51 protein-coding genes are annotated in these 56,802 nt (G+C 39.7%); 30 read left to right on the forward strand and 21 right to left on the reverse strand.

What is annotated here, in order from left to right; translation table 11 throughout:
- Positions 1–281: 281 nt before the first annotated feature.
- Positions 282–1,775, reverse strand: coding sequence for a guanosine-5'-triphosphate,3'-diphosphate diphosphatase (gene gppA, locus H5090_RS15585; protein WP_182696154.1), 1,494 nt, complete (start codon positions 1,773–1,775; stop codon positions 282–284).
- Between the two features lie 43 nt (positions 1,776–1,818).
- Complete coding sequence (rhlB, locus tag H5090_RS15590; RefSeq protein ID WP_002960940.1) at positions 1,819–3,096, reverse strand: ATP-dependent RNA helicase RhlB; 1,278 nt, start codon at positions 3,094–3,096, stop codon at positions 1,819–1,821.
- Positions 3,097–3,187: 91 nt separating this feature from the next.
- On the opposite strand from rhlB, the gene trxA reads away from it, so the two are divergent.
- Positions 3,188–3,514: a thioredoxin TrxA gene (gene trxA / locus H5090_RS15595; RefSeq protein ID WP_182696155.1), complete on the forward strand. Its 327-nt coding sequence runs from the start codon at positions 3,188–3,190 to the stop codon at positions 3,512–3,514.
- 186 nt (positions 3,515–3,700) lie between these two features.
- Entirely contained in the window at positions 3,701–4,960 is a 1,260-nt protein-coding gene (gene rho, locus H5090_RS15600; protein WP_002960945.1) for a transcription termination factor Rho, read from the forward strand.
- 63 nt (positions 4,961–5,023) lie between these two features.
- Here the strand turns inward: rho and H5090_RS15605 are convergent, their stop codons facing one another.
- Positions 5,024–7,843, reverse strand: a complete 2,820-nt coding sequence (locus tag H5090_RS15605; RefSeq protein ID WP_182696156.1) for an ATP-binding protein — start codon at positions 7,841–7,843, stop codon at positions 5,024–5,026.
- A 76-nt stretch (positions 7,844–7,919) separates the two neighbouring features.
- Between H5090_RS15605 and H5090_RS15610 the strand changes: the two genes are divergently transcribed.
- The gene (locus tag H5090_RS15610) at positions 7,920–8,492 is read left to right on the forward strand and encodes a DNA-J related domain-containing protein (protein ID WP_002960947.1); all 573 of its coding nucleotides are present in this window, start codon (positions 7,920–7,922) and stop codon (positions 8,490–8,492) included.
- Between the two features lie 22 nt (positions 8,493–8,514).
- Here the strand turns inward: H5090_RS15610 and dbpA are convergent, their stop codons facing one another.
- Entirely contained in the window at positions 8,515–9,903 is a 1,389-nt protein-coding gene (dbpA, locus tag H5090_RS15615; RefSeq protein ID WP_002960948.1) for an ATP-dependent RNA helicase DbpA, read from the reverse strand.
- A 189-nt stretch (positions 9,904–10,092) separates the two neighbouring features.
- Between dbpA and H5090_RS15620 the strand changes: the two genes are divergently transcribed.
- The 3 genes from H5090_RS15620 to H5090_RS15630 all read left to right on the forward strand — a co-directional run bounded on the left by H5090_RS15620 (position 10,093) and on the right by H5090_RS15630 (position 14,780).
- Positions 10,093–12,171 (forward strand): TonB-dependent siderophore receptor, encoded by a 2,079-nt coding sequence (locus tag H5090_RS15620; RefSeq protein WP_182696157.1) that lies wholly within the window; start codon positions 10,093–10,095, stop codon positions 12,169–12,171.
- 180 nt (positions 12,172–12,351) lie between these two features.
- A complete protein-coding gene (locus H5090_RS15625) occupies positions 12,352–13,752 on the forward strand; it encodes a M20/M25/M40 family metallo-hydrolase (RefSeq protein WP_182696158.1) in 1,401 nt (466 codons plus the stop codon).
- Positions 13,753–13,838: 86 nt separating this feature from the next.
- Positions 13,839–14,780 (forward strand): tetratricopeptide repeat protein, encoded by a 942-nt coding sequence (locus H5090_RS15630; RefSeq protein ID WP_182696159.1) that lies wholly within the window; start codon positions 13,839–13,841, stop codon positions 14,778–14,780.
- Positions 14,781–14,824: 44 nt separating this feature from the next.
- On the opposite strand, the gene H5090_RS15635 is transcribed toward H5090_RS15630, so the two are convergent.
- Positions 14,825–15,730 (reverse strand): DUF808 domain-containing protein, encoded by a 906-nt coding sequence (locus tag H5090_RS15635; protein WP_182696160.1) that lies wholly within the window; start codon positions 15,728–15,730, stop codon positions 14,825–14,827.
- Between the two features lie 145 nt (positions 15,731–15,875).
- Here H5090_RS15635 and H5090_RS15640 point away from each other — a divergent pair, with 145 nt between their 5' ends.
- The 5 genes from H5090_RS15640 to H5090_RS15660 all read left to right on the forward strand — a co-directional run bounded on the left by H5090_RS15640 (position 15,876) and on the right by H5090_RS15660 (position 21,193).
- Positions 15,876–16,157 carry an MliC family protein gene (locus tag H5090_RS15640; RefSeq protein WP_182696161.1) on the forward strand — a complete coding sequence of 94 codons (282 nt, stop codon included), beginning with the start codon at positions 15,876–15,878 and terminating at the stop codon, positions 16,155–16,157.
- Between the two features lie 66 nt (positions 16,158–16,223).
- Positions 16,224–18,254, forward strand: a complete 2,031-nt coding sequence (locus tag H5090_RS15645; protein ID WP_182696162.1) for a methyl-accepting chemotaxis protein — start codon at positions 16,224–16,226, stop codon at positions 18,252–18,254.
- A 71-nt stretch (positions 18,255–18,325) separates the two neighbouring features.
- Positions 18,326–19,792, forward strand: coding sequence for a 4-hydroxy-3-polyprenylbenzoate decarboxylase (gene ubiD, locus H5090_RS15650; RefSeq protein ID WP_002960958.1), 1,467 nt, complete (start codon positions 18,326–18,328; stop codon positions 19,790–19,792).
- Between the two features lie 109 nt (positions 19,793–19,901).
- A complete protein-coding gene (fre, locus tag H5090_RS15655) occupies positions 19,902–20,615 on the forward strand; it encodes an NAD(P)H-flavin reductase (RefSeq protein ID WP_182696163.1) in 714 nt (237 codons plus the stop codon).
- A 167-nt stretch (positions 20,616–20,782) separates the two neighbouring features.
- Positions 20,783–21,193: a CBS domain-containing protein gene (locus tag H5090_RS15660; RefSeq protein WP_024605928.1), complete on the forward strand. Its 411-nt coding sequence runs from the start codon at positions 20,783–20,785 to the stop codon at positions 21,191–21,193.
- 54 nt (positions 21,194–21,247) lie between these two features.
- Here H5090_RS15660 and add read toward each other — a convergent pair whose 3' ends face one another.
- The 8 genes from add to cyaY form a co-directional block, all read right to left on the reverse strand.
- Positions 21,248–22,249 (reverse strand): adenosine deaminase, encoded by a 1,002-nt coding sequence (gene add / locus H5090_RS15665; protein ID WP_024605929.1) that lies wholly within the window; start codon positions 22,247–22,249, stop codon positions 21,248–21,250.
- A gap of 127 nt (positions 22,250–22,376) precedes the next feature.
- Complete coding sequence (locus H5090_RS15670; protein WP_182696164.1) at positions 22,377–25,064, reverse strand: CHASE domain-containing protein; 2,688 nt, start codon at positions 25,062–25,064, stop codon at positions 22,377–22,379.
- Between the two features lie 51 nt (positions 25,065–25,115).
- Positions 25,116–26,225, reverse strand: a complete 1,110-nt coding sequence (locus H5090_RS15675) for a heme biosynthesis HemY N-terminal domain-containing protein (protein ID WP_182696165.1) — start codon at positions 26,223–26,225, stop codon at positions 25,116–25,118.
- Entirely contained in the window at positions 26,222–28,063 is a 1,842-nt protein-coding gene (locus tag H5090_RS15680; protein ID WP_182696166.1) for a uroporphyrinogen-III synthase, read from the reverse strand. The genes H5090_RS15675 and H5090_RS15680 overlap by 4 nt, the downstream gene beginning before the upstream one ends.
- The gene (gene hemC / locus H5090_RS15685) at positions 28,064–29,002 is read right to left on the reverse strand and encodes a hydroxymethylbilane synthase (protein ID WP_182696167.1); all 939 of its coding nucleotides are present in this window, start codon (positions 29,000–29,002) and stop codon (positions 28,064–28,066) included.
- Positions 29,003–29,037: 35 nt separating this feature from the next.
- Positions 29,038–30,015 carry a DUF2914 domain-containing protein gene (locus H5090_RS15690; RefSeq protein ID WP_182696168.1) on the reverse strand — a complete coding sequence of 326 codons (978 nt, stop codon included), beginning with the start codon at positions 30,013–30,015 and terminating at the stop codon, positions 29,038–29,040.
- Positions 30,016–30,037: 22 nt separating this feature from the next.
- Complete coding sequence (locus H5090_RS15695; protein WP_002960978.1) at positions 30,038–30,694, reverse strand: alpha/beta hydrolase; 657 nt, start codon at positions 30,692–30,694, stop codon at positions 30,038–30,040.
- Positions 30,691–31,014: an iron donor protein CyaY gene (cyaY, locus tag H5090_RS15700; RefSeq protein WP_002960979.1), complete on the reverse strand. Its 324-nt coding sequence runs from the start codon at positions 31,012–31,014 to the stop codon at positions 30,691–30,693. Before cyaY ends, H5090_RS15695 begins: the two co-directional genes overlap by 4 nt.
- A 168-nt stretch (positions 31,015–31,182) precedes the next feature.
- Here cyaY and H5090_RS15705 point away from each other — a divergent pair, with 168 nt between their 5' ends.
- The 8 genes from H5090_RS15705 (at position 31,183) to H5090_RS15740 (ending at position 37,303) form a co-directional block, all read left to right on the forward strand.
- Complete coding sequence (locus H5090_RS15705; RefSeq protein WP_002960981.1) at positions 31,183–31,377, forward strand: LPS translocon maturation chaperone LptM; 195 nt, start codon at positions 31,183–31,185, stop codon at positions 31,375–31,377.
- A complete protein-coding gene (gene lysA / locus H5090_RS15710) occupies positions 31,378–32,631 on the forward strand; it encodes a diaminopimelate decarboxylase (RefSeq protein WP_182696169.1) in 1,254 nt (417 codons plus the stop codon). It abuts the gene before it with no gap.
- 64 nt (positions 32,632–32,695) lie between these two features.
- Positions 32,696–33,526: a diaminopimelate epimerase gene (gene dapF, locus H5090_RS15715; RefSeq protein ID WP_002960987.1), complete on the forward strand. Its 831-nt coding sequence runs from the start codon at positions 32,696–32,698 to the stop codon at positions 33,524–33,526.
- Positions 33,523–34,134, forward strand: coding sequence for a DUF484 family protein (locus H5090_RS15720; protein WP_182696170.1), 612 nt, complete (start codon positions 33,523–33,525; stop codon positions 34,132–34,134). The genes dapF and H5090_RS15720 overlap by 4 nt, the downstream gene beginning before the upstream one ends.
- Positions 34,131–35,075, forward strand: a complete 945-nt coding sequence (locus H5090_RS15725; protein ID WP_182696171.1) for a tyrosine recombinase XerC — start codon at positions 34,131–34,133, stop codon at positions 35,073–35,075. The genes H5090_RS15720 and H5090_RS15725 overlap by 4 nt, the downstream gene beginning before the upstream one ends.
- Before the next feature lie 10 nt (positions 35,076–35,085).
- On the forward strand, positions 35,086–35,793 hold the full coding sequence (locus H5090_RS15730) for an HAD-IA family hydrolase (RefSeq protein WP_182696172.1): 708 nt from the start codon (positions 35,086–35,088) through the stop codon (positions 35,791–35,793).
- A gap of 28 nt (positions 35,794–35,821) precedes the next feature.
- A complete protein-coding gene (locus H5090_RS15735; protein ID WP_182696173.1) occupies positions 35,822–36,925 on the forward strand; it encodes a retroviral-like aspartic protease family protein in 1,104 nt (367 codons plus the stop codon).
- Between the two features lie 21 nt (positions 36,926–36,946).
- Positions 36,947–37,303, forward strand: coding sequence for a HopJ type III effector protein (locus H5090_RS15740; protein WP_182696174.1), 357 nt, complete (start codon positions 36,947–36,949; stop codon positions 37,301–37,303).
- 10 nt (positions 37,304–37,313) lie between these two features.
- Here the strand turns inward: H5090_RS15740 and H5090_RS15745 are convergent, their stop codons facing one another.
- Together H5090_RS15745 and H5090_RS15750 are read right to left on the reverse strand one after the other, a co-directional pair.
- On the reverse strand, positions 37,314–37,721 hold the full coding sequence (locus H5090_RS15745) for a GNAT family N-acetyltransferase (RefSeq protein WP_182696175.1): 408 nt from the start codon (positions 37,719–37,721) through the stop codon (positions 37,314–37,316).
- Positions 37,722–37,761: 40 nt separating this feature from the next.
- Entirely contained in the window at positions 37,762–38,067 is a 306-nt protein-coding gene (locus H5090_RS15750) for a DUF6482 family protein (RefSeq protein ID WP_002961002.1), read from the reverse strand.
- Positions 38,068–38,176: 109 nt separating this feature from the next.
- On the opposite strand from H5090_RS15750, the gene H5090_RS15755 reads away from it, so the two are divergent.
- The 3 genes from H5090_RS15755 (at position 38,177) to H5090_RS15765 (ending at position 40,563) form a co-directional block, all read left to right on the forward strand.
- On the forward strand, positions 38,177–38,869 hold the full coding sequence (locus H5090_RS15755) for a pseudouridine synthase (RefSeq protein WP_182696176.1): 693 nt from the start codon (positions 38,177–38,179) through the stop codon (positions 38,867–38,869).
- 101 nt (positions 38,870–38,970) lie between these two features.
- Complete coding sequence (locus H5090_RS15760) at positions 38,971–39,345, forward strand: BlaI/MecI/CopY family transcriptional regulator (RefSeq protein ID WP_007377323.1); 375 nt, start codon at positions 38,971–38,973, stop codon at positions 39,343–39,345.
- A 9-nt stretch (positions 39,346–39,354) separates the two neighbouring features.
- Positions 39,355–40,563: a TonB family protein gene (locus H5090_RS15765; RefSeq protein ID WP_182696177.1), complete on the forward strand. Its 1,209-nt coding sequence runs from the start codon at positions 39,355–39,357 to the stop codon at positions 40,561–40,563.
- Positions 40,564–40,636: 73 nt separating this feature from the next.
- Here the strand turns inward: H5090_RS15765 and H5090_RS15770 are convergent, their stop codons facing one another.
- Entirely contained in the window at positions 40,637–41,020 is a 384-nt protein-coding gene (locus H5090_RS15770; protein ID WP_182696178.1) for an MAPEG family protein, read from the reverse strand.
- A 235-nt stretch (positions 41,021–41,255) separates the two neighbouring features.
- On the opposite strand from H5090_RS15770, the gene H5090_RS15775 reads away from it, so the two are divergent.
- A complete protein-coding gene (locus H5090_RS15775; RefSeq protein WP_182696179.1) occupies positions 41,256–42,134 on the forward strand; it encodes a DMT family transporter in 879 nt (292 codons plus the stop codon).
- 66 nt (positions 42,135–42,200) lie between these two features.
- Here H5090_RS15775 and H5090_RS15780 read toward each other — a convergent pair whose 3' ends face one another.
- From H5090_RS15780 to H5090_RS15795, 4 genes are all read right to left on the reverse strand, one after another.
- Positions 42,201–42,518: a multidrug efflux SMR transporter gene (locus tag H5090_RS15780; RefSeq protein WP_002962354.1), complete on the reverse strand. Its 318-nt coding sequence runs from the start codon at positions 42,516–42,518 to the stop codon at positions 42,201–42,203.
- Positions 42,518–44,050, reverse strand: coding sequence for a bifunctional GNAT family N-acetyltransferase/carbon-nitrogen hydrolase family protein (locus H5090_RS15785; protein WP_024595458.1), 1,533 nt, complete (start codon positions 44,048–44,050; stop codon positions 42,518–42,520). Before H5090_RS15785 ends, H5090_RS15780 begins: the two co-directional genes overlap by 1 nt.
- Positions 44,051–44,138: 88 nt before the next feature.
- Positions 44,139–44,987, reverse strand: coding sequence for an MBL fold metallo-hydrolase (locus H5090_RS15790; RefSeq protein ID WP_182696180.1), 849 nt, complete (start codon positions 44,985–44,987; stop codon positions 44,139–44,141).
- A gap of 58 nt (positions 44,988–45,045) precedes the next feature.
- Entirely contained in the window at positions 45,046–47,331 is a 2,286-nt protein-coding gene (locus H5090_RS15795) for a penicillin acylase family protein (RefSeq protein ID WP_182696181.1), read from the reverse strand.
- A gap of 156 nt (positions 47,332–47,487) precedes the next feature.
- Here H5090_RS15795 and ycaO point away from each other — a divergent pair, with 156 nt between their 5' ends.
- The 7 genes from ycaO (at position 47,488) to folX (ending at position 56,179) form a co-directional block, all read left to right on the forward strand.
- Entirely contained in the window at positions 47,488–49,248 is a 1,761-nt protein-coding gene (gene ycaO, locus H5090_RS15800) for a 30S ribosomal protein S12 methylthiotransferase accessory factor YcaO (RefSeq protein ID WP_024595461.1), read from the forward strand.
- A gap of 115 nt (positions 49,249–49,363) precedes the next feature.
- A complete protein-coding gene (locus tag H5090_RS15805) occupies positions 49,364–52,726 on the forward strand; it encodes an ATP-binding protein (protein ID WP_182696182.1) in 3,363 nt (1,120 codons plus the stop codon).
- 43 nt (positions 52,727–52,769) lie between these two features.
- Positions 52,770–53,399, forward strand: coding sequence for a YceH family protein (locus tag H5090_RS15810; RefSeq protein ID WP_002962344.1), 630 nt, complete (start codon positions 52,770–52,772; stop codon positions 53,397–53,399).
- A 68-nt stretch (positions 53,400–53,467) separates the two neighbouring features.
- Positions 53,468–54,298 (forward strand): ammonia-dependent NAD(+) synthetase, encoded by an 831-nt coding sequence (gene nadE / locus H5090_RS15815; RefSeq protein WP_182696183.1) that lies wholly within the window; start codon positions 53,468–53,470, stop codon positions 54,296–54,298.
- A 223-nt stretch (positions 54,299–54,521) separates the two neighbouring features.
- On the forward strand, positions 54,522–55,241 hold the full coding sequence (gene folM / locus H5090_RS15820) for a dihydromonapterin reductase (RefSeq protein WP_182696184.1): 720 nt from the start codon (positions 54,522–54,524) through the stop codon (positions 55,239–55,241).
- A 22-nt stretch (positions 55,242–55,263) separates the two neighbouring features.
- Positions 55,264–55,818, forward strand: a complete 555-nt coding sequence (gene folE, locus H5090_RS15825) for a GTP cyclohydrolase I FolE (RefSeq protein WP_002962341.1) — start codon at positions 55,264–55,266, stop codon at positions 55,816–55,818.
- Positions 55,819–55,822: 4 nt separating this feature from the next.
- Positions 55,823–56,179, forward strand: a complete 357-nt coding sequence (gene folX / locus H5090_RS15830; RefSeq protein WP_002962340.1) for a dihydroneopterin triphosphate 2'-epimerase — start codon at positions 55,823–55,825, stop codon at positions 56,177–56,179.
- Positions 56,180–56,195: 16 nt separating this feature from the next.
- Here folX and H5090_RS15835 read toward each other — a convergent pair whose 3' ends face one another.
- Positions 56,196–56,630: a YqaA family protein gene (locus H5090_RS15835; protein WP_182696185.1), complete on the reverse strand. Its 435-nt coding sequence runs from the start codon at positions 56,628–56,630 to the stop codon at positions 56,196–56,198.
- Positions 56,631–56,802 lie beyond the last annotated feature (172 nt).

Genomic DNA, 56,802 nt, shown 5'->3' on the forward strand with positions numbered 1-56,802 from the left:
TCTCAAGGGATGCGAATAATACACCCTTTATTTTTCGAGTCAACACTTTGTTTTAAACTTTCTTTTTAGAAGATTTAAAACCGAAGTTTTATTTAACTCTCTGAGTAGTTCGTGCCTCGCTATGCTTCGGCGTTTCCCGTCTCAGTGGGGTCGCATTATAGGGAGATCCGAAAACAGATCAACCCTTTTTTGAAGAAAACTTGAAATAATGTGCTGTTCGCACATATTTACATCGAAATGGTTACTTTAAACACTAAAAAGGCCCTGATGGGCCTTTTTAATTAGTTTACTATGAGCTTCCAGCCAAGTTTTCCTTGCTGTTTAGACTCTTGTTGCAGCTCACTGGCCATTAATGGATGATCTTTTAACCAGTTACTTTCAAACTTAAGGTCTAACACTTCATTTTTAGCAGTTAACTCAAACTTAGGCAGTACATCATCTTGTCTGCGCATTGATAAAATGACTGCTATTCGTAGTAATCTCACTATATATTGCGCTAATAGACTATTTACGCCGAGTGAATTAAAACAACCTTTTGGAAAATCAGATCGATGTGCATCTGCTACCGCTACTATTAATTTATGCTCTGACTGTGAAAAACCAGGCATATCGGTATTTTCCAAAATATAAGCGGTATGTTTATGGTACTGCTTATACTCTATTAGTAATCCAATCTCATGAAGCTGCGCTACCGCTTTTAATAGTGGTAACCCATTTAAGCTTTCAATCGGCCAATCTTTATCAATACTCAGCGCTAACTGCATTGCCAAGCTTGAAACTCGACACGCTTGTTTTTGATCAACATGATAACGGCTCATAAACCCATCAACAGTGCGTTTGCGAATGTCGTTATTATGTAACTCCGGAACCATGCTATATAAAACACCTTCACGCAGTGCTCCACCCGCCAATCCCATTTTTTCTATTTCAAGAGATTCAAATAGTGCGATTAAGATTGCAAGTCCTGATACAAATACCAGTCGACGGTCTTCACTTAACCCAGGAAGGTCTAACGCTGCAATAGTGCTAAATGCAACTGCTTGATCTTTTATGGTGTTGAGCTTTTCAAGTGTAAGTAAGTCGTCAAGATTTTGCGCGACCATAATTTCTTGAATTGCTTGTACCGTACCAGAAGCTCCAGATGCAATTTCCCATCCCGCTGCTTTATACTCTGGAGAAATTTCATCAATGACTGTACGAGCCGCTTTTATTGCTGCGTTAAAATTACTCTTACTTAGTTGGCAATCTTTAAAATAGCGTTCAAGATAGGTAACACACCCCATATTGAGGCTTTTGTAATGTAGGGCATCAAATGCTTTACCAATTACAACTTCTGTACTTGCACCACCAATATCAATAACAAGCTGTTTGCCAGTACAAGATGAAGTATGGGCAACACCTTTATAAATTGTGCGCGCTTCTAATTCTCCGCTGATAACATTAATGTTATGACCTAGAATTTTTTCGGCATGATTTTTAAATACGTCGGCGTTAGTTGCTAAGCGTAAGGTAGCTGTTGCTACTATGGTGATGTTTTTGTCTGGGATATCTTGTAGACGCTCAGCAAAAAGGGCAAGGCATTCCCAGCCTCGCTGCATTGCTTCTGTGCTTAATACGTTTCCTTTATCAAGCCCTGCGGCTAATCGGACTTTGCGTTTAACACGTCCAATTGTTTGTAGACCGCCAGCAATTGATTTGGCAATAAGCATATGAAAGCTATTTGAGCCCAAATCAATAACTGCGTACACATTTTTTTGCGGTTTAAGTTGCCCCACCGTTCAAAAACCTCTAATTACTACTACTTATACAAACGGTCGCTTACGACCGTCCTTTTTGGTAACTATTATTTGGGCGACGTCCGCTGTTATTACTACGGTTACGTGGACCTGTTGAATAGTTGCGCTTTCTTTGAATAATAGGCTGAGTTAAATCATCTAGCAATGCTGTTTTATCATAATGTGATAAAGGAATGCTATGCTCTATATATTCTTCAATTTCATGCAGGTTGTATGCATATTGCTCACATGCAAAACTAATTGCGTGGCCTGATGCACCAGCGCGGCCAGTACGGCCAATACGGTGAACATAATCTTCACAATCGTCAGGTAAATCAAAGTTAAACACATGACTTACTTCTGGAATATGAAGACCACGCGCTGCAACATCGGTCGCAACTAAAAAGTCTAAATCACCTTTACTGAATTGCGCTAATATAGTTTGGCGTTTTTTCTGGTTAACATCACCAGTAAGCATACCTACACGATGACCGTCTGATTTAAGCCAAGCATAAACCGTCTCACAACTATGCTTGGTATTTGCAAACACGATTGCCTTCTCTGGCCATTCTTCTTCAATTAAGGTTAACAACAGCTTAATTTTATCTTCTTGCGAAGGATGAAATAGCTCTTCTTGAATACGTTTACCCGTTTTAACGTCAGGTTCAATTTGAACATGCTCTGGGTTTGTCATGTGCTCAAAAGCTAATTCTTGTACGCGGTACGACAATGTGGCAGAGAATAATAAGTTTAAACGCTTTGATGTATCTGGCATACGATCGAACATATAGCGAATATCTTTGATAAAACCTAAATCGAACATACGATCGGCTTCGTCCAGCACGACTACCTCAATTTCATTAAGGGTGTAACAGCCTTGCTTATACAGATCAATTAGGCGACCTGTAGTACCAATTAAAATATCAACGCCTTTTTCTAGTTGTGCACGTTGTTTTTCGTAATCTTCGCCACCATATACTAAACCTAAGTTAAGATTACAGTGCGGCGCTAAAATTTTAGCATCTTTGTGTATCTGAATCGCAAGCTCCCGAGTAGGGGCCATGATCAGGGCTCTTGGATGTTTACTAGGTGCTTTGCTAGATTGTAATAACCGATGGCACGTGGCGGTTAAAAACGCCAACGTTTTGCCTGTACCCGTTTGAGCTTGGCCCGCGATATCGCGTCCATCACAAATAAAAGGTAGGCATTTTGCTTGAATAGGTGTGCAATATTCAAACCCATTCTCGGTTAAACCGGCAACCACTTCCGGTGCGATAGCAAAGTCTGAAAACTTTTTATCGGTTAAATGTGTCTTAGTCATAGCGTTTAAGCATAACGTTTAAACTTGCAATAAGAAACAAGAGTGTTTAAATACGCACTAAATATTTCGCCTAACTAAATCGGAGAGCGCAATGAGCGAGAAAATAATCCAAATTACTGACGATAGCTTTGAAGCTGACGTATTACAATCAGTCAAACCAGTACTAGTAGATTTCTGGGCTGAATGGTGTGGACCTTGTAAAATGATCGCCCCTATTCTTCACGAAGTTGCTGATGAATACGACAGCCGTGTGACTGTTGCTAAATTAAATATTGACCAAAATGCTGGCACACCGCCAAAGTTTGGTATTCGTGGTATCCCTACTTTACTTCTTTTTAAAGATGGCCAAGTAGCTGCAACGAAAGTAGGTGCTCTTTCAAAAACTCAACTTATCGAGTTTTTAGAAAACAACATCTAACGGTAAGCTAGAACAATAAAAAGGGCTTTTTTGCCCTTTTTTAAATTTATTTTGTATAAAGACTGGACGCTTTGCCAGTGAACTGCTAGTTTATAAAGCCAACTAATCCTTAGTTATATTCAACAAACCTCACTCAACGATCAAAGCGATTTTGAGTATGACAACTGTAATAAAGAACCCACCAATATGCATTTACGCGAATTAAAAGACAAGTCGATTAAAGAGCTTGTAGACTTAGCTGAGTCCATGGGGCTCGAAAACGTAGCCCGCTTAAGAAAGCAAGATATCATTTTTGCCATTCTTAAATCCCATGCCAAAGGCGGAGAGAATATCTTCGGCGGCGGTGTATTAGAGATTTTACAAGATGGTTTCGGCTTCTTAAGATCATCAGAAGCCTCTTACTTAGCTGGGCCAGATGACATTTATGTTTCACCTAGCCAAATTCGCCGTTTCAGCATGCGTACTGGCGATTCAATTTCAGGCCTTATTCGTCCACCTAAAGACGGTGAACGTTACTTTGCTTTACTCAAAGTAAATGAAGTTAACTTTGATAAACCTGAAAACTCTCGAACTAAAATTCTTTTTGAAAACCTTACTCCACTACATGCAAACGAACGTTTTCGCATGGAACGTGGTAACGGCAGTAAAGAAGATATTACAGCCCGTGTACTTGATTTAGCATCTCCTATTGGCCGCGGCCAACGTGGCTTGTTAGTAGCTCCGCCAAAAGCGGGTAAAACAATGCTACTTCAAAACATTGCACAATCAATTACGCATAATCACCCTGATGTAACATTAATGGTTTTACTTATTGATGAACGTCCGGAAGAAGTAACTGAGATGCAACGCCTAGTTAAAGGTGAAGTTATTGCATCAACGTTCGATGAGCCAGCTTCTCGTCACGTACAAGTTGCCGAAATGGTTATCGAAAAAGCAAAACGCCTAGTTGAACATAAAAAAGATGTTGTTATCTTATTGGATTCAATCACTCGTTTAGCACGTGCTTATAACACCGTTATTCCTTCATCAGGTAAAGTACTTACTGGTGGTGTTGACGCTAACGCATTACATAAACCTAAGCGCTTCTTTGGTGCTGCACGTAACGTTGAGGAAGGTGGTAGCTTAACAATTATAGCTACAGCGCTTATCGATACCGGCTCTAAAATGGATGAAGTTATCTACGAAGAGTTTAAAGGTACTGGTAACATGGAACTTCACCTTAACCGTAAAATTGCGGAAAGACGTGTATTCCCTGCTATCGACTTTAATCGTTCAGGCACTCGTCGTGAAGAATTACTAACAAAACCAGATGAGCTTCAAAAGCTTTGGATTTTACGTAAAATTGTTCATGACATGTCAGAAATTGATGCAATGGAATTCTTAATCGATAAACTATCGATGAGCAAAACCAATGATGAATTTTTTGATTCGATGAGACGCCAATAAAGCGTTTTAGCTGAATAAAAAAAGCGCCTAAGGCGCTTTTTTTATGTCTGGATTAAACACAGTTTAACTTTCGTTATACTTTTTAAGTACACTCTGCAGCGTATCAACGAGCGCTTTAAAGTCATTCGCACTACTTTTTTGGGTCCTGCGTAAAAGGGCTCTATCTAAACTTTGAGCCGATTGCGCAATTTCATCTAAACCAAACATTTGCGCCGCTCCTAAAATGCGATGACTATCTTTTTGTAGCGCGGCTAAATCTTCACTTATGAAATGCTGAGTAATCGTTTCACTCTCCAAAGCAAAGCTTTGCTTAAAACTAATGACAAGATCGCTCATATCAACTTCATTTTGCTTTGTAATTGGCTGATCTTCTGCATTATGTAGGTGGCTGGAAAGCGCTTTATAAAATGACTCTTTATCTATCGGTTTACCTAAGTAACCACTAAACCCTAACTCTAAATAGCCATCCACTTCATGACTCATAGCATTTGCAGTTAAAGCAAAAATAGGCCGCTCAAAACCACACTGTTTTAATAGCTGAAAAGCAGAACGCCCATCCATCACAGGCATTTGAATATCGAGTAGCACTAAATCAGGATACTCTTTTAAGCACTGCTCTACCGCTTGCTCACCGTTTTCAACGGCAATAACCTCGAGCCCCATTGAACGTAAATAGCGGCTTATTAACCTTCGATTATCAGGGTGATCTTCTGCAAGTACAACACGCCCTGCCAATTGCTTATTTACCTTTGGAGCACTTTGAGTTTCAATCAGGCTTTGCGATTTATTTACTTCTGCGCACGGTAAAAAGAACGAAAACTGACTGCCCTTTTTGTATTCGCTTTGTACACTGATATAACCGCCCATCATCGCGGCTAATTGTTGCGATAAGCTAAGGCCTAACCCTGTCCCCCCAAAGCGACGGCTAATACTGTTATCAGCTTGGCTAAAGCATTCAAAAATAAGCTTTAACTGTTTAGAGCTCATACCAATACCGGTATCTTTTACAATAATCACTAGCCCTTGTTCACTCTTATTTAAAGCAATAATGATTTGGCCAGCGTGAGTAAACTTAATAGCATTAGCACATAAATTTATAAGAATTTGTTTTACGCGTATTAAATCCAGCTTAGTGTAAAACTCATTACCCACTTGATTGTCTAAAATGAGGCGTAAATTTTTTGCTTTTGCTTGAGTGATAAACATTGCATGTATGTCATTTACAAGCTCTACAATATCAAAGCACGAAATATTTAACTCTAACCTATTAGCTTCAATTTTACTTAAATCGAGCACGTCGTTTATTAAGCTTTTTAAATGGTCGCTATGGCGCTGAATTACTCTTAATTCATCTTTAAGTGACTCAGGCTCATATAATTCATTAATTAAAGCATCTGTTTGCCCTAAAATAGCCGTTAGTGGAGTGCGGATTTCGTGGCTAATATTGGCCAAAAACTGGCTTTTAACATCGTTAGCTTCTCTTAGCTCCTGTGCTATTGCCTGTAACTCGGCAGTGCGCTGCGTAACTTGCTCTGTTAACTGCTGCTTAGCGCGTTTTTCTGCGCCACGGCGGTAAAGCGCAATACCAGTTACAACAACCAAAAGTAATAGTAAAAAAGAGAATAAAGTAAGCTGAGAACGCTGCGACATTTTTAGCTCTTGCACACGTCGATCTTGTTTAAGTTTTTCTATTTCTTGGTTTAATTGTGTTGCTTTAAATTGATGCTGAAGTACCGCTAGTGCATTTATAATTGCTGTACTTCTGAGCTTTCGTAGCTCACTAATATATTCTTGTTGCAAGGCCATTGCGCTTGAATAATCGCCTTTACTGGCTTCAAGTAGTGCTTTAGTCCCTAAACCCTCCCTAATTATTCGCTCACTGCCATATTCGTGAGCAAGTGAAATAGCTCTATCTAAACTTATTTTCGCCTCTTCTAAGTTGCCTTTAACAAACTGAATTTTACCAAGCGCATGTAGCGCATTAAGCTCTAAATTATGGTTACCTATTTTAAGCGCATAGTACTCACCTAATTTAGCTTGCTCGTACGCTTCATCTACTTTTTTTAACACTAAATTAGTATTTGCCAAGTTAGTATATTGCGTAGATAACTTATTGTAATCATTGGCTGAAATATAATAACGCAGCGCTAGCTGGTAATAATGAAGTGCTAAGTCAAATTGATTACTCTCCATATGAGCAACACCCATATTGTTGTATACCTGCGCAATACCACTTTTATCATCTAACCGCTGATAAACTTTAAGTACATCTTGATAAAGACTAAATGCACTATCGTAGCGTGATAAGCGTATATAAACGCCTGCTATATTAAGTAATATGTCGGTTTGATCTTGCTCACTACCGTGCGCTTCGTAAATAGCTTTTGCCTTTAAGTAAAACTCTAGGGTATCGCCTAGCTTATTCATATTAAAATAAGCCAAACCAATATTATTTAGTAAATTTGCTTGTTCAAGTAGTTGTTCATTTTTTTCAGCTAATACTAGGGTGCGGGTATATTCACTTATGGCCTTTTGAAATAGGCCTTGATAAAAAAGTGCTACACCTTGCATTTTTATTGCACGAAAGTGCTCGTCAGGAAAGAAAGTATCTGAAGTGTTTTTTTCTAATAATTTAAAATAGTGTAAAGATTCTTTAAAATTATCAGCCGATAACGCACTATTACCTAATGCCGAATAAACAGCGACACGCTCTTTTTTAGAAACGTTTTTATTAGCAAGTAACGTATTTGCTAATTGTAATTTAGGCTCCCACTGCACTTCGTTTTTGAATTGCTCAAATAACGAATCACTATTTTGGGCATAGCTAGGAGCTATTAGTACACAGCATATAGTAAATAAGAGGCATTTAAACTTGCCCAGCATAATTTTAATCCTTCAAACCGTTACTTATATCAGTGTAATCTTTATTGAAGATACACTAACTACTAGGGCCTAAACAATGCTTAACCCACTGATTGATGAGATTTTTGAGCTGATATTAACAAGGCAGGTTTGGCAAGTTCATACTTTAGCAGCAGAACTGACAAACCGCAGCGCAATAACAACACTCGATAAAAGCCCTGAACGTGATTTATTTAAACGTAACTTTTTAATTATGAATGCATTGTACCAACTGCAGGCACAATTACGCCCTCAAAGTTTACTCATTTCAACTCTGCATATCGAGCTTTTAGAAAAAGAAGATAATAGTTTAGTAACAACGAACGAAAATTTGCGAGATTATTATTTAGATTGGCGTAATTACGATACCGGTGAAGAGAAAATTGATGAGCTTTTGAATAGTTTTTGGCGTCAGTTTAAAACGACATCACCACAACAAGTATTAAATGACAATGAATTTAAAGCGTTGGCTTTAGAATGGAAGTTACCTGAAAATTTCACTCTTAAAAACGTTCAAAAGCGCTGGAGACAACTTGCATTACAGATGCACCCAGATAAACCAAATGGTTGTGAAGTTAAGTTTAAAAAAATAAAATTACAATACGAGCAGCTAAAGGTAGCTGCTCGCTAATTTGTTAATTTAGCGGTTTAAATTAACGAGTAAGGCGACGAGCGCGTATTTTACGCCCTTTAATGTTGCCTTCGGTTAGTTTGCGAAGTGCTGGTTTTGATGAGTTACGTTCAACAGCAACAAATGCTACGTTATCAAGTACGTTAATTTTACCTACTTGACGACCTGCAACCCCATCCTTACCTGTTAGAGCACCAAGAATATCGCCTGCACGTACTTTTTGCTTTTTACCTGAATCAATCATCAAAGTAACCATTTCAGGGCGGTACGGCGGTTTATCTAATAAATTAAACGGCGGCATTTGTTCTGGAGTAATATCACGCTCGTAATGATCGCCAATTTGTGCAATTTTAAACGCTTCAGCTTCACCGTAAATAGAACAAGCAATGCCCTTTTTACCAGCACGCCCAGTTCGGCCAACACGGTGAACATGTGTTTGCGTGTCATGTGCTAAATGGTAGTTAATAACCATATCCATGTCATCAATATCTAAACCTCGTGCAGCAACATCGGTTGCAACAAGTATTGAAGCGCTTTTATTTGAAAAGTGAATTAGCGTACGTTCACGATCGCGTTGCTCTAAATCACCGTGCAATGCAACAGCGCTGAAGCCTTCGTCAGCTAAATCATCACACACTTGTTGAGTTTCTACTTTGGTATTACAAAATACAACACAGCTTTGTGGTGTAAATTTAAGAAGTAATAACTTAAGCGTTGGATAGCGCTGCTTATTGTTATCCATTTTGTAGAAGTACTGCTTAATTGTGCTTTTGGCTTGCTCTTCTTCTACTTTAACCATTTCTGGGTTTTTAAGTACACGCTTAGCAATTGCTTCAATGGCTCTTGGGAATGTAGCACTAAATAACAATGTTTGACGATTTTGTGGAATACGCTCAATAATTGCATCAAGTGTGTCTTGAAAACCCATATCAAGCATTTGATCGGCTTCATCAAGCACCAATGTTTCCACATCATCTAAACGTAGAGTACCTTTACGAATATGGTCATCAACACGCCCTGGCGTGCCAACAATAATATGCGCACCATGTTCAAGTGAACCTATTTGCGGGCCAATTGAAACACCACCACATAACGTCAATATTTTAATGTTATGAATGCCGCGCGCTAATTTACGCATTTCAACTGCAACCTGCTCGGCAAGTTCACGAGTCGGACACAAGACTAAAGATTGAATACGAAAGCGTTTTACATTTAATTTAGCTAACACACCCAAGCTAAACGCAGCAGTTTTACCTGAACCGGTTTTTGCCTGAGCAATGATGTCTTTACCAGCAAGTACAGGCGGCAAACTTTGCGCTTGTACAGGTGTCATGTGGGCATAGCCAAGGGTTGATAAGTTATCAACGAGTCCAGCCGGTAAAGCCAAAGATGAAAAAGCAGTTGAAGTCACAGTAAGTTCCATAGCAATAAAATAACATGGGAGAAAGCCCCACTAATATGCTGCTCATAATAGCAGAATTCGTAATTGGCAACCATTAACAAACACATTATAAAACATGTTAATGAAAGGTGTTGAAAATGATAGTAGTTTGCATTAAGATCGCGATTGTTTTTTACATACCTGCGCTGGAAGCAATTAATGAAACTGAATTCTATTTACATAGCTCTATTAGCAAGCATTACGACAAGCACATATGCAAACACTACCGACCTTGAACGCATAGAAGTAAAGGGTAGCTACTTTAACGATTACAAAGTAGATAACGCTAATGGCGCAATGAGAACATCAGCTTCATTACTTGAAACTGCACAATCTGTCACTGTAATAACCGACACTATTATTAGCGAACAGCTTGCCACTACACTTGGCGAAGTACTCACAAATGACGCAAGCTTAACTGCAGGCTCACAACAACGAAATCGTGAGGTATTTAACTTACGCGGCTTTGAGCTGAGCTCATCGACAGGTTATTTACGCGACGGTCATCAGCATTGGTCGCACTATCAGCAACCAATCGAAATTTTGCAGCAAGTTGAAGTAATTAAAGGCCCATCAAGTATTTTATATGGTCAGTCAGGCCCGGGTGGCTTGGTTAACATGGTAACTAAAAAACCTACAGCACAAACACTATTTAATGCCAGTGCCGATGTAGATCAGCATGGCTCAACCCGCTTTATGGTTGATGCTGCAGGTGCCTTGACTGAATCGGAAGATTTACGTGCTCGCGGGATTTTAGTAAAGCAAGACGTTGACTACTGGCGTGAGTACCAAAACGGTGAAAATCGTGAACGCGACCGCTTTTTAGGTGCTTTAATTGTAGATTACGATATTAGCGATAACGCATTAGTACGTGTGCATTACGACCGCACAGATGACGAAGCAGGTTTAGATACTGGCGCATGGATAGACGATAATGCTAATGTAATTGGTAGCGATAAAACAATCCGTGATATGTCTTGGGCGTTTACCGATATTACCGTAGAAAACCTAGGTGTAGACCTAGAAGTATTTTTAACCGATAACTGGCAAGTAAAACTTGGCTATAACGAACAAACGTTTGAACGTCAACGCTTTGAGTCAGCACCTCGCATGCCTAGTAGCTTTGCTGAAGGTGACAGCTATGAATCTCGTCCTTACGACCGTTTTGACGATTGGCAATTTAAAACTGCATTTATTGATTTTATTGGTGAATTTAAAACAGGTAGCTTACAGCATCAGTTTTTAATTGGCGCAAACTCGCTAGATTACTACTACGGGCAACGCCGTACTTCTGCTGACTACTTTGATTTTTCTGCAGGACAAGCAGAACCATCACGCCCATCTGTAAGTTATAAAACAGATGATACAGTAAGCGAAACTGAATACGACTATTACGGTATTTACGTTCAGGACTTAATTTCGTTCTCACCACAATGGCAATTATCGCTAGGTGGCCGTTACGATAAGCAAACTCGAGAAGGTGCAGATAACGAGTCATTTGTACCAAAGGTAGGTGTGCTTTATCATCCAAATACTTCGGCAACTATATATGCAAGTTACTCAGAAGGTTTTGAGCCTCAAGGTAGTGAAACTCTGATTGATGAAACCGATGTAAATAATGGCATGAAGCTAGATGCCATTACCTCAGAGCAAAGAGAGATTGGTATTAAATGGCAATTATTTGATGACCGTTTACTGCTTACAGGTGCAATTTTTGATATTAGTAAAGAAGGCACACTTGTTAGCGAACAGCTTGAGACGCCTATTGGCTCATTCACAAGTGAAACAAACCAAGTGGGTGAACAACGCCATAAAGGTGTTGAAGTAAGCGCACAAGGTGCTGCTACCGACCGCTTATTTGTTATGGCATCAACTATGTATCTAGATGCTAACTTTGAACGCGATGAAGTATTGGAAGGTAAACGCCCTACCGATGCACCAAAATGGTCGGCATCACTTTGGACTCGTTATGAATTAAACGACGCCATTGCCATTAACGCTGGCGCTTTTTACGAAGGCGAGCGCTTTGCAGATAGCGATAATACAATTACTAAAGATGCATATACACGTGTTGATGTTGGCGCCACTTATAAGTTTAACTTAAGCAATACCGATATTAATTTACGTCTTAACATCGAAAACTTATTTGATAAAAGCTATTTAGGTGGTGGCGGCACGAGTAATGTAACTATTGGCGAGGGCACAAATCTTCGTTTAGCAGCGCAATTTAGCTTTTAAATAAATGCCTTAAATAACAGTGTTAAAAGATAGCCCGCGTACATTTACGCGGGCTTTTTTATATCTAAACTTTTATACCTAACAGCATTAAACCTATTACAAAGCCTATTCATCTCATCTATTTTTTATCATGTTTGTTACATGTTCTAATAGCGCTAATTATTAAAAAGGCTTACCCAAATGAAAAAATTAATTACCGCACTGCTGCTTACTAGCAGTATGGCTGCAAACGCTAACAACGCCGAATTTACCCAAAAGCAATTACAACAAGTCAATGAAGTGCGCACCTCTGCGCTAAATAGTGATCTAAGCTATAAATTACTAGAGTCATTAACAACTGAGGTTGGCCCTCGCTTACCTGGTACTGAAAATGATAAAAAAGCAGTGGCATGGGCTAAAGCTAAATTTAATGAGCTTGGTTTTGATAAAGTATGGCTTGAAGAAGCGACTTTTCCTGAATGGCGCCGTTATAGCGAAAGCGGAAAAATACTAACACCAAGCGAGCAACCTCTACATTTAACTGCATTAGGTAACAGTATAAGCACGCCTAAAGATGGGATCACAGCGCCAGTAGTCTTATTCGAAACACTTGATGAGTTAATTGCAGCACCTGCAAATAGCCTAAAAGGTAAAATTGCGTATATTAATTACCGCATGAACCGCGATATAGATGGGAATGGTTACGGACCTGCTGTAAAAGCACGTGGCACAGGCGCTATAGAAGCGTCTAAAAAAGGCGCTGTTGCCTACATGATGCGCTCGGTAAGTACTGGTCATCATCGTTTTGCACACACTGGCGGTAGTTACTACAAAGAAGGTGTTACAAAAATACCTAATGTAACCATTGCTAACCCAGATGCCGATCAGATTGCACGACTCATTGCTTTAGATAAAGACGTATCGGTAAATATTAATGTGCAAACCGAAAGCCTTGGTGAAGGCACAGGTTATAACGTTATTGGCCAATTTAATGGTACCGAAAACCCTGAGCAATATGTATTAATTGGCGGGCATTTAGATTCTTGGGACTTAGGGACTGGCGCGCTAGATGACGGTGCAGGCGTTGCGCTAACAATGGCAGCCGCTAAACATATTAGCGATGTAAAGCGTCCTAAGCGCAGTATTCGTGTGGTACTTTTTGCAGCCGAAGAGCTAGGCCTTTGGGGTGCAAAAGCCTATTTTGCAAAGCATAAAAACGAGCTAAGCAATATTGTTGCAGCAGCTGAGTCTGATTTTGGCGCTGATGTTGTATATGCTTTTGAATCGAACGTAAGCGCAGAGTCACTTCCTGTAGTGCGTGCTATTGCAAAAGAACTTTCGCCGTTAAATATTGAGCATATTGGTAAAAACCAAGCGAATGGTGGCCCTGATCTAATTCCACTTAAAGCAGCAACCTCAGCACCTATTTTTGAACTTGCTCAAGATGGAACAGATTACTTTGATTACCACCATACAGCTGACGATACGCTTGATAAAGTAACACCTACTAAGCTTCGTCAAAATACCGCTGCATACGCTGTATTTGCTCTAATGGCTGCTGATGCAAAAACAACAATTAAGCCTAAAGCTCAAAATAAGTAATAACAGACATACTTACTTACAGTTTGTAGCTTTAACTAACACGCTTCTTGTTTTACCTTTAGGTAATTAAACAAGGAGCGTGCTTTATGTTACTTTTCAACACGAGTGAATCATTTCCATATTTTGCACAAACAACACGCTGCCCTCATTGTCAAAGCGACGCCTATCATTTAGTAAATAAAAGCCGCTATTTACGGTTTAGTATTTTACCTATGTTTGCCTTAAAATTAAGTTATAAACGCGAGTGCTATCAATGCGGAAAAAGCGAACCTGTAAAAATAACGCAACTACCGTTAATAGAAAAACTAAGCCTACCTAAATACTTTATTGGTGTATTTTTATTACTTTTGATTGTTTTATTTTTTTATCAACAGCACCTTAATAGCGAGACTCGAAAGGAAGGCTATTTAAATACGCCTAAAATATATGATACTTACTTAGTACACGCCGACAAATTTACACACGAGCCCTGGACCTTAACCAATTTAAGAATTGCTCAAATTTTAAATTTTGACGAACAATTTATTACCTTTCAGATAAGCAACTACAGCTATAAACGTAATAATAGTATTACTTTGGCAATGCGTACTAGCCAGCTAATTCAAGACAATTACTTTTCCACTAAAACAATCACCCTCCCTCGTGATGAAGTAGCACGCCTTTACAACGACGAAGCTATTTACGACGTGCTGCGCCCCTATGCCAACATCCTTTATGGTGGGTTTGTGATGCATCCTCCCAAACCTAAGCCACTATATAAAGGCTTAAAGCTCGATAAAAACAATCAACAAGGCATTATTTATTTTAAAGATGGTTTGTTTGTTGAAGCATTTAATAGCTTTAAACAAGCTGCTGAAGCGGGCTCTCAATGGGGGCAATTAAATTTAGCGCAAATGTATCGTGATGGTCAGGGAATAGATCAGGATCAACAGCAAGCTATTTATTGGTATAAAAAGGCCATTGAGCAAAAAAATACTAAAGCACAATTTGAATTGGAATCTCTTTGTAAAATAGCTAGCTGTGAATGAGTGAATTTCAATATAGCTGGCGCAACAAGTACGCCAGCTTGGAATTATTTTTTAAATAACTTTGTATAACCTACATGTATAAGCACGACAACTAAGCCAGCAATCACGCCTAGCAAACCATCAAACAATAGAGGAGCTAATACTTCTCCTGTACCGCCAGCAACAGATTGGGCATAGTTTGTTACATCGACTTGAGTATGGTGCAGTAACTCAACACCATGTACTAAAATCCCGCCGCCTACTAAAAACATCGCGATGGTGCCCGCAAATGCTAAAAACTGCATCAACCTAGGCGCTGCTGCGAGTAAGCCTTTCCCAAGTAATTCTTTAAATTTATTAGCTGTTACCTTTGATTGGTTGAGTAAATAAAGCCCTGCATCATCCAGTTTTACAATACCGGCCACTAAGCCATAAACACCAATAGTCATTATAATTGCGATAACACAAAGCACTAAAGCTTGATTAAACAATGTAGCACCAGCCACAGTACCTAAAGTAATCACAATAATTTCGGCAGAAAGAATAAAGTCGGTTCTTATTGCCCCTTTTATTTTTTGTTTTTCGTACTCAACTAAATCTAACTTTTCATCTTCGTCTACCGCTTCACTGTTATGAGGCAAAAACTTAGCAAATACTTTTTCAGCTCCCTCAAAACATAAAAACAAACCACCCATCATTAAAAGCGGTGTTATTAACCAAGGCAGCCATACGCTTATTAATAAAGCAGCGGGTACGAGTATCGCTTTATTTAAAAATGAGCCCTTTGCCACAGCCCAAACAACCGGTAATTCACGCTCTGCTGCTACACCTGTAACTTGCTGCGCATTGAGCGCTAAGTCATCGCCTAATACACCCGCTGTTTTTTTTGTTGCAACCTTACTCATTGTCGCAATGTCATCAAGTAAAGTGGTTATATCATCTAATAACGTTAAAAGGTTAGTACCTGCCATAAAGCTTCCGAGCTCAAAAAATATTGCTATAAACATAACTTAAAGCGCTACTTTCACCAACGGTTAATTTTGCTTTGTTATTCTTACATTAGATTAAAATTTTGCCCTATGTTTTAACTAACGCTTAAAGAAGATGGGAGGAAAAATGAAAGTATATTTAGCATTAATCGCTATTTTACTAAGCTTAACCGCTTGTAGTGATTTAAAAACCAGTACTGCTTACCAATGCGATGATGAGAGCGTAAAACTCAACATCATTAACAATTCTGAAGCCGAACTTATCTTTAACAATAAAGTGCATGTACTTAATCACGAAAAAAGTGCCTCAGGGAATAAATATATAAATGAAGAGGTACTGTTTTGGGGTAAGGGCAATGAAGCCATGTTAATCATTGCAGGTAAAAAAAGACAGTGCACCAAGGCCTAACATAAAAACAACCAATAAATTACAATAATGCTACAATAATTAAAGACCCATTATTGTGATGAAGTTATGCGTTCAATTGCGATCAAACATAAAATAATTTTAGCCTTTACAGCCATTGGCATATTGGTGCTAACAAGTAGTGTATTTTTTTATTGGTCATTAAACAAAATTAGCGTTAACAATACCCGAACCGAAAAATTAGCGGTTCCGGTACAACAGTTCAGCAAAGATTTAAGGCTATCATTACTGTCTATTACCAAATTTAACGCCTTAGCTTACAGCCAAGCAAACCTTGATTTACTTCAACAGAATAAAAAACAGGCGCAAGTTGAGCAACAACAATTTAGCGATATGCTCAATTCGTTAAGCACTCAACTAAATCAACAAATAACAATGCAAAATTTACTCACCAGTACCAACGCAGGTTTCGAGCAACTGACTGAAGTAAGTGTCGCAATGTTTAGCGCTAAAGAGCGTAAGTTTGTAGCGCAAAATTCCACCATAGAATTATCAGCAACGTTTAACGAGCAACTTTACAATTTAAGTTCTAACTTACTTGATATAGAACTTTTAGAAGTGCCTGTAAAACAGCAGGCGTTACTTAATGCTATGTTTGGAACAGCGACCCGTATAGACGATTTATTGTTTAACTTAAGCAATAATATAAAAAGCATTACTCAAACTACAAGTATCAATGATTTAAATAGCCATCAGCAAGATACTCTATTTCTACTAGATAACATCCAACCTAATTTCACCTATTTAGAGCAACAAGCGCTACCTTTTAATAATGCGTTTAATGCTAAAAATCTAACGACTAAGTTTAATCAATTAAGAGAGTTACTTAACAACGATACAGGAATTTATGCCCAACAAAATAAAGTACTCAAAAGTGCTATTGCTGCGGCTCAAAATTTTGAACACTTTCAACAGCAATTTATAACAACAGAAGGTCAGCTTATTGAACTTAATAAATTGGCTGATGAGCGCTTTAATGCCTTACAAACTAATGCAAAGGCCGCCATAAATACAGGGATTAGTTCTGTAGTAATTATTACGATTGTTTTAATTATATTGATTATCGCTATCTCTATTTTTACAACTCGCGCAATGCTAAAACCGCTTAAAAAAGTAAACCGCGATTTAGCCCGAATCGCCTCAGGTGATTTATCAAAGCGAAGCCACCCACGTAGTAAGGATGAATTTGGTACTTTGCTAAATAACATAAATAAACTCAGTGAAGACCTTACTAACCTAATTGGTGCGATTAGTAGTGACGCCCACGAGCTAGACCGCAGCGCTATTAAAACCAGTGAAAAAGGTCAGCAAATGACGGTTGTTGCACAACAGCAGTTAGAGCGAAGCGCGCAGGCAACATCGCTTGCACACAATATGCTAACCAACTCACAAGCGGTTTATGAGCAAGCAGATAAAACATCAAGTGAAATAACAAACGCATCGCAATTTGCAAATGATGTAAACGAGATTGCTAATCAAAATAGTCTAAGTATAGAAACTTTATTGCAGCGCCTTGATAAAGCAGTAGGCAGCACAGAAGAACTCGCACAGTACACCCAGCTTATTGAAGCCATTGTTGAAACAATTAGTAGCATTGCCGAGCAAACTAACTTACTAGCACTTAATGCTGCAATTGAAGCAGCGCGAGCGGGTGAAAACGGACGCGGGTTTGCTGTAGTTGCTGATGAGGTTCGATCATTAGCTGCTCGTACACAAACCTCGACTAGCGAAATAAACACCATGATCCAAACATTGCAACAACACACTAAAACAACTCAAGAACACATTACTGATGGCCAACACCAAGCCAAGCAATGTGTTAAAAACAGCACTGAACTAAATAAAGCCGTAGAGCGTATTAAAAGCACATTGTTGTCTGTTAATCAGATGAGTGAGCAAATTGCTCATGCATCACATGAGCAATTGACTAACAGTGGCGACATTCAACAAATAATGGCAAAGGTGACAGAGCAAGCAACCTTGAATGCCCAAAACGCGACAACCCTAGCAAGCGAAAGTGAAGACGTAAACCAACTTGCACACTCTTTAACGAGTGCCGTAGAGCGCTTTAAGTTTTAAGTGCAAGTAATGACTTGCCTTGCATGAAATGGGTATAATACTTTAACTCTTTTGCTTAATAGCGGCCCACAATGAAATATAAAGATCTACGTGATTTTATCGATTTGCTTGAAAAAAAAGGCGAACTTAAACGTATCACCCAAGAAATCGACCCGTATCTTGAAATGACCGAAATATCTGATCGCACCTTACGTGCAAAAGGCCCGGCGTTATTATTTGAAAACCCAAAAGGCTACGATATGCCGGTGCTTACCAACTTATTTGGTACACCAAAACGCGTAGCAATGGGCATGGGCCAAACAGATGTTAGCGAGCTTCGCGAAGTGGGTAAGCTACTCGCTTTTTTAAAAGAACCTGATCCACCAAAGGGTATTAAAGAAGCACTAGGCGCTATACCTATTTTTAAGCAAGTGCTTAATATGCCTGCAAAAGAAGTAAAAAAAGCGCCTTGCCAACAAGTAGTTTTAGAAGGTGATGATGTAGATTTAACTAAATTACCTATTCAACATTGCTGGCCAGGTGATGCAGCACCATTAATTACTTGGGGCCTTACCGTTACTAAAGGGCCTTATAAAAAGCGCCAAAATTTAGGTATTTATCGCCAGCAATTATTAGGCAAAAATAAAATAATTATGCGCTGGTTGTCACATCGTGGTGGCGCGCTTGATTTTCAAGAATGGTGTAAAGAAAACCCAGGGCAACCCTACCCTGTATCGGTAGCATTAGGTGCCGATCCTGCCACTATATTAGGTGCCGTAACGCCTGTACCTGACACTCTAAGCGAATATGCATTCGCTGGCTTATTACGTGGCAGCAGAACCGAAGTTGTAAAATCTATTTCAAATGACCTACAAGTCCCTGCCAGTGCAGAAATAGTACTTGAAGGTTACATAATGCCTGGTGAAATGGCGCCAGAAGGCCCTTATGGTGACCATACCGGTTACTATAATGAAGTCGATGACTTTCCAGTAATGACGGTTACTCACTTAACGCATCGTAAAGATCCTATTTATCACAGCACATTTACCGGCCGTCCGCCTGATGAGCCTGCTATTTTAGGTGTGGCACTTAATGAAGTGTTTGTGCCGATACTACAAAAGCAATTCCCTGAAATTGTCGACTTTTACCTTCCGCCTGAAGGGTGCTCATATCGTATGGCGATTGTAACAATGAAAAAACAATATCCAGGCCATGCGAAGCGCGTGATGATGGGAGTTTGGTCGTTCTTACGTCAGTTTATGTACACCAAATTTGTCATCGTCTGCGATGACGATGTTAACGCCCGCGATTGGGAAGATGTTATTTGGGCTATAACAACCCGAATGGATCCAGCGCGTGATACAACATTAATAGAGAACACACCTATTGATTATCTCGATTTTGCATCACCAGTCTCAGGTCTTGGTTCAAAAATGGGAATGGATGCTACCAATAAATGGCCTGGCGAAACCACCCGCGAATGGGGCGAGCCTATTGTTATGGATAAAGACACCAAAGACCGTGTAGATGATATTTGGGAAAGCCTTAATATTGTTTAAGTGTTTATATGTAAGTACATATCAGGCTATAAAATAACCCTGCAGATATGCTAGAATCGAGCTATTCGATTGCGTATCTGCTGTTACAAGCGCTGCTAAAAGGTAAAAAATGCAAACATTAAAAGCTGAAGTTGTAGCTATCAGCCCACTTACAGAATTTGTTCATAAAGTAATTTTAAAGCCACAACAACCTGTGACCTTTGAAGCTGGCCAATACATGCAACTCGTATTAGGCGAAAAAGACAAACGTGCTTTTTCTATAGCTAGTCGCCCTTCACAGTGCGATGCAATAGAACTGCATATTGGCGCCTCAGGTGCCGATTCGTATGCAATGCAATCGTTAGAGCATTTACGAAACGCCCATATCACAGGGCAGTTAGTAGACATTGAAGCTGGCCTGGGTATTTCACAGTTGCGCCTGCAATGTGAGCGCCCTATTATTTTACTTGCCGGTGGTACTGGTTTTTCATACGCAAAATCAATGGCTGATCATTTAGCTGAAATAAAATGCGACCGTCCTGTATTGTTTTACTGGGGCGTAAAAGAAGAATCTGCTTTATACGCACACACAGAAATGCAAACATGGGCAGATAGCCATGAGAACTTTAAGTTTATTCCTGTAGTAGAAAATCCATCTGCTAATTGGCAAGGACACACTGGCTATGTACACAAAGCAGTAATGCAAGATATTGTGTCACTAGAACCATACGATATTTATATGGCAGGTCGTTTTGACATGATAGGTATTGTCCGGGATGACTTTATTACTCATGGTGCAATTCGTGAAAACATGTACGCAGATGCATTCGCATTTATCAAATAATTGAAATTTACTTTCAGTTATAAATAAAGGCACCTAATCGGTGCCTTTATTTTTATAACAACAAATATTTAATAGTTAAAACCTATCAACTCCATCAATATAAACAATTTCCTAAATCCCTATCTATAAACCATACTTTGTATAGAACATCAGCGGGAGAGACCCAAATGCTAAATACAAAAGTAAAAGATTTTATGCAACGCAAGTTGCCAAATATCACACCAGATACAGAAATGACGACAGCCATAGCAGAACTACAAAAATTTAAACTACTTGGCGCACCAGTATTTGATAAAGATAAATGCTTAGTTGGATTTATATCAGAGCAAGAGCTGTTAAAACCACTTACGCAAAGCAGTTATTTTTGTGATGGGATGGTTAAAGTCTCGCAGCTTATGCAAACAGAGGTAGTGACCGTCAGCGGCGATACCAACATTATTGAGCTTGCACAGCAGATGCAGCCTGGTAAACCAAAAAACTACCCTGTTGTAGAGGGCATTAAAGTAATCGGTATGATCAGCCGAGCAGATGTACTTAAAGCACTTTACGATAATTACATAAGCTGCCAAACACACTAAATTGCAGATACAAAAATGCCGCTTATATAAAGCGGCATTTTTAATGCTCTTACATTAACGTGCGCTAACGAGTGATAAAAGTTCTTTTTTATCGCCATCGCTTAAAAATGCTATTTCTAACGCATTTTTTTGGGCTTTTTCCATATCAGCTTGAGATAAGCCTGCTTTAGGTGCAGCAACGGTATATTCATACTCAATTTCAATACCTTCAACCGCAGGATCATCAGTATTAATACACGCTAAAATACCATGATCTAAAAACTGTTTAAGTGGGTGCTTAGTTAAATCGTTTACTGTACTGGTTTGAATATTACTTGTTAAGCATGACTCAATACCAATACGGTTATCGCGTAAATAATCCATTAGTTTTGGATCTTCAATTGCTTTAACGCCATGCCCTATTCTGCTCGCACCCAACTCATTAATTGCTTGCCAAATACTTGGAGCGCCAAGTGCTTCTCCAGCATGGACAGTCGAAGCTAAATACGCATTTCGTACTTGTTTAAAGTGCTCTACAAACAACTCACCGGGGAAGCCAATTTCGTCACCGGCTAAATCAACAGCGACTAAATCATTTTTAAATGCGAGTAATGCATCAAGCTCTTTTTGACACGTTTTTACGCCATAAGTACGCGATAAAATACCAATCAAGTTAGCTTTTATATTTGCGCCCTTTGTTGCTGATTTAATACCATCAACAACTGCCTCTACAACGCCTTCTGGGTGTAAACCTTGGCTTTGTGCCATGTAGTAAGGGCTAAATCGAAGCTCCACATAATCAAGACCTTGTGCTTGTGCATCTTCAATGTTTTCAATTGCGATACGTCTACACGCATCGTAGTCGCCAAGCACAGTAACTCCCCAATCTAACTTTTGTAAAAAAGCCATGAGGTTTGGTTCAGGATCAATAACTTGAACATGAGGGATTAATGCTTCAACGTTATCTGCAGGTAGCTCTATATTAAACTGTCGACCAAGTTCTAATATGGTTTGCGCACGTACATTACCGTCTAAATGGCGGTGAATATCTAGCAAAGGTAATTTTCTATTGATCATAATAGCAACCCAGTTTAGTTAAATTTGCGCGCATGATACGCAGATACAGTTATTTTTCAAGTCTATATGATTTGCGGTAAGTTTTAGCGGTCATATGTCTGCTTTTTGTGCAAAAAAATGATACAGCTTATTTTCCTGATAAGTGATGCCAAAGAGTTTTAAAAAGCGTATTTGCATCAATAGGTTTGGTAATATAACCATTCATTCCACAGGCTAGTGCCTTTTTAACGTCCTCGTCATGGGCGTTCGCCGATAGCCCTATTATGGGTAAATCAATTAACTCTAAATCACGGCGAATTACTTTTGTTGCTTTGAGTCCATCCATTTTTGGCATTTGAATATCCATAAGAACAATGTCGTAGCTATTTTCGGCTAGCTTTTCTATGGCCTCAAAACCATCGTTAGCAATGTCGGCAATACAGCCTTTCGTTTTTAAAATAGCATTAGCAACATGCTGATTAAGTGGATTATCTTCTACTAAAAGTAATTTATAGCCTGTAAATGATAATGTACTTACGTCTATTTCGTTGTATTGCTGCTGAATTTGCTCTGCCTTTGGTAAAGGCGATATTAGCGGCAAACTAAATGTAAATGTAGAGCCTTTACCTTCATAACTAACTAAATCAATTGCACCACCCATTAACTCAACCAGTTTTTTGCAAATACTTAATCCTAAGCCTGTACCACCATATTGGCGTGAGGTTGAGCTATCAGCTTGTGCAAACGGTTTAAACAATTGTTTCTGTGCTTCGCTACTAATACCAATACCCGTATCGTTAATACTAAAATAAGTCATTTTTTTCGATTGCCAAATTTTCAGAGTGATTTCACCTTCCCCTGTAAATTTAACCGCATTATTGAGCAGATTCAGCAGCACTTGTTTTAAGCGAATTGGATCGGTATTAATGACCAAATTTGATGTTTTATCAAAATCGAGACTTAACTTTATTGATTTAATGTCAGCATCAAACTGAAGTAAATTAAGCATTTCATCCGCTAAACTCGCTACATTAATAGGCTCTTGCATTAAGTCTAGCTTGCCTGCTTCCATTTTTGAAAAGTCGAGCACATCGTTTAATACCCTCAGTAAAACACCAAGTGCCCCATCTGCTTGCTCTATGTAACTTCTAGCTTGTTGCCAATCGTTTTGCTGGAGCGCTAAATAATGCAGCCCTTTTATACCGTTAATAGGGGTGCGGACTTCGTGGCTCATGTTTGCTAAAAACTGCCCCTTTATATGACTCGCTTCATCTGCTTTTTGTTTTTCTTTGCGTAGTGTATGTGTTTGCTTGGCCACTTGTTCGCGAATTTGTATGTTTGTACCAGTAACTGAAATCAAAAATGTAATCAATAACCACACAAACAACATACCTACTATTTGTGCAAGCCAATATACTAACCAAGACGTTCTAACTATTGGCTCATATAACTCAACCTGCCACATACGTTTGCCAATCAACAATTGATATTCTTTAAATAGCGCTTGCGAATTAGCGGTATCTGCAATATAAATTGCCTGCTTTTTCCCTGATACCGTTGTATCAAAAAAACTAGCTGAAATTGAGCTGTTGTGATCAAATAATAGTGTTTGCGATAAGCGTTTCAGACTGACTATCGCTGCCACAAAGCCTTGAAAATCATCTTCGGTAGAGGACTCTCTAAAAACAGGATATAAAAAAAGCACACCGTGTTCGGCTGTATTTTGGACCAAGTTAATTGGCTCACTTAGTGCAAGTTCATTAAGCTCTTTCGCTTTGCTAAGCGCTGCACCTCTTACTTTACTAGAAGCTAAATCAAACCCTAAAACATCTTCATTACCTTTTAAGGGATATACGTACTTTACTGGAAAGTAATTACTACGCGTACCTGCTGGTTGCCAAGCTCCATCTAGTGACTTTTCTTTTATGTATAGAGGTTTGCCTGTGGCTGGATTTTCATGCATTTCAAAATCTGCGAGTTTATTTGCTGGTATATAAGGTATCCATTCAAATGCTAGAATTTCTTGGCTGTAGCCCAACTGCTTTGAAGTAAATTGTTTAAACTCTTTAAAATCCACGTCACTGCTACTAGCAAAATATGTAGCTAATAAGCCTAAATGAGCAGTAATACCATCAAGCTTTTGGCTTATAGCATTTTGCACAGAAAGTATTTTGGCTTCTTGCTTTTGAATATCTTTTTCTTTTTTAACACTAGCAGCGCCATAAAAACTAACGCTGATCAGTATGTAAATTAATAGCGAGGGTAAAATTACCAGCATACGGTGGCGTACTTGTGTGTAATTAAAAGCGGCGAGTACTAAAGGTGTAAATATAAGTACGCCAATACTGTCGCCAATCCACCATGCTATAAAGTTATCAAAAATAGCATTGGTCGGAATCACATTATTCAATGCTAATAAACTTGTTCCTACACCTGCAGCAATAACACAACATATTGGCCCCGCTACTATTAAGCTTTGAACACTGTGTTTTAAAGAAGATAAATCCAACGGCGCTTTTATAACATTCACTATAATTTGTCGGCCAATCCAAGCCTGTAAAACAGAGGCTAAAGTAATGCCTATAGCTTGTAAAAGAACAATAAAATGAAAAATATCTACGGTGCGTTCAAGATGAATTAAGTTAGTACAAAAAGCCCCAATAATAAGGCCAATAAATGACTTACGTCCCCAAATTAAAAAGCTCGCTAAAGCAATTCCTGAGGGCGGCCAGGAGGCGACCGCATAGCCATCTACAGAAAGAAGTGAGTTGCTAAAGTATCCTGTAAAGAAGTAAGCACAAGCCAAGCTAAGGGTTAATATTAAAAACTTTCTCAAAGCTTGTGCTCCTGAACTACAAAAAATGCTAAGTAGTTATAGTGTAGTCATTTATTGATATAAAACGAGCGCCTTTTCTGCCTGTGCACTATTTTTATAACTCAACACAGCTTGTTCAGAGAACTGTTTTTTATTTTCACTATTCAGTGCTTTATCAAATATTCTAGCTGCTAAGTCATAATCACCCTTAGCATTAGCAAGGCAAGCTAGCGCAAGTAATAGTGAATTATTTGAATCATCCTTCTTAAGCCGTTCTTGAATGCTTATTTGCAACTTAGCTGCATCGGCTGCTGTTGCTTTACTTAATATATTTGCAAGCTCTAAGTGTTGCTCACTATGCTTAACCATCTTAATTAAGTCACTTTCAATAACAGCCAATTGACCTGCTTGCGCCATTTGCATTAAATATGCGGTGTGGGCATGAGCTTGCAGCTTTTTAGGCAGCTGTTTATATTTTTCACCCAGCTTGTCTGCATCTAACGCATTAAAATAAGCACTAAATAACTGCGTCCACTGTGCATCAGTAAGTGCTTTTTTGCGCAGTAAACGCGGCAAAAAGTCTTCCAGCGCACTAAAGTGTTGTTGCTGTACTAATACTTCTGCATAAAGTTTTAACTCAAGTGCGGTGGCTTTTTTAGCTTCTGCGCTAATACGCATTTGTGATTCAATCGCGCTACTATCGCCACTTGCCAACCATAGCTTTGCTACTTTTAATTGATGCTCTGGGCTTATTTCAAATAAACGCTCAAGTGCTTTATCTGTTTGATTATTAGCAAGCGCTGCTTTTGCAAGTAATGCTAAGCGAATATCTTCAAACTTATCTGGTACGCTATTACCCGATAAAGCCTGTTCTACGTGCTCGTAATCATCATTAATAGCACTCCAAAGAGCCTGCTCAATAGCTGCTTGTTTGCGCTCTTGGCTACGTGCAAAAAAGCCATGCTTAGTATTATGATAAATCGATAATAAATAACGAATTAACTTATATGTTAAATATAAAACAACAGCGGTAATGACTGCCATTATACAAAACGATACTATCGTGCCTTCTATCGTCGTATTGTTAAATGAAATAAGTACATAACCTTTTTCATCTAGAACAAATGGAGTAACCGCTAGTACAACAACAATAGCTACAATTAAAATAATTAGCCCTATCATTGCGCCCACTCCTTAACCTTTTGTGTACTGTTTAAGGTTACTTTTGGATTAAAGTTAAGCTGCTCTTTTTCAAGTTTAGACAACGCTTTAAGTACCGTTTTAGTTGTATCATCGTCTTGCTTAAAGTACTCACCAACTAAACGTTTTGCTTCACTTAAGGCGCTAAAGAAAATACTCGCCTGCTTACTCATAAGTGCATCTTGTGCCTGAGTTATATTAAGCTTGATTCGTTGATTTATTAAATGGCGCTCTTGATCCGTAAGTAATGGCTCAATGGAAACACCTTCGTGCTGACGAATAGTAATAAAGCTATCCACAATTTTATTCCAGCTATTACTCAAGTTTTGCTGCCAATCACTCACGTCACCACTTAAAGCATTTTCATCTATTGCAGCTGCTTCTTCTGGTAAATTAACCGCATTAAAAACTAAGTCGTCAATACTGCTTAGTACACTGTTTAGCTGTAAATAAATAGCCTCTGTTGCAACAGGTTTAAGGCTATCAAGTGTTTGTATATCTTGCATAATCGCTTGGCGAACTTCAACTGTTCCTGGATGTTCACTAAGTAATCCATCTAAGCGCTTTAAAACAGCACTAGTGCCTTGGTAGTCTTTTTCAGCCCATAGTTTAAACTCAGCCATACGCTGTAAGCTGGTTACTTCTTGCGGGTTTAACGATGAGCCTTGTTGCTCCGCCTTTTGCAAAGCCGCTTTTAGTTCTTGCTGATTTTGAACTGCACTTTCATTTAGGGCTGCGGCAACTTTTTCTTCACTATTAAACAGCGCTTGTTGCAAATTAGATTGCGCCGATTTAAGTGCTTGCAGCTCCTGGGTGAGTAACTTATTTTGCTCGCTTAACTCATTAACGGCTAGGTTTTGCGCCTTACCAGCATTTAATTTTTGATAAAACTCGTATCCAACACCAGAGGCCACAATTAACGAAATAAGAAGCGCAAGTACTGCAACCTTACTTATTTTTTGTTTACTTTTGTCTGCCGTATTTTTTGTAGCTGTAGGCTCTTGCTTAGTTGATTTAGCAGAGGTCGTGTTAGCTATTGTTGGTGTGGCTTTTTCTGCCGTTACTGGCTTTGACTGTTCGCTCATGTTGCTACCTTGCTGATTTATGCAGGTAAACATAGCATTATCGCTAGCCCCCGCTGCAATGTGTATATTAGCCGAACTTACCTGTTGCAGCTTTAAATAAGCGGCTATACGCTCGCTAGCAACATAAAATCGGCACTGTTGTAACCATTGTAGTTGGTGTGCAGTAAGGCTTTTAAATATAGCATCAACTGCTGCATTACTTGTTATGACTATACCGTGTACATTCTGGCTTTTCCAGTGGTCTGTCCAGTTAGAGGTGATACTCTCTGTCGGTTCACGTTTGTACACAACACAATTATTTAAAAAAGCACCGCGCTCTTTGAGCGTTTTAGCTAACTCAGGGCGGCCACCTTGGCCCTTAACTAATACTATATTACAGCCACCCACCTCGGCGAGTGATTTAAGCGCAAGTAACCCTTCTGAATCATACTGCTTTGGTACTGCTGCGCGCACACCAAATTGCTCATATATAACATCGGCTGTTTGTTGTCCAACCGCATAAAACTGCGCTTTGGTATTTATATCTGGTTTTAATTGCGAAAGTGCACTGACTGCATCTTGCGAGATAAATATTATTTTATCTGCATTTAATAGCGGACTAAGCTCAGTGCTGGAGGGTGTTAAATGCGTTATTTTTAATACCGGAAATAAAGACGCCTGATAACCCGCTTGCTCAAGTTGCTGTGCAAGGGCTACGCCTTTTCCTTCGGGCCGAGTTATCAGAATATGTGTCATTTATGCGTCTCTATAAACTTCAGCTAATATTTTGTCTGCACCTTGAGCTAGTAATTTTTTAGCAAGCTCAATACCTAGTTTTTCTGCGTCATTTACATGGCCTGTTACTTCGTCACGTAAAATTTCGCTGCCATCAACAGCACCAACTAAACCACGTAAATGCACTTGTTCGCCATCAACCAATGCATAAGCACCAATAGGAACTTGGCAACCACCTTCTAAATAGCGATTCATCGAACGCTCTGCGTTTACGCGAATACGTGTTTGTGTATGCTCAAGTGGTGCAAGTAATGCTTTGGTTACTTCATCATCAATACGACATTCAATACCTACAGCGCCTTGACCATTTGCTGGTAATGACACTTCTGGCTCAATGTAGTCAGCAATACGCGACTCCATTTCTAAACGAATAAGCCCTGCAGCCGCTAAAATAATAGCATCATATTGGCCGTCATCTAATTTACCTAAACGCGTATTTACATTGCCGCGTAAATCACGAATATCTAAATCAGGGCGAAGTGCCTTAATTTGGCACTGGCGGCGTAGGCTCGAAGTACCAACAATAGCGCCTTGTGGTAGCTCACTTAAATTAACAAAATTGTTTGATACAAACGCATCGCGTGGATCCTCACGCTCACAAATAGTATGCAGTGCTAGCCCTTGAGGAAACTCTACTGGCACATCTTTCATAGAATGTACGGCAATGTCAGCTCGGCCATCTAACATGGCTTGCTCTAGTTCTTTAACAAATAAGCCTTTACCGCCAATTTTAGCCAATGGCGTATCTAAAATTATATCCCCTTGCGTCGACATTGGGACTAATTCTACGCGCACATCTGCATGAAAACGCTCAAGCTCTGCTTTTACAAATTCGGCCTGCCAAAGTGCTAGAGCGCTTTTGCGCGTTGCGATGCGTACTAATTTTGTTTTTTCTGTCATAGGGGTATCCAATTAATTACTGCGTTTAGCCAGTTTTAGTCAGCTAAAATTCTAAATTCTTTTTGGGCAATTAAATTACCTTGCTCATCAACTACATCAACACGCCAATGACCTGTTTGTGTGTTCATTATATTTTTTGTTGAGTACGTTCTGTAACGAGGCGAAGTAACATTAAGTGTAATTTCAGCCATCGTTTCACCTTCAAACGACCAAACATGCTTAACTTGCTGGCCTTGAAGGTTTTTAATCTCGCTAAAAAACGATAACCCTTCCTCAAACTGGCTTAACCTAATATCAGCAGCAAACACATTAGTAGGCTCACGCTTACTTACTTTACGAGTAAGTACCGCGCGACTAATTTTACCCGTGTCTATTTGCGCCCCCAATGCCACACTTGCCACATGTGCTGTAGAGGAAAAACCTTCAGTGCCACTCAATGCGCCATCATCACTTTCTAACTCTAAAAGTAAGTCACTTTGACTTGCAGGCTCAGTTACGTTTTGGGCTTCTGCGGTTTCTTCTTGCACATCATTATCAAGGTTTGAGTTTAACTCTGTATTAATACTTTCGCTTTGATCAGTAACAATATCGTTGTTAGCCAACAAAGCCGGGGGATTATTTACAAGGTCTACTTCGGCAGGTGTATTACTTGAAATGCTTAGTTGAGTCTCATTTTGCTCAGCTAACAAAGGTTCAATACTCGCTTGAGTTATCTCTACAGACTCAGCAGGGGTATTGTTTCCTGATGATTGAGGCTCAACATCCATTACCTCATCGCTTGTTTGGTTTTCAGCGTTACTGCTGAAATTTAAGAATTGTTCCTGCTCATTTGGGTGCTCACCTTGCTCTGCATTAACAGAGGTGGTTAAGCCATAAACAACTGCTGCAGAGGTCATTAATACCAACATAGCAATACTCACAATACGACGCCAATTCCACTCGTAGCTTACCGTTGGTACGCTCTGTTGTAATTCGCGTTTAACATTTGCTTTTATAACTATTTTTTGACTCATATTGACCTCAGCGGTTCCTAAATTAGCTTAAACGAGCAATTAACCATTGGCGAATAGCTTGCAATTCTTCTGCGCAAACTTGATGAGCCATTGGGTATTCTTGCCAGCTTACATCCATGTTATGTGCTGTTAATACTTCAAACGCATTTCTACCCGCACTGTGCGGTACAACGTTATCTTGGCTACCATGAGCCATAAATACGTTTAAATCAGTATGTTTTGCTTCATCAGCAAATTTGTGTGGCACACACATATAAGTAGAAAGCGCCATAACACCCCCAAGCTTTTGCTCAAAGCGCGGCGCTAAATGCAAAGACACAACACCACCTTGAGAAAAACCAGCTAAAATTATTTTATTAGCAGGAATGCCATTAGCAATTTCTTTATTAATTAACTCTTCTACCTTTGCAGCAGAATCTCTTACGCCTTGTTCATCGGCACGCTTATCTAATTCTATAGACTTAATATCGTACCAAGAGCGCATTTCCATGCCACCATTTATGGTGACCGGTTGCACTGGCGCATGCGGAAAAATAAACCGTATACCAAGCTCGCTTGGTAAATTTAGCTGTGGGGCTACTGGCGCAAAACCATCCCCAGAGTCACCTAAACCATGTAACCAAATAACCGTTGCTTTGTGTTCACTTTGGGCTGCATATTCTACAAATTCTAAACTCATAGTGATGATTGCCACTTAACTTCTTGGCCTGCTTGGCGAGTTGAGGCTTCATTTATAAACGCCCAAAATTCAGCGCCAGAGCGGTTATCAATCCATAACCCATCACGCATTTCAAAATGATGTCCGTTAAACTTAGTCGCAACCCATACTTGATGAAGAGGTGCTTGCTTATTGATCACTATTTTACTTTTATCAGGAAAAATAATTTCTAAAATACCTTGTGCCGATTCATAATCTAAATCAGCTTCGCAATCATCAACCTGCTCTTCAATAGTGAACATAAGAGCTTCGGCTAATTGGTGATATTCGTGTTCAGTCATTGTTATTTCCTTTGCAGGCGAGCCGCCTAATATTGGGTACGTTTTAGCTTTAAATTAGCTTTAAAAATGTGCAGCTAGTGTAACAGGAATAAAATCATCCGCGAATAGCTGCATTTTTTAGATATTCTGTTACTCTGCGATTATAAAGCCAGCAACCGTATTAATCTAATGAAAGCGACACATACCTTACAATTAAAAAGACTATTAATAAGCACTGTACTGTTAAGCGCCTTAGCTGGCTGCGGACAAAGCGGTCCGTTATATTTACCAGAGCAACAAACAGAGCAAAACCAACCTCAAAATACCGCTAAACCAGCCACTACCGCTGAGCAAGCTAAAACATCGCAAAGTCAGGAGCAATAAATGGATTATTTTAACTACAAAAACAACCAATTATTTGCCGAAGACGTCAGCGTAGCAAGCATAGCGCAGCAATACGGCACGCCGTGTTATGTATACTCGCGTGCTACATTTGAGCGCCATTACTTAGCATTTGCTAACGCCACTAAAAATCATAAAAGCTTGGTGTGTTACGCTGTAAAAGCAAACTCAAATATTGCCGTACTTAATATATTAGCGCGCTTAGGAGCGGGTTTCGATATTGTATCTAAAGGCGAACTAGCGCGTGTAATTAAAGCGGGAGGGGATGCCTCTAAAGTGGTTTTTTCAGGCGTGGCTAAAACGTCTGACGAAATAGCTTACGCATTAAAACTGGGCATTAAATGTTTTAATGTAGAGTCGGCGTCTGAGCTTGAGCGTATTTCTGAAGTGGCTTGCGAGCTTAACCTAGAAGCGCCTATTTCTATTCGCGTAAACCCAGACATAGATGCAAAAACACATCCGTATATTTCTACCGGTTTAAAAGAAAATAAATTTGGTATTGATATACAAACTGCGCTGAGTGTTTATCAACAAGCAGCGGCTTTACCTGGTTTAAAAGTAATTGGTGTAGATTGCCATATTGGCTCTCAATTAACGCAAGTTAGACCTTTTTTAGAAGCCCTTGATAAATTAATGGCGCTTATTGATGAGCTAAAAACCAACGGTATTGAGCTAACTCACTTAGACATTGGTGGCGGTTTAGGCGTGCCATACGACAACGAGCAACCACCACACCCAAGTGAATATGCAGCGCAAGTTACCGAACGCTTAGCTAACTACAAACATCTTGAACTTATTTTTGAACCAGGGCGCGCTATTGCAGCTAACGCAGGTATTTTGGTCACTCAAGTTGAATTTATTAAACAAAACCAAGACAAGTTTTTTGCAATTGTAGATGCTGGTATGAACGATATGCTTCGCCCTGCGCTTTATCAAGCGTGGCAAAAAATTATTCCGGTATCCGTTCGCGACGACGAAACACCTACTCACAACTTTGATATTGTGGGTCCGGTGTGCGAAACCGGCGACTTTTTAGGAAAAGACCGCGAACTAGCGCTTAAACAAGGCGATTTACTTGCACAACGAAGTGCGGGTGCATATGGCTTTACAATGAGCTCAAACTACAACTCGCGCCCGCGTGTTGCAGAAATTATGGTAGATGGTCAGCAGCATCATCTTATTCGTGAACGCGAAACTATTGAAAGCCTTTATCAAGGTGAGAAAGTTTTACCATAAACGTTTTTGTCTACTAGCTGCTCTGTGGCATGATTAGCACAGAGCAAAACCGAATTAGAGCGCTATGTTAGTTAATTTTTCCAAAATGCACGGCTTAGGTAACGACTTTGTTGTGATTGATAACATTACACAAAATGTTTTTTTGTCGCGAGACCAAATCAAAAAACTGGCAGATCGCCACTTTGGCATTGGCTTTGACCAATTGCTGATGGTTGAAGCACCATATTCACCTGATCTCGACTTTCATTATCGAATTTTTAATGCCGATGGTACCGAAGTAGAACAATGCGGTAACGGCGCACGCTGTTTTGCCCGCTTTGTACGCATGAAAGGCCTTACTAACAAGCACAAAATTAGTGTATCGACTAAGTCGGGCAACTTAACGCTCTACATAGAAAAAGACGGTCAAGTAACTGTTAACATGGGCCATCCTAATTTTGAGCCAAGTAAAATTCCGTTAAAAGCCAGCAAACGCGAGCTTACTTATATTATTAGAACGCAAGAACACACTGTATTTAGTGGCGCGGTATCTATGGGTAACCCACATTGCGTGCTAGAAGTTGACGACGTAACCACCGCGCAAGTTGATATATTGGGTCCATTACTTGAAAACCACGAACGCTTTCCGCAAAAAGCGAACATTGGCTTTATGCAGGTTGTATCGCAAGAACACATTAAGCTAAGAGTGTGGGAGCGTGGCGTTAACGAAACCCTAGCCTGTGGCACAGGTGCGTGTGCAGCAATGGTGATTGGTCATATGCAAAATAAATTATCAACAACCGTTCAAGTAGATTTGCCGGGCGGTACTTTGCAAGTGCGCTGGAGTGGTGAAGGTCACCCGGTACGCATGACTGGTCCCGCAGAGCATGTTTTCGACGGACAAGTAGCACTATGAGCGAGCTAAGTACAGAGCAGATTATTAATTACTTACAGCAACATCCTGACTTTTTAGTTCATCACCCCGAGCTACTCGCACAACTTGAGCTGCAACAGCAAGCTCAAGGTGCAACGTCACTAGTACATATTCAGCAACGTCAATTACGCGAGCACAACACGCTTTTAAAAAGCCAAATAGATGCTATGAGCAAGCATGCAACGCAAAACGAGCTCGTATATCGTTTGTTTAGCCAATGTCATCGCCAGCTTTGGAATCATGACGATTTTGACACTCTTGCAAATAATCTACGCAATATAATCTGCTCAAGTGAAGATGTTAACGACTGCAAATTAGTAAAATACAATCCCGAGTACGACGAGCTTATTGCGCATCGCCTTACCCATTCTGGGCATTATTTAGGGCGAATTAATAAACAAGAGCGCGAACAATTATTTAGTGAAGATACACAATCCGTCGCTATTTATTTAATTGGCGACACCAAGCACCCTATCGCTATTTTGGCGTTTGGTAGCAATAACGTAAACCATTTTGAGCCCGCGCAAGATAACCTGTTTGTGCTCGACTTTATAAACGCATTACACCTGCGGTTACAAAAACTAGCATGAGTGACGATGCGCCTAATATTACCGCGCTAAGCGACCACTGGCGTACACCCATAACGCTATTTAGCGATTATTTAAAGTTTGAAAAACAATATTCAGCGCACACAGTTAATCAATACGTAAGCCAACTTGGCTTTGCAGCCCTTTATTTTAGCAAACTATGTGATGACTGGTTTGGCGTACAAGGCGAACATATTCGCCGCTACAGCATGACACTGCGATCAAAACAATTAAGTGGCCGTACAATTAGCTTAAAGCTCAGTTGTATTCGCAGCTTATATAAGTTTTTAAAAGCAAAAAATATTGCCGAGCAATCGCATTACCATAATCCGGCAATAGGTATAAAAGGCCCTAAGTTTGCAAAGCCCCTACCTAAAAATCTCGATGTAGATCAAATGGCACGCTTGCTCGAAATACCCGACGACGAACCTCTCGCAATTAGAGATAAAGCAATGATGGAGTTAATGTATTCTTCAGGGCTGCGTATAAGCGAGTTAGTTGGCGCTAACATGCAAGATATTAGCGCTGCCAATGGTGAAATTTTAGTGCGTGGTAAAGGTAATAAAGAGCGATTAATTCCGGTGGGCAAAAAAGCGTTAGACGCATTAAAAAAATGGCTCACAATACGCCCTCAGTTTGCAAAGCCCGATGAAATAGCAGTATTTTTAAGTAGCCAAAAAAACCGTATTTCGATTCGCCAAGTGCGCCTACGCATGCAAGAGTGGGGAATAAAACAAGGCATTAGCTCGCAGGTTCATCCGCATAAGCTGCGCCACTCGTTTGCGTCACATATTTTAGAATCATCTGGTGATTTACGCGCCGTGCAAGAGTTACTAGGGCACAGCAGTTTGTCGGCTACACAAGTGTATACGCATTTAGATTTTCAACATTTAGCCAAGGTGTACGACAACACTCACCCTCGTGCAAAAAAACGAACTGATTAGGTAAATAAAAATGATCCGATTTAATCGTGCTATTAAGCCATTTTCTGTCATGAGCTTTGATTTAGACGACACTCTTTACAACAATCACCCCATTATAAAAGCAGCGGTTAAAGCGCAGCAAAATTATTTAAACGCGCTCCCGAGCTACTTAGCCCAAGGCCCAAAATACTGGCAACAATGCCGCAATGAGGCCGTATTAAAGTTACCTGAACTTGCTGATAACGTCACTAAATGGCGCCAACATACACTGCGCTTAGCCCTCTCTAAACTAGATTTGAACGAGCAAGAGGTAGAGTACCATGCCGATGCTGCCTACAACGCCTTTGCCGATGCGCGCAGTAAAATAGTGGTAACCGACGACGTACTAAAGCTGCTAGATAACTTAGCCCAGCACTTTACGCTGGTTGCTATAACTAATGGTAACGTTGAAATTGAACGCTTTAACTTACACGATAAATTTGAGCTTGTATTACAAGCCGGCATGCATGGTAAAGCAAAACCTCACAGCACCTTATTTGATAAAGCCGCCGAGCACTTAAACGTTGCTAAAAGTGAAATTTTACACATTGGCGATAGCCTTGATACAGACGTACAAGGCGCAAATAATGCCGGTTGCCAATCGGTATGGTTAAACGATCAAGGCGCCAATTATGCTTATAAAGGGCTGGCTGATATTGAAATAGCCAATATTCATGCCTTAACGCACTTTATTAAATAATACCAATTGCATCAAATAAGAGGTCACAATGAGCCACTATACCAAGCTAATTACCTTGCTATTAATTGGCTCACTTAGCCTTAACGCTTATTTATTGTGGCCGCAGCCCGCGCCAACCAAAGTACAAGAAACGCAAGGTGCTGAAAAAAGCATATCGCCTAAACAACAAAATACGCTATTAAATACGGCAAAGCAGCAGTTTAAAAAACACCAATTTGAAGCCGCACTTAGTAGCTATCAACAACTCAAAAACAGCAATCCAGAAATCGCAAAAAACCTTTATTCATCGTGGCTAGTGCAGCTTAAAATATGGCTAAATAGCAATTTATTACTCAGCGAATCATTTCTCAATGCGCTATTAAATAACAGCCCTTATAACGTAGAGTTACTTAATTTACAGGTTGAGTATTTAATAAATAGCGAGCAAACACAAAACGCCATTATTGCTTTATTTGAGCTTAATTCATTACTGCCTGCTGATCAGCAAAGTAATGCAAATACACTTTTAAATACGCTCACTCAAAACGAATTACACACATTAACTGAGCAACAAAATTGGCAAGCTATTATTGAGCAAACACAAATTTGGCTTGATTATAAAAGCGATAACGCGCAGTTTTTATATCCGCTTGCGTACGCCTACTTTCAGCAAGGCGATTTAATTAGTGCACAAGCAACCCTTGATCGAATGCCAAACCAGCACAATCTAAAAAGCCAAGTGCAAACACTGCAAGCGATGATCAATAAAGCACAATCGCAAGACGACTTCGTTGCTTTAACGCCGTATGGCGCGCATTACTTAATAAACACCGAAATAAATAATAACCTATCAACCGAACTAATGATTGATACAGGCGCAAGCGTAACCTCACTACCTACAAGTATAATTGAGCAAATTTCGCCACAACCTTTGTATTTAGGCGATGTAACGGTCAACACAGCTAATGGTCAAATTGTTGTAAAGCGTTATCAAATTGAATCGTTTAAAGTGGGTTCGCAAATTATTTATGGTTTTGAAGTGCTAAGCATTGAAAACACCCGTGGGCAAGGTTTGCTAGGAATGAATTTTTTATCGCGATTTAAATTCAATATAAATCAGCAAACAGATGAGCTAGAGTTGAGCGCTAAATAATTAAAAATCCAAAGGTAACACATGACACTAAATAACTATTTAAAAGCACTTGCTGAAAACCCAAAAAGCATTCAATTTACCGATACAATGACGGTGATAGAAGCAAATTACGACTTTACTGCATGTGGCTTTAATAACCATGGATTACTTAGCGCTGCGAGTGAGAACAACGGCTCATGTAAAATTTTCGCGTTTGCTAAATTAAACGATTTAAGTAAACAAAATACGTTGGATTGTTTTGGTAAGTTTTACCGAGAAGACGTGCTGCAAAACCCTAAAGGGGATGATCATATGAACATTCGCACGTTTATGTTAGCACCAGAGGCAACACCTTTTTTAGGTATTACCTTTGAAGGCGAGCCACTAAAAGCAAAATAGCCAGCAAAAATTAAAGTGGTTTTTCCATAAAGTAACGCGTACCTGAGCGTGGGTAATTATTAAGTTGATACTTAACACTATAACCGCGCTTTTCATAAAAGGGTTTTGCTTGAAAATCAAGTGTATCAAGCTGAGCAGTTGTAGCACCTAGCTCAATAGCTGCTTGTTCAAGTGCCGTTAGCAGTTTATCTGCAAGCCCTTTACCTCGCGCACTATCGCTACACCAAAGCCAACTAATCATCAGCCAGTTTCCAAACACACACCCACTAGTACCGGCAACAAGCTCGCCCTGCTCATCAGTAAATTTATAGCCTAATGGCACTCTTTGCGCATCAAAATGCTCGGCGTTAAATTCAACCATTTGTGCGCGAAGCGCTGAGTTTAACGCATCGGTATTATCTACTTTTAATTGATACATTTATCGCCCTTAAAAAGCAGATACTAGCAAATTAGCTCAATCAATAAAGATTATTTTTACCATAAGGTACTTCAAGCATATTGCTGCTGGTTTTATCCGGCTGGCCGCACATTTCGTCGTAAGCGCTTGTTTGCCTTAACATCATCTGTGCGTACGCTATTTTTTCAAAACGCTTTTGTACATGCAGTGGGCTGAGTGCTCTTAAAAACTCACCGCTGTCTTCTGTTACATAATATTCAACGTTATTAATCATCACTGATACTTGATAAAGCGCCATATCTAACGAGTGAACAATAACTTTTTGTAGCGGTTCGTGCTTTTTTAACTGTGAAAATTTAATACCCATCTTGGCTACCTTTTTATATTTAACCTGAGTTCTGGTTATTTAACATTATCGATACGCAGCTTTGCTATAATCACGATCAAATTTTTATTAGCCGCTGGCGTCACACGTTATGAGCACAAAAATCCGACTCGCTAAATATATTGCCCATGCAGGTATTTGTTCTCGTAAACAGGCATCGCGTTTAATTGATGAAGGTGTAGTGACTGTAAATAATCGCCCAGCGAATCATATAGATCACGTTGATGAGCAAGACACAATAATAGTGTACGAAAAAGAAATTAAAGGTGCTGCCGATTTAGTTTATTTTGCGTACCACAAACCAGTAGGTATTGACTGCAAATTAAATATTGATGACCCAGCCAGCCTTATTCACCATTTGCCCACACTCACCCGCGTTTACCCTATTGGTCGATTAGATAAAGACTCTCGCGGTTTGCTTATTTTGACCAACGATGGGGATTTTTGTAATCAACTAATACATCCTGACTTCCACCAGCCTAAACATTATTTAGTCACCGTAAATAAGCCTTTAGACGATGGTTTTTGTAAAAAAATGGCAGCAGGCGTACCCGTTGATAAACACATAACCCTGCCTTGTGAGGTAAATAAAATAGCCAGCAATCAGTTTAGTATTGTTTTAAAACAAGGGCTAAACAGACAAATACGTAAAATGGCGCATTACTGCGGATACAAAGTAATTGACTTATTTAGAGTGCAATTTAGTGACCTCACCCTTTCAAAGCTAAACCTACCTGAAAACCAATATATACAAATTAATAAAAACGATATTTCAAAAATCTAATACCAAGTCACTTAACTACATCTCAAAAAGTTAAAAATAAACTTGCAAAAATAGATTACAGGTGTAGTCTTAAATTAAAGATTACACTTGTAGGCGATAAAATGATTGAATTATCAAAAGCAGAGTTTGACGTGCTCGACGCACTTTGGATTAACTACCCCGCCACCGCGAGCCAAATAATTGAGCGCTTAAGCGACGATAAGCAATGGCACGAAAAAACCATTAAAACCCTGCTAGGTCGACTAGTAAAAAAAGGCGCACTTACATTTGAAAAAGAAGGTCGCCAATATATTTATACTCCCTGTATGGAGCGCGCCGACTACACCCTAAAAGAAAGCCAAAACTTTATTGAGCGATTTTTTAGTGGGCGTATTGCGCCACTTGTGAGTGGCTTTGCTAAATCGGAGCAGCTTTCTCAGCAAGATATAAACGAGCTTAAAAAAGTTATAGATGACTGGGAAAAAAACCAAAAGTAAGGGATTAACATGGTTATTCAAACTGGTTTTAATTGGTTAATTGAGCAGCAATTACTATTAAGCATTTTGTTTTGTGGTTTTATTTTACTCGAGCGATTTGGTTTAAAAGCCCTTGGCTCGCGGTTTGTATATAAATTAGCATGGCTATTACCTGCGGCATTGGTGATTGCTAATTTACCAAACGCAATTAAACCACTGCAAAACAGTAATATTAGTCACTACTTAATCACCCCCAACCAATCTTTTACAAACGAGGTAGGTATTAGCTGGGCGCTCATGTATGTACTTATTACCGCAGGGTTATTAATAGCTAGCTTTATTACGCACACCCGCTTTGTTAAAAGCCTGCAGTTAACTGAGTTAACCCAATTTAAAAGCACTCTTACCGCTGATGTTAAAACTTATACCAGCCAACATGTAGCCACGCCAATGGTGGTCGGTATTTTAAACAGCAAGCTGGTGTTACCGAGTAACTACAATACCCAGTTTGATAAAGCCACATTAGCGCTTATTTTAGAGCACGAAAACGTACACATAAAACGCAAAGACAACCTAACAAACGCACTTATATTACTACCTACTATTTTACTTTGGTTTAACCCACTAGCTTGGTTTTGTTACGCAAGCATGCGCCGACTACAAGAGTTGACTTGTGATGAACGGGTACTTGCCAATAAAACCACACAACAACATATTTTATATAGCAAAGCCTTAATAAACTGCGCGGCAAATGCGCCCACAGGACTTATGGCTTATTCACACTACGGAGATAAAAAAACCATGTTACAACGACTAACTAATATAAAACACAGCGGGGAGCGTTCAAAGTTTGCTAAAGGTGGCTTATTGCTTGTAGCAGCAAGTATGCTAAGCGGATTAGCGATTGCAAAGCAACCAGAAGCAATGACTAAAGAGGATCACATTTCACCAACAATACGCATTGAACCTGCTTACCCAATACAAGCAGCTCAACAAGGGATCAGCGGCTCTGTTGTATTAAAATACGATATTGCAGCTAACGGTAAAACAAAAAATATTAGTGTTATTCAATCTAAACCTAAAGATGTTTTTGATAAATCAGCGAAAGAGGCGCTAGCAAAATGGAAATATAAAGCATCAGATTCAGGTTTTGAAGATGTACTTGTGCAACTAGATTTTGCGATTAATAGTGAAGTGGCGCCTACCGATTTAATTGAGCGAATTAAAGTATCGCATTAACGCCACGAGTTGTTCAAGACTACAAAGCAAGCGCCCTTTTAGGCTGCTTGCTTTGTGGTTTTAAAATATAAACCTACAAACTCACCACAATCATAGCAATGGCTGTACCCAAACCAATAAACCACACTAATGAACGAATTATATCTAGGTTCATATAGTAAAATACGCAATACAAAATACGCGACACAATATGCGTAACCGCTAGCGATTCGGTCACTGCACCTACAGAGTTAGTGCCCAGCACAACTGCAATAGCGACAGCAAAAACAGCAAGCGATTCAAAACAGTTTTGATGAGCAGAGAGCGCCCGTGCACCAAAGCCGGTTAATTTTGTTTGTTGCGCCCTTGGGTGTTTATTGTCGTATCGACCTAATTTTGCCATTGCTATAGCAACCGGCACTTTTGCAAAGTAAGGCATTAATACCGCAAGTAATGCACATACAACTAATGTTGTCATAATTTATCCTTTTGATGTTTCGGATAATTTAGCATAAGCATAATAAAAAAGCCGCCAGATACGTTTTATGACAAACTCTGGCGGCTAACAATAACATCAGGCTTACTATAGCTAAATTTATCCTCAAACCCATGCGACATAATGTCGCAGATGATAAATATTCAACATTATAGTTAATGCATCGCTTTACTAGGGCGTGTTAACTTTACTGCCTTACATTTTAACGATGACGACCATGACCTGGATATTTTTCACTTTTTTAGCCGCCTTCATGCAAGCATGGCGTAATGCTCTGCAAAGTAAATTAAGTAACGATGTGAGTGTGGCTGGCGTAACACTCTCTCGCTTTATTATTGCAGGCCCTATTGCTGGCGTGTATTTATATGGTTTGTATCAATATCAAGATACAGCCATGCCTACGTTTAATAATGCCTTTTGGGGATTTATTGTAGGCGCAAGTGTGATGCAAATACTTGCCACTGGTTTAATGGTTAAGCTATTTAAAATGAATAATTACGCCGTAGGTGCTGGTCTTGCCAAAAGCGAGGCGTTAGTAGCTGCCATTTTAGGTGTATTATTTTTTGGCTCGGCGCTTTCTTTACTCGGTTGGCTTGGTGTGTTTTTTGGCGCTATTGCCGTATTGCTACTCAGCGGCATAACAAGCGTTAAACACTTTAATGCTAAAACAGCATTACTAGGACTGGCTTGTGGTACTTGCTTTGCACTTACATCGCTGTGGGTACGAGAAGCGAGCTTAAATTCAGGATTATTATTTCCTCACTCAGCAGCTTGGGTTTTGCTGTTTGTAATTAGCTTACAAACACTAATACTACTGGGCTATTTATTATTAAAAGAGCCGCAAACACTTAGTAAACTGTGGCAATACAAAGGAACTACAGCCGCAATTAGTGTTTTTAGTTGTGTCGGTTCTATTGGCTGGTTTAGTGCAATGAGCTTACAGCACGTTGCTTACGTTAAAACACTTGGACAGGTTGAAGTGTTTTTTACCATGCTAATTGCCGTACTTTGGTTAAAGCAACCGCTTAAGAAGCAAGATACAGCAGGCTTAATACTCATAGCCATTGCCGCTGTTTTGGTTATGTTGCCGAATTAATGGCATAAAAAAGCGCAGGCTTTTATACCTGCGCTGTTATAATTTTTATAGTTTTAAGAACTGGTTCTAAGAGCTGATTTTTAGTGTTATCACACCACTAATAATCATTAATACTCCCGCAATACGACCAAATGTAGCTGCATCGTTATAAAACAATATTCCCACTAAAAACGTACCGGCGGCGCCAATACCTGTCCATACGGCGTATGAGGTACCCATTGATATTTGCCTTTGTGCAAGCCACAACATAAAACCACTAGCGACTAAGAATACCACCGCTATTGCTATACCTTGCCAGCGAGTATCAGCGTTTTGCGAAATTTTTAAGCCAATCGGCCAGCCAATTTCAAGTAACCCAGCAATAATTAAGTACACCCACGCCATTAAACGTCTCTCTTTTTAACAATCACTTCGTATAAATCTTCGCGGCGATCTTTTAAATTACGCACAGTGCCTTCGCTGTGAAGAATTTTAAGTTTATCCATATCAAGGTCACTAAATAGCAGCATTTCGGTGTTTGGTGTGGCTTCGTTAAGTGTTGCATCGTGCGGGAACGAAAAGTCCGATGGCGTTAATACCGCCGATTGAGAGTACTGCACATCAAGACTTTCTACCTCTGGTAAATTACCCACCGAACCTGCAATAACCACATAACATTCGTTTTCGATTGCACGCGCTTGTGCACAGTGGCGCACACGTAAATAACTGTTTTTAGTATCAGTCCAAAATGGCACAAACAGAATATCTAACCCTTGTTTGGCCAATATGCGTGAAAGCTCTGGAAACTCTACATCGTAACAAATTTGAATACCCACACGACCGGCATCGGTATCAAACACGGCAATTTTATCGCCGCCTTGAATAACCCAATCGTTTTGCTCATGCGGGGTAATATGAATTTTACGTTGCTCGTCTATCTTACCGCTACGATGGCATAGGTAACTTACGTTATAAATTTTATCATCTTCGGCAAGTGGCATAGAGCCGGTAATAATATTAGCGTTGTATTCTATTGCCATACGCGACATGGCGTTTTTAAACGTTTCGGTATATTCCGCTAAATAGCGAATCGCTTCTGTTTGATTACTTTGATTCCCTAGCCCCATTAGTGGCGCATTAAAAAACTCAGGGAATAGTATAAAGTCACTTTTGTAGTCAGATACGGTATCTACAAAGTATTCAACCTGCTTTAGCATTTCTTCAACCGATTCAACACAACGCATTTGCCATTGCACAGCACCTACACGCACGATTGATTTAGTTGACTCAAGTACCGTGTCGGTTGGCTCATACATAATGTTATTCCACTCAAGTAGAGTGGCGTAACCAACAGACTCTTGATCCTCCGGTAAATACTTTTTAAGCAATCGTTTTACCTGAAAATCGTTAGATAACTGAAAACTTAAAATAGGATCGTATAATTCTTTTTGATCTACTTTTGCAATGTATTCCATTGGCGTCATTTCACTGCTGTGATTGTAATAACGCGGAATACGCCCACCTGCTAAAATAGCGCGTAAGTTATATTGGCGGCACAATTCTTTACGGGCATCATAAAGGCGACGACCTAAACGCATGCCTCTGTGACTTTCGCTAATAGCAACATCTAAGCCGTATAGCGCATCGCCGTCGGTATCGCTAAATACACGGTCGTGACCGTCTGCAATATCTTCGTATGTATGCGGGTTTGAAAAACGCGTGTAATCAACCTGCACGCTTAATGCTAAGCCCACCAGCACGCCGTCATCCACAATACCTATTTGCCCTTCAGGAAACTGGTCTATTAATCTAAAAATGGTATGACTTGGCCACGCACCGCCTAAGTCGGGATACGCTTGATCCATCAAGGTTTTAATTTGCGGATATTGCTCTCTGGTTAAGTTACAAATTTCAAGATGGGTTTTTTCTGCCGACATACACAACTCCTTTGGGCATAAGAAAATAAAAGCCGAATGTACGTTAAAGTACACTCAGCTTTGTATCATGTTTTTTACGTTACGCGTACTACTTTAAGCTACGATAAAAAAGTGTGGTTACTTTCTCTTTTGGTAACCAGCCTGCGTATTCAAGATTCAGCTCAGCCAATGGATCGGCTTTAAGTACTTGCTCTAAGCTTGCATTATTTTGCATTGCTTTTAGCATTACGTCTTTCGCGTTTTGAACTAGCTTACCATACGCTATCAGTCCTGAACGGTCACTTACCTTGCCGTGACCTGGTATTACTTTAGTGTTGCCGTCAATTTGATTAACTACATCGTTTACTGCCGCTAAAATACCATCAACGCTGCCGCCGCTATCTACATCAACAAACGGTAAGCTGCCAAAATTAAAGTAAATGTCGCCCATGTGCACTATGTTGTCGTTACTAAAAAAGATAACGGAGTCGCCATCGGTGTGTGCATGTTCGTAATGCACTACATGGGCGTGTTCGTTATTAAAATGTAGTTTTAAGTCGTGACCAAAACTAATGCGCGGTAAAAAGTCTGACCCCTCCCCGTGCTGCTCTTCTAAACGTTTGTGTACATTGTCGTGCGCTATAACATGCGCACCCGCTTTAGCAAAGTTCTCGTTGCCACCGGTATGATCGCCATGATGGTGAGTATTAATGACAAACTCTGCACTGCCTGGTTTTAAATCGCTAATGGTTTTTTTAATATCATCTGAGAGCTTGGCAAACTGATCATCAATAATATAAATGCCATCATCACCTACACTTGCTGCAATATTACCGCCTTGCCCAAATAGTACGTATACATGCTCACTTAGCTTTTGTGCTGTTACTGGGCCATCATCTGCTTGCGCTGTAGTGCTTAGTAATAAACCTGTTATTAATGCGGGTAGTATTTTTTTCATTTTAGTTCTCTGTTGTTTTATTGGTAATTATATAGAACGTGTTTAGCTATACTTTAGTTCATCGTGTCGGCTTTATTACTATTTGATGTATTAATTCTTGAGGCAATAAAGGTGTATGCTTACCTTCAACGTAATCACTAAACCCCGCTCTGTAAAATTCAGAAAGAGGGTGCCCCGATTGCCCACCAGGAATAGCTAAAATTGCATGCTCTAAATGCCCAGGTTGAGCAATAAAACGCTGCGATGCGCCAAAACTACGCCCTTGTACGGCGGGCATATAACTATCTCCAAAACCCGCTGCTGTGGGCATATTTAATAACTTAGCAAGTAACGGCATTTGCTTTGCAAACGGATGCTCTATCACTAACTCATTTACCTTGCCCCACTGCCAGTTTTGTACATTATTACCAAACTGTTCTGTAAGCTTAGTAATAGTCTGGCTAAATGCTCCTTGTAGCTGCTCATCCCAGCTTTTAAATTGTGGGTTTATCCATGCGTCGGGCTTGTTGTTTATAAGCTGCCAAACAGCGGGCTCTAAATCTCGTTTTACGTATTTAAGTGTGCCTTGTTGTTTATTTAATTCATCTTCCATATTGCTAAATAAAATATTAATCACTTCATCGCGGTAGCGCTTAACTAAGGTATACCCTGTGGAAGTTGAACACGCACATTGCTGCCAGTTTTCAAGCGCTGTTATATATTGCTGATTTTTAGTTTGATCGGCTTTTAATTGCTTTAATAGCAGAGCATGCCAAGGCATTAAAAAGCGAGCTTGATTATCAAGTTGTAATGCGTAAAAGTCGCTCTCAGCAAATGTTTGTTTTTCAAATAATCTATCGCGAATTTGACTCGAACGTGCGCCGAGTGCATAACCACCATTACCAAAACGCGCGTCATCCTCAGCCGATACCACGCGAGAATTACCAGTCCATAATCGACCGCTTTGCGGGTTTTTAATAAAAGGGCGTTGTAGTTCATTTTGCTGCCAAAGCGCTGAGTAGTCATCGGCATTTACGCCAAGCTCACTTGGCGTTTTACGAGCAGGTATACCGCCCATGTTTTTCCACGCTGCGCTACCAAGGCTGTCTACCACCATAAGGTTTTGTACCGGAATGCCCACATCGCTTGCTACAGTAAGTGCATCATCTACTGTTTTGGCTTGCTCTAATTTTAATAACTGCATATTAACGGCATAAGGCTGATGGGCAGCCCAGCTCAACGCATAAGGTTTTTCGTTAATATATTTTACAGGTCCGTATTCACTGAGTATTAATGAATAGTTTTCAACCTCCCCATCGGGTAATGCAATAGGTTCATCAACTTGCCATGTTTTACTATCATCGTTTAATGCAATCCAATCGGCTGTATCTAAATAACCGTTAGTAAATCCCCATGCAACATTGTTGTTAGTGCCAACAACAATGGCAGGTGCGCCGGGCAGCGATACACCGGTCACCTGAGTCTGCTCACCACTGTGCATGTAATTTAATTGTGCCCTGTACCAAATTACAGGTACTGCCATCGATAAATGCATATCATCCGACACCATTCCAGCCCCTGTTTTAGTAAGCGCTCCTGTAACAGCCCAGTTATTACTGCCGCGCTCTTGGTTTGATTCAATACTTTTAACTATATGCTTTGTTTGAGTTGGAAAGGTAGGTATGCCGTCACTATAAGGCGCTAATTTGCTGCCATCAAGCGCCGCTTGGTAATTACTCGGTTGCGTTAAAAAATCAACCATTTGCTTTGTGTACGCTTGCTCAATTTGAATAAGTGCTTGGTCGCGCTCAAATGTGGCGCTTTGTAAATCAAGGTACATGCTAAATATCACAAGTAGGCTGTCTTCACTTAGCCATGGCTTTTGTGCTGCACCGGTTAGTAAATATTCAAAGCTTGAATACCCTACTTGCGCTAAGCCTTCGTTTACACCTTGAGCGTAACTTTTAAGTAATTGCTTATCTGCCTCTGGCAGGGTTTGTAAAATAATTTGGCTACGTTTACGTAATTGATGAAAACGCATTTTTTTATCGAGCCCCAACGCTGCTTGGCCAAATAATTCACTTAACTCACCTGCGGCATTACGCCTTAGTAAATCCATTTGAAAAAATCGGTCTTGCCCATGCGCATAACCTAAACCATAGGCAGCGTCGTTTCGGCTATTGGCGTTTATTACTGCTTGCCCTAGTGCATCGCGCGAAATTTTTACAGGCTCTACTACCGCGTTACTGCGTCCGTTTCCATCAAGGGCGGGTAAACTTAAACTAAGTACCCCATAAACAACAGCGGTACTTGCCAGCCCTAATATCACAATTAATAACAACAAGCGTTTGATTACTTTAAACATCACCGTTTCCTTTGCACGTTTTGACCAAGCGTTAAGCACATATAATAACCACAGTTTTATTAAATAATAATGTTCTTGCTCGCAAAGGGTGAAATAAACATCAAAATCCACGATAATGTCAGCTCCACACATCGTGCAGAACTAGTTGAGATCAATATGACTGAAAAAACATTTATCAAAGGTAAAGACCGCGACCTAGAATCGTCAATCTCTACCATGCAAAACAAGCTTAAAGCCCTAAACATTAATGTTGAAGAAGCGCTTTGGCTTAACCCTGTAGCTAACTGTTATTCGGTTCATATAAAAGACAGCGACTGCGGTGTTATGTTTACCAATGGTAAAGGCGCAACCGACAAAGCATCTATTGCTTCAGCACTCGGTGAATACTTTGAACGCTTAAGCTGTAACTACTTTTTTGCAGACTTTTATCTAGGTGAAGAATTTGCTAATGGCGAGTTTACTCATTACCCAAGCGAAAAATGGTTTAAAGTTGAAGGCGATGAAGTGCCAGAGGGCATTATGGATGAAAGCTTATGGGATTACTTTGACCCAGAGCGCGAACTAAACGCATCACACCTTTTTGATTTTAACTCAGGCAATATCGATCGTGGTATTTGTACCCTGCCATACACACGCCAACGCGATAACCAAGACGTATACATTCCGGTAAACGTTATCGGTAATATTTTTGTATCTAACGGTATGAGCGCAGGTAACACCAAGTTTGAAGCTCGTGTACAAGGTTTATCAGAAGTATTTGAACGTGCTATTAAAAACCGCATCATCGCCGAAGGTATTTGTTTACCAATCGTGCCTGAAGATGTTGTTAAGCAATACCCTAAAATTCACGAAGCGTGTGAAGAACTTCGCAGCCATGGCTTTCATTTACGTATTGCCGATGCATCACTTGGGGGCAAATACCCTGTAATGAGCGTAACGCTTATTAACCCAACAGATGGCTCTGTATTTGCTTCTTTTGGTGCTCACCCATCATTTGAAGTTGCACTTGAGCGTACCGTGACTGAGTTACTACAAGGTCGACGTCTTGATCAGCTAGATGTATTCCAACCTGCAACATTTGATAACGATGAAGTAGCAACACCAGAGAACATTGAACTGCACTTTATTGATTCAAGCGGTTTGATTTCGCATGATTTTTTCCGTGCAAAACCTGATTTTGAATTTGTACACTGGGACTTTAGCGGAACAACTGAAGAAGAATATAACTTCTGTACTGACCTAATTCATAGCATGGATCATGATATCTACATCATGGATTACACGCACCTAAACGTATACGCGTGTCGTATTTTAGTACCAGGCATGTCTGACATTTACCCTGTTGATGAGCTTATTTGGCGTAACAACAACGAAGGCGCAAAATTTCGCGAAACATTCCTATCGCTTGATCAGTACGATGCAGAGCAATGGATGGAAATTTACGACAGCCTTGAAGAAGCAGGCCACAGCGATATTATCCGCGCCGCAGAATTTATTGGCCTTGCAACCGATGCCGACACACCATGGCACACTCTGCGTATAGGTGAGCTTAAAGCGCACCTATGTTTAGCTGCAGGCAGCGAAGAAGCCATTGATTGGGTTGACTGGATACTTCATACAGGCCAAGTAAACGAAGAGGCAATGCGCCACTTCCGCTGTTTAAAAGCAGTTCTTGAAATTAAATACGATGACGAGCGCGAATACGCAGATTACCAAGATGCACTAGGCTTAATGTTTGGTGCTAATAATGTAGCGCTGGCTATAGAAATTGCCGAAGGTAAAAAGCAGTTTAACGGTTTAACTTTCCCTGGTTTATCGCTTGAAGGCTTTAAAAAGCATGCGGCGCTACTTGATGGTTACCGCAAGCTACATGTAGCAAAGCAAAATCACTGGGCGCGTGAAGTTAGCGACTCGTAACTCGCTAAACTACTAATTATAAAAAATAAACGGCGCATTTGTTAATGCGCCGTTTTCATTTGTGTAATAAATTAGCTATAGTTAATTTGCCTAAATTAACGCCACGATGTAGCTAATGCCACCATCTACTAACAATAAAAAAACGAACGTTCATAACTTTAAGTTGACCTTTTGGTTATCGCTTACGCTAACTGTACTAGTTGGTATCGTTCTTGATCGTATTAACTACAATCGTGTTAAAGATGCTCATCGCCTACAAATTCTTTCTGAAGTAAGTACATATCGAGCTCAATTAGAATCTATTTTAGTTTCTAATATCCAACTAGTTCGAGGTTTAGGTGTTGCCGTAGCGGCGCAGCCTGATTTACAGCAAACACAGTTTGAACAAATTGCCCAACCACTATTTAAAACCTCAAATGAGCTTCGCAATATTGGTGGCGCTCCCGATATGGTAATTCGTATGACTTACCCCTTAAAAGGTAATGAAAAAGCACTCGGTTTAAACTTTTTAGAAGAAAAAAACCAACGCGCTGATGCTATTAGAGCTCGCGATACAAATACCATTGTAATGGCAGGCCCATTAAAATTAATCCAAGGTGACATAGCACTTATAGCCCGCGTTCCTGTTTACATACCGCCAGAAAATCGCTTTTGGGGATTACTTTCAGTTGTTCTCAACATTGACAAAGTCTATGAAAATTCAGGTATTTATGAGCTAGAAAAAGAATACAACGTCGCTTTACAAGGCAGGCATGGACTTGGCAGCAAAGGGGAGTTTTTTTACGGTAATCAAAACATAATAGAGCAAGACCCCCTTGAGTTTACGTTAAGCTTTCAAGGTGGCAATTGGCAACTTTACGTAGCACCTAAAATAGGTTGGAGCCCAACAAATTCAGCTGTATGGCCACTTAGGCTATCAATTATTATTATTTGCGGATTATTAATTTGGGCCTTTTTATTCTTTTTGAAAATGCTTAATCGCCAGCAACAAAACGAAAAAATGCTTGAAGCAATGAGTGATCTAGCCCAAATAGGCGCATGGTCATTTAACTTAGAAACGAAACAAGTATATTGGTCTGATATGACCAAAAAACTATTTAAATACCCATTAAATAACCAACCAGAATGGCCTACAGATTTAAATTACTTTAAACAAGGCACTAGCAGAGAAACAATTAAACCTTTAATTGAACGAGCCATAAAATATGGTGAAAGCTACGAAGTTGAATTAGAAGTAATGGATGAAGAAGGTGAATCTGTTTGGGTACTTGTACATGGTGAAGCAGAACGAAAAAATGGACGATGCACACGTATCTTTGGCTCATTACAGAATATTGATACCCGTAAAAAAATTGAATTAGAAAATAATAAAACCGCATTACACAACGAAATTTTAGCCTCCCTGACCGTTAATAAATTAATATTAAATGGGCAACTTAGCCAATCAAAAGACATTATTACTAAAGCAATCTGCCAAGCATTTGATATTAAACGTGCCAGTATTTGGTTTTTTAATGAAGACAAATCCCAACTAAGCCCTTTTGCCATACATAGTAAACATTCGTCTAGTGATAAAATTGACTCTATTTGGCTAAGAAAAAATCTTCCCGGCTTTTTTAATGCAATAGATCACCAGCCTGTATTTAATGTGCCTGACGCCCAAGAACACCCAATACTCGAGCCAATTAAAGAACAGTATTTAATGACTCTCGAGATTAAATCAATGCTGTGCGTAATAATTCCTGCGGGAAGTGGCGCTATAGGAGTCGTCTGCGCAGAGCAATGTCAATCAAAACGCCACTGGTCTAAAAACGAAGAAAGCTTTTTAATTGCCGTTGCAGCGTTAATAGGCAGCTTGCACTCAAGCCAACAGCGAATTGAAACCGAACAAAAACTAGTTTCTGCCAAAGAAACCGCCGAACAAGCTGTTAAAGCTAAAAGTGAATTTTTAGCGAGTATGAGCCACGAAATTCGCACCCCAATGAACGGTGTTTTAGGTATGCTTAACATAATTAAGCAAACTCAATTGGACCTACAGCAAAAACATCATATTGAACTTGCTCAATCATCAGCTCAATCTTTGCTTAATATAATTAATGACATATTAGACTTTTCTAAAATTGAAGCCGGTAAGCTCGATATTGAAAACGTGCAATTTAATTTACCTCGGTTATTAGGCGAAGTGGTGGAATCCTTTGCTTTAAAGGTAGAACAAAACAATACAAAACTTATTCTAGATGCTACTCAAATAACTGTTAGCGAGATAATTAGTGACCCTAACCGCTTGCGCCAAATTTTAAATAACTTAATTGGCAACGCGGTTAAATTTACTATTGATGGCGAAGTAGTCATTACCGCCAGAATAGATGAAACAACGGATGGCTCGTTCCTACAGTGTTCGATTATTGATACTGGTATTGGTATTGACCCTAAAAAACAAGCGTCGTTATTTGACTCATTCACACAAGCCGATGCTTCAACAACACGCCAATTTGGGGGCACAGGGCTTGGCCTTGCCATAGTAAAACAATTGTGCGAACTGATGAACGGTGAAGTGAGTGTAAACAGTATGCAAGGTGAAGGAAGTACATTTTCTTTCACAGTACAAATACAACCGCGCTTAAGTAAAGAACAAGATTTACCGAGTCATTTAATTAAAAACAAACATATTTTAATTATTGATGAGTGCTCGTTAAATGCTAACACCGCTAATAAGCAGCTCACTGTTTGGGGTGCAAAAGTTAATTGTATACATAACTATCTTGAGGTTGATGATTACTTAAGTAATGTAACCACCCACCCTGGTGCTATTTTAGTTGATTACTACTTTTTTGAAAAAGCCCCAAAAACGCATATCACCGCGCTTAAAAACTTTATAAATATGCATAGTTGCAAGTTAGTTATTATGGCGCCAATGAGTTATTCGTCTGAGGAGTCTAAAGTAGGTATGGAAGTCGACTGTATGATTTTCAAACCTCTCACACCGTCTGATTTGTTTGACTCACTCACAAACGATAAATACATTGAACAACAGCAGCAACAAGCACAGCTTCAAAACAAGCTAACTAAAGCGCCAGTACTCGATTCATCAGAACCACAACTATTGCTTGTTGAAGACAATAAAATAAACCAAGTGGTTGCCTCTGCGCTATTAAAGCAGGCGGGTGTTACTTTTGATATTGCCGAAAATGGCCTTGAGGCAATTGTAAAGCTCAATGCAAAACAAGGTAAACCATATAAGCTAGTTTTAATGGATTGCCAAATGCCCGAAATGGATGGCTACCAGGCCACTAAAGCCATTAGAGAAGGTGATGCTGGTAAAGATAATGAAAATATTACTATTATTGCGCTAACAGCCAATGCCATGCAGGGCGATAAAGAAAAATGCCTAGCCGCAGGCATGAACGACTATTTAAGTAAGCCTCTCGATTTAGCTGCATTACAACCAAAGCTTCAACAATGGCTTGGCATTCAATAAAGGTGTAAGCTAATAAAATACGCTTACTAATTTGAGATTATTTATGCAGTTATCAACAAATCAACAACGTATTCTTGGTTGCCTATTAGAAAAACAAAGCACGACGCCAGAGCATTATCCGCTATCGTTAAACGCGCTAGTGAACGCATGTAACCAAAAATCTAATCGCGATCCTGTGTTAAGTCTTACAGATGAAGACGTTCAAAACGCACTTGATGAACTAATAGAAATGCGTTTGGTTACAATAGATGAAGGCCTTTCGGGTCGCGTAAATAAATACGACCACCGCTTTTGCAACACTGAATTTAGTAATCTGCAATTTTCTGCTCAGCAGCGTGCCATTGTTTGTTTATTACTTTTGCGTGGTGCTCAGACTCCTGGTGAATTAAGAACCCGCAGTGCTAGGCTTGCTGATTTTAATAACGTAAATGAAGTAGAGGCAGCGCTCAATAAACTGATTGAAAGCGAGTACGTCACAAAGCTAGAGCGTGAAGCTGGTAAACGTGACAGTCGATATATTCATTTATTTGGCGAACAACAAAATAATCCCGCCGATGCCTTTGTTGCGCTACCAAGCGAAGTAATTAAAGACAAAGAATTAAGCGATTTACTTGAAGAAGTAGAAAAATTAAAAGCAGAGCTTCGCCAAATAAAAGCTCATTTAAAACTTTAATTAACTAAAACTAAATCACATAATAAGTTTATTGCGTATCACATATTAAATTTTATAAGGAGCTGGCAATGCGCGCCGAAATTATGGCTGAAATGAAGGTTCAGCCAACGATTGATGTAAATGCTGAGATAACTCGCCGAGTTAATTTTATTAAAACACGTTTGGTAGCAGCTCACTCCCGCTCATTAGTACTGGGTATTAGCGGTGGTGTTGACTCATCAACCTGCGGCCGCTTATGTCAACTTGCTGTAAACGAGCTAAATAAAGAACACGATACTAACAAGTATCAGTTTATTGCTGTACGTCTACCTTATGGTGTACAAGCTGACGAAGATGAAGCACAAATGGCGGTTGATTTTATTCAACCAAGTAAACGTATGACCGTAAACGTACAACCTGCGGCTGATGCATTGCATGAGCAAGCGCTAGCTGCCGTAGTTGGCTGTGGTGAAGCACTGCCTGAGCAAGCTCAAATAGATTTTATTAAAGGTAATGTCAAAGCGCGTCAACGTATGGTTGCTCAGTACGAAATTGCAGGTTTTTGCCAAGGCTTAGTAGTGGGTACCGATCATAGTGCTGAAAACATTACTGGCTTTTATACTAAATTTGGTGACGGCGCGTGCGATTTAGCCCCTCTGTTTGGTTTATCAAAACGCCAAGTTCGTGCACTTGCTACTGCACTAGGTGCGCCAGCTTTATTGGTAGATAAAGCACCTACAGCTGATTTAGAAAGTGACCGCCCAGGTTTAACAGACGAAGAAGCGCTTGGTTTGAGCTATGAGCAAATTGATGACTTTTTAGAAGGTAAACCAGTGTCTGATGATGTTGAACAAAAGCTTGTAAGCATTTACACGCGTACACAACATAAGCGTCAACCAATTCCGACAATTTACGATTAAGGTTTAGTAGCTAAAATAAAGCAATTAATGCCTTTGAGGATTAATTGCTTTTTTGATCGACAGATTAAGAAGCTGCGTATATTTTTATAAATTAACGCTTTGAATTTTATAATACCAATTGCATTAAATTAGTGAGCTGTTATAGCCCTATGAAATAGCGATAGAACGATAGTATTTTTAATTATATTGGTATAACTACCCGCCAAAGAGAACACTGCCTTATATGACATCGCCCATTTTAATTACCGGCGCAGGCCAACGTATTGGTTTAGCACTCGCTCAGCATTATTTAGCCCAAGGGCAGAGTATTATTATCACGTATCGTACTCGTCACGCCGCTGTTGATAAATTAGAGCAACAAGGCGCTGTATGTATTTATGCCGATTTTAGTACCGATGACGGTATTAGTGCATTTATAAATACGCTTAAAGAGCATACAACATCGCTGCGCGCTGTTGTTCACAATGCATCAAGCTGGGACTGTGAAGCTAACAATCCTGACTTTGCAGCACTGTTTGATAATATGATGCGTATACATGCCAAAACACCGTATTTAATTAATTTAATGTGCGCAGAGCTGCTTTTAAACTATCAGCAAAATGAAAAAGTACCTGCCGATATAATACATCTTACTGATTATGTAGTTGAAACAGGCAGCCCTAAACACTTAGCTTATGCAGCAAGTAAAGCAGCACTCGACAACCTAACCAAATCGTTTAGCGCTAAATATGCGCCAAATATAAAAGTGAACTCGGTTGCTCCATCGCTCATTATTTTTAATGAACATGACGATGAACAATATCGAGCTAAGACCCTTAAAAAATCATTAATGGGCATTGAACCCGGATGCCAAGAAATTATCAATAGCATTGATTTACTATTACAAAGCCACTACATCACAGGGCGCTCTTTGCCTATTGATGGCGGTCGTCATTTAAAGTAAATATAAATAAACTGAGATATTTATGCACAATGAATTAAAAGAAAGTTATGAAAAAATCATCACCGCTGTAGGCGAAGATGCTAACCGCGAAGGCTTACTTGATACGCCAAAACGTGCTGCAAAAGCAATGGAATATTTAACGCAAGGGTATCGTCAAACGCTTGATGAAATAACTAATAAAGCAGTATTTACATCTGACGCTGACGACATGGTATTAGTACAAGACATAGAGCTCTACTCTATGTGTGAGCATCATTTACTGCCTTTTATTGGCCGTTGCCATATTGCTTATATACCAAACGGTAAAGTATTAGGCTTGTCTAAATTTGCCCGTATTGTTGATATGTTTTCACGCCGTTTTCAAATTCAAGAACAGTTAACGCATCAAATCGCTAAAGCAGTTGAAGAAGTTACTGGCGCTAAGGGCGTAGGCGTTATTGTTGAGGCAAAACACATGTGTATGATGATGCGTGGTGTAGAAAAGCAAAATTCAAGCATGCGTACATCAGTAATGTTAGGTAACTTTAGAAGCGATCCTAAAACACGTAACGAATTTTTGCAGCTTATAAAAGGTTAACCCTATGGCTAATGCAATCATTAACGTTACTAATTTACGCCTGCGTACGTTTATTGGCTTTAACCCCGATGAGCGTGAAAAAAAGCAAGATGTAGTGATCAATCTAGAGATTCACTACCCTGCTGATGATGCGTGTAAAACGGATGAAGTTGACCAAGCACTTAATTATAAAGTGATCACCAAAGAAGTTATTAGCTTGGTAGAGCAAGGGCACTTTTTACTGCTCGAAAAATTAGTGGCTGAAATTCTTGCCGTTTGTCACGCGCACCCAAGCGTTCATTACGCTAAAGCACGTGTTGATAAACCACATGCACTGCGTTTTGCCGACTCAGTGTCGTTAACGCTCGATTGGGCTAAATAAGCACTTAAAAACTTATTTAAAAAAGCTTTTCGAATCCTACGGCAAGGGCGATAACCGCTAAATAGCGAGCGCCTTTGCCTAGTGTTACTAACAATAAAAAGGTACTAAATCGTACTTTAAATATGCCTCCAATCACCGTTAATGGGTCCCCCACAACCGGTAACCAAGCAAATAACAAACTATACACACCGTATTTATTAAATTGCTTTTGTGCGCTATCAAGCCCTTTTTGCGATACAGGAAACCATTTTTTATCTTTAAAACGCAGTACCTGCGTGCCTAACCAGTAATTAACACAACTCCCTAACACATTTCCAAGTGTTGCTACGCACCACATAAACCATAAATTAACTTTACCTTGAGTAATCATACCCACCATTATCACCTCAGAAGAGCTAGGCAGTAATGTCGCAGATATAAATGCGCTAATAAATAACGTGAGATAAAGCATAATGCCCTTATGGCTAAACGTAAAAACCCAGCCTATAGCTGGGTTTATAATACCAATTTTATTAAAAACATGATCATTCTAGCGTATTAAATAACTCACTAACTACGTTAAAAATTATTTATATAGAACAACTATGTATCATAATTTTAGCCTTGTTATTGAGCTATTTTCT

This window comes from Pseudoalteromonas sp. SR43-5 (assembly GCF_014163835.1).
GTDB lineage: Bacteria > Pseudomonadota > Gammaproteobacteria > Enterobacterales > Alteromonadaceae > Pseudoalteromonas > Pseudoalteromonas distincta.

Coding starts and splice junctions, on each gene's coding strand:
- H5090_RS15790 (WP_182696180.1), bottom strand. CDS start 44,987: ATGAAAAAAATACTACCCGCATTAATAACAGGTTTATTACTAAGCACT.
- H5090_RS15770 (WP_182696178.1), bottom strand. CDS start 41,020: ATGACAACATTAGTTGTATGTGCATTACTTGCGGTATTAATGCCTTAC.
- H5090_RS15745 (WP_182696175.1), bottom strand. CDS start 37,721: ATGTATCAATTAAAAGTAGATAATACCGATGCGTTAAACTCAGCGCTT.
- H5090_RS15645 (WP_182696162.1), top strand. CDS start 16,224: ATGCGTTCAATTGCGATCAAACATAAAATAATTTTAGCCTTTACAGCC.
- dapF (WP_002960987.1), top strand. CDS start 32,696: ATGTTAGTTAATTTTTCCAAAATGCACGGCTTAGGTAACGACTTTGTT.
- H5090_RS15690 (WP_182696168.1), bottom strand. CDS start 30,015: ATGAGTCAAAAAATAGTTATAAAAGCAAATGTTAAACGCGAATTACAA.
- H5090_RS15620 (WP_182696157.1), top strand. CDS start 10,093: ATGAAACTGAATTCTATTTACATAGCTCTATTAGCAAGCATTACGACA.
- H5090_RS15630 (WP_182696159.1), top strand. CDS start 13,839: ATGTTACTTTTCAACACGAGTGAATCATTTCCATATTTTGCACAAACA.
- H5090_RS15775 (WP_182696179.1), top strand. CDS start 41,256: ATGACCTGGATATTTTTCACTTTTTTAGCCGCCTTCATGCAAGCATGG.
- folX (WP_002962340.1), top strand. CDS start 55,823: ATGGCTAATGCAATCATTAACGTTACTAATTTACGCCTGCGTACGTTT.
- rho (WP_002960945.1), top strand. CDS start 3,701: ATGCATTTACGCGAATTAAAAGACAAGTCGATTAAAGAGCTTGTAGAC.
- H5090_RS15765 (WP_182696177.1), top strand. CDS start 39,355: ATGGTTATTCAAACTGGTTTTAATTGGTTAATTGAGCAGCAATTACTA.
- ubiD (WP_002960958.1), top strand. CDS start 18,326: ATGAAATATAAAGATCTACGTGATTTTATCGATTTGCTTGAAAAAAAA.
- H5090_RS15835 (WP_182696185.1), bottom strand. CDS start 56,630: ATGCTTTATCTCACGTTATTTATTAGCGCATTTATATCTGCGACATTA.
- trxA (WP_182696155.1), top strand. CDS start 3,188: ATGAGCGAGAAAATAATCCAAATTACTGACGATAGCTTTGAAGCTGAC.
- rhlB (WP_002960940.1), bottom strand. CDS start 3,096: ATGACTAAGACACATTTAACCGATAAAAAGTTTTCAGACTTTGCTATC.
- H5090_RS15720 (WP_182696170.1), top strand. CDS start 33,523: ATGAGCGAGCTAAGTACAGAGCAGATTATTAATTACTTACAGCAACAT.
- H5090_RS15730 (WP_182696172.1), top strand. CDS start 35,086: ATGATCCGATTTAATCGTGCTATTAAGCCATTTTCTGTCATGAGCTTT.
- H5090_RS15795 (WP_182696181.1), bottom strand. CDS start 47,331: ATGTTTAAAGTAATCAAACGCTTGTTGTTATTAATTGTGATATTAGGG.
- H5090_RS15780 (WP_002962354.1), bottom strand. CDS start 42,518: ATGGCGTGGGTGTACTTAATTATTGCTGGGTTACTTGAAATTGGCTGG.
- H5090_RS15755 (WP_182696176.1), top strand. CDS start 38,177: ATGAGCACAAAAATCCGACTCGCTAAATATATTGCCCATGCAGGTATT.
- H5090_RS15725 (WP_182696171.1), top strand. CDS start 34,131: ATGAGTGACGATGCGCCTAATATTACCGCGCTAAGCGACCACTGGCGT.
- lysA (WP_182696169.1), top strand. CDS start 31,378: ATGGATTATTTTAACTACAAAAACAACCAATTATTTGCCGAAGACGTC.
- hemC (WP_182696167.1), bottom strand. CDS start 29,002: ATGACAGAAAAAACAAAATTAGTACGCATCGCAACGCGCAAAAGCGCT.
- folM (WP_182696184.1), top strand. CDS start 54,522: ATGACATCGCCCATTTTAATTACCGGCGCAGGCCAACGTATTGGTTTA.
- H5090_RS15635 (WP_182696160.1), bottom strand. CDS start 15,730: ATGGCAGGTACTAACCTTTTAACGTTATTAGATGATATAACCACTTTA.
- H5090_RS15740 (WP_182696174.1), top strand. CDS start 36,947: ATGACACTAAATAACTATTTAAAAGCACTTGCTGAAAACCCAAAAAGC.
- H5090_RS15605 (WP_182696156.1), bottom strand. CDS start 7,843: ATGCTGGGCAAGTTTAAATGCCTCTTATTTACTATATGCTGTGTACTA.
- H5090_RS15675 (WP_182696165.1), bottom strand. CDS start 26,225: ATGATAGGGCTAATTATTTTAATTGTAGCTATTGTTGTTGTACTAGCG.
- ycaO (WP_024595461.1), top strand. CDS start 47,488: ATGACTGAAAAAACATTTATCAAAGGTAAAGACCGCGACCTAGAATCG.
- cyaY (WP_002960979.1), bottom strand. CDS start 31,014: ATGACTGAACACGAATATCACCAATTAGCCGAAGCTCTTATGTTCACT.
- nadE (WP_182696183.1), top strand. CDS start 53,468: ATGCGCGCCGAAATTATGGCTGAAATGAAGGTTCAGCCAACGATTGAT.
- H5090_RS15785 (WP_024595458.1), bottom strand. CDS start 44,050: ATGTCGGCAGAAAAAACCCATCTTGAAATTTGTAACTTAACCAGAGAG.
- H5090_RS15660 (WP_024605928.1), top strand. CDS start 20,783: ATGCTAAATACAAAAGTAAAAGATTTTATGCAACGCAAGTTGCCAAAT.
- H5090_RS15625 (WP_182696158.1), top strand. CDS start 12,352: ATGAAAAAATTAATTACCGCACTGCTGCTTACTAGCAGTATGGCTGCA.
- H5090_RS15640 (WP_182696161.1), top strand. CDS start 15,876: ATGAAAGTATATTTAGCATTAATCGCTATTTTACTAAGCTTAACCGCT.
- H5090_RS15610 (WP_002960947.1), top strand. CDS start 7,920: ATGCTTAACCCACTGATTGATGAGATTTTTGAGCTGATATTAACAAGG.
- H5090_RS15805 (WP_182696182.1), top strand. CDS start 49,364: ATGCCACCATCTACTAACAATAAAAAAACGAACGTTCATAACTTTAAG.
- H5090_RS15680 (WP_182696166.1), bottom strand. CDS start 28,063: ATGACACATATTCTGATAACTCGGCCCGAAGGAAAAGGCGTAGCCCTT.
- folE (WP_002962341.1), top strand. CDS start 55,264: ATGCACAATGAATTAAAAGAAAGTTATGAAAAAATCATCACCGCTGTA.
- add (WP_024605929.1), bottom strand. CDS start 22,249: ATGATCAATAGAAAATTACCTTTGCTAGATATTCACCGCCATTTAGAC.
- H5090_RS15810 (WP_002962344.1), top strand. CDS start 52,770: ATGCAGTTATCAACAAATCAACAACGTATTCTTGGTTGCCTATTAGAA.
- H5090_RS15695 (WP_002960978.1), bottom strand. CDS start 30,694: ATGAGTTTAGAATTTGTAGAATATGCAGCCCAAAGTGAACACAAAGCA.
- H5090_RS15735 (WP_182696173.1), top strand. CDS start 35,822: ATGAGCCACTATACCAAGCTAATTACCTTGCTATTAATTGGCTCACTT.
- fre (WP_182696163.1), top strand. CDS start 19,902: ATGCAAACATTAAAAGCTGAAGTTGTAGCTATCAGCCCACTTACAGAA.
- H5090_RS15705 (WP_002960981.1), top strand. CDS start 31,183: ATGAAAGCGACACATACCTTACAATTAAAAAGACTATTAATAAGCACT.
- H5090_RS15760 (WP_007377323.1), top strand. CDS start 38,971: ATGATTGAATTATCAAAAGCAGAGTTTGACGTGCTCGACGCACTTTGG.
- H5090_RS15750 (WP_002961002.1), bottom strand. CDS start 38,067: ATGGGTATTAAATTTTCACAGTTAAAAAAGCACGAACCGCTACAAAAA.